Annotated in this window: 55 protein-coding genes (1 of these 55 only partly in view); 12 read left to right on the top strand and 43 right to left on the bottom strand. The window is 41.3% G+C overall.

Annotated features, from left to right (window positions below):
• The 29 genes from ACFIKY_RS02580 to ACFIKY_RS02440 form a co-directional block, all read right to left on the bottom strand.
• Nucleotides 1-569, bottom strand: a 569-nt coding sequence (locus tag ACFIKY_RS02580) for a baseplate assembly protein (protein WP_375661366.1), incomplete at its 3' end; no start/stop codon positions are given.
• Complete coding sequence (locus ACFIKY_RS02575; RefSeq protein WP_375661364.1) at nt 566-1,087, bottom strand: hypothetical protein; 522 nt, start codon at nt 1,085-1,087, stop codon at nt 566-568. The genes ACFIKY_RS02580 and ACFIKY_RS02575, both read right to left, overlap by 4 nt.
• Nucleotides 1,084-1,578 (bottom strand): phage virion morphogenesis protein, encoded by a 495-nt coding sequence (locus ACFIKY_RS02570; RefSeq protein ID WP_375661363.1) that lies wholly within the window; start codon nt 1,576-1,578, stop codon nt 1,084-1,086. Before ACFIKY_RS02570 ends, ACFIKY_RS02575 begins: the two co-directional genes overlap by 4 nt.
• Nucleotide 1,579: 1 nt before the next feature.
• Nucleotides 1,580-2,002 (bottom strand): gp436 family protein, encoded by a 423-nt coding sequence (locus ACFIKY_RS02565; RefSeq protein ID WP_375661361.1) that lies wholly within the window; start codon nt 2,000-2,002, stop codon nt 1,580-1,582.
• Nucleotides 2,003-2,017: 15 nt separating this feature from the next.
• Nucleotides 2,018-2,983 carry a capsid protein gene (locus ACFIKY_RS02560; RefSeq protein ID WP_375661360.1) on the bottom strand — a complete coding sequence of 322 codons (966 nt, stop codon included), beginning with the start codon at nt 2,981-2,983 and terminating at the stop codon, nt 2,018-2,020.
• Nucleotides 2,984-2,995: 12 nt separating this feature from the next.
• Nucleotides 2,996-3,337: a hypothetical protein gene (locus ACFIKY_RS02555; protein ID WP_375661358.1), complete on the bottom strand. Its 342-nt coding sequence runs from the start codon at nt 3,335-3,337 to the stop codon at nt 2,996-2,998.
• Complete coding sequence (locus tag ACFIKY_RS02550) at nt 3,334-4,377, bottom strand: phage protease (protein WP_375661356.1); 1,044 nt, start codon at nt 4,375-4,377, stop codon at nt 3,334-3,336. Before ACFIKY_RS02550 ends, ACFIKY_RS02555 begins: the two co-directional genes overlap by 4 nt.
• 434 nt (nt 4,378-4,811) lie before the next feature.
• Nucleotides 4,812-6,017: a phage minor head protein gene (locus ACFIKY_RS02545; protein ID WP_375661354.1), complete on the bottom strand. Its 1,206-nt coding sequence runs from the start codon at nt 6,015-6,017 to the stop codon at nt 4,812-4,814.
• Nucleotides 6,010-7,611, bottom strand: a complete 1,602-nt coding sequence (locus ACFIKY_RS02540) for a DUF935 domain-containing protein (RefSeq protein ID WP_375661352.1) — start codon at nt 7,609-7,611, stop codon at nt 6,010-6,012. Before ACFIKY_RS02540 ends, ACFIKY_RS02545 begins: the two co-directional genes overlap by 8 nt.
• Nucleotides 7,612-7,623: 12 nt before the next feature.
• Complete coding sequence (locus ACFIKY_RS02535) at nt 7,624-9,246, bottom strand: hypothetical protein (protein ID WP_375661350.1); 1,623 nt, start codon at nt 9,244-9,246, stop codon at nt 7,624-7,626.
• Nucleotides 9,239-9,820 (bottom strand): phage protein Gp27 family protein, encoded by a 582-nt coding sequence (locus ACFIKY_RS02530; protein ID WP_208431556.1) that lies wholly within the window; start codon nt 9,818-9,820, stop codon nt 9,239-9,241. Before ACFIKY_RS02530 ends, ACFIKY_RS02535 begins: the two co-directional genes overlap by 8 nt.
• A complete protein-coding gene (locus ACFIKY_RS02525; protein ID WP_375661349.1) occupies nt 9,783-10,139 on the bottom strand; it encodes a hypothetical protein in 357 nt (118 codons plus the stop codon). The genes ACFIKY_RS02530 and ACFIKY_RS02525 overlap by 38 nt, the downstream gene beginning before the upstream one ends.
• Complete coding sequence (locus ACFIKY_RS02520; RefSeq protein ID WP_375644711.1) at nt 10,136-10,450, bottom strand: DUF2730 family protein; 315 nt, start codon at nt 10,448-10,450, stop codon at nt 10,136-10,138. The genes ACFIKY_RS02525 and ACFIKY_RS02520 overlap by 4 nt, the downstream gene beginning before the upstream one ends.
• Nucleotides 10,447-10,608: a hypothetical protein gene (locus ACFIKY_RS02515; RefSeq protein WP_375644710.1), complete on the bottom strand. Its 162-nt coding sequence runs from the start codon at nt 10,606-10,608 to the stop codon at nt 10,447-10,449. The genes ACFIKY_RS02520 and ACFIKY_RS02515 overlap by 4 nt, the downstream gene beginning before the upstream one ends.
• Before the next feature lie 46 nt (nt 10,609-10,654).
• Nucleotides 10,655-10,993 carry a hypothetical protein gene (locus ACFIKY_RS02510; RefSeq protein WP_375661348.1) on the bottom strand — a complete coding sequence of 113 codons (339 nt, stop codon included), beginning with the start codon at nt 10,991-10,993 and terminating at the stop codon, nt 10,655-10,657.
• Nucleotides 10,986-11,273 carry a hypothetical protein gene (locus ACFIKY_RS02505; RefSeq protein ID WP_375644708.1) on the bottom strand — a complete coding sequence of 96 codons (288 nt, stop codon included), beginning with the start codon at nt 11,271-11,273 and terminating at the stop codon, nt 10,986-10,988. The genes ACFIKY_RS02510 and ACFIKY_RS02505 overlap by 8 nt, the downstream gene beginning before the upstream one ends.
• Nucleotides 11,270-11,851, bottom strand: a complete 582-nt coding sequence (locus ACFIKY_RS02500) for a glycoside hydrolase family 19 protein (protein ID WP_375661347.1) — start codon at nt 11,849-11,851, stop codon at nt 11,270-11,272. The genes ACFIKY_RS02505 and ACFIKY_RS02500 overlap by 4 nt, the downstream gene beginning before the upstream one ends.
• Before the next feature lie 87 nt (nt 11,852-11,938).
• Entirely contained in the window at nt 11,939-12,346 is a 408-nt protein-coding gene (locus tag ACFIKY_RS02495) for a helix-turn-helix domain-containing protein (RefSeq protein ID WP_375647509.1), read from the bottom strand.
• 6 nt (nt 12,347-12,352) lie between these two features.
• Nucleotides 12,353-12,970, bottom strand: a complete 618-nt coding sequence (locus ACFIKY_RS02490) for a regulatory protein GemA (RefSeq protein ID WP_375661346.1) — start codon at nt 12,968-12,970, stop codon at nt 12,353-12,355.
• A gap of 9 nt (nt 12,971-12,979) precedes the next feature.
• Nucleotides 12,980-13,603, bottom strand: coding sequence for a DUF3164 family protein (locus ACFIKY_RS02485; protein WP_375644723.1), 624 nt, complete (start codon nt 13,601-13,603; stop codon nt 12,980-12,982).
• Nucleotides 13,604-13,617: 14 nt separating this feature from the next.
• Nucleotides 13,618-13,869, bottom strand: coding sequence for a hypothetical protein (locus ACFIKY_RS02480; protein ID WP_375644704.1), 252 nt, complete (start codon nt 13,867-13,869; stop codon nt 13,618-13,620).
• Nucleotides 13,866-14,129, bottom strand: a complete 264-nt coding sequence (locus tag ACFIKY_RS02475) for a hypothetical protein (protein ID WP_273755273.1) — start codon at nt 14,127-14,129, stop codon at nt 13,866-13,868. The genes ACFIKY_RS02480 and ACFIKY_RS02475 overlap by 4 nt, the downstream gene beginning before the upstream one ends.
• Entirely contained in the window at nt 14,126-15,157 is a 1,032-nt protein-coding gene (locus tag ACFIKY_RS02470) for an AAA family ATPase (RefSeq protein WP_375613740.1), read from the bottom strand. Before ACFIKY_RS02470 ends, ACFIKY_RS02475 begins: the two co-directional genes overlap by 4 nt.
• Before the next feature lie 345 nt (nt 15,158-15,502).
• The gene (locus ACFIKY_RS02465; protein ID WP_375661345.1) at nt 15,503-17,482 is read right to left on the bottom strand and encodes a transposase domain-containing protein; all 1,980 of its coding nucleotides are present in this window, start codon (nt 17,480-17,482) and stop codon (nt 15,503-15,505) included.
• Nucleotides 17,479-17,937 carry a hypothetical protein gene (locus ACFIKY_RS02460; RefSeq protein WP_012232200.1) on the bottom strand — a complete coding sequence of 153 codons (459 nt, stop codon included), beginning with the start codon at nt 17,935-17,937 and terminating at the stop codon, nt 17,479-17,481. The genes ACFIKY_RS02465 and ACFIKY_RS02460 overlap by 4 nt, the downstream gene beginning before the upstream one ends.
• Nucleotides 17,934-18,986, bottom strand: a complete 1,053-nt coding sequence (locus ACFIKY_RS02455; RefSeq protein ID WP_375661344.1) for a ParB/RepB/Spo0J family partition protein — start codon at nt 18,984-18,986, stop codon at nt 17,934-17,936. Before ACFIKY_RS02455 ends, ACFIKY_RS02460 begins: the two co-directional genes overlap by 4 nt.
• The gene (locus tag ACFIKY_RS02450; RefSeq protein WP_375661343.1) at nt 18,986-19,384 is read right to left on the bottom strand and encodes a hypothetical protein; all 399 of its coding nucleotides are present in this window, start codon (nt 19,382-19,384) and stop codon (nt 18,986-18,988) included. The genes ACFIKY_RS02455 and ACFIKY_RS02450 overlap by 1 nt, the downstream gene beginning before the upstream one ends.
• Nucleotides 19,368-19,508: a hypothetical protein gene (locus tag ACFIKY_RS02445; RefSeq protein ID WP_375661342.1), complete on the bottom strand. Its 141-nt coding sequence runs from the start codon at nt 19,506-19,508 to the stop codon at nt 19,368-19,370. Before ACFIKY_RS02445 ends, ACFIKY_RS02450 begins: the two co-directional genes overlap by 17 nt.
• A gap of 73 nt (nt 19,509-19,581) precedes the next feature.
• Entirely contained in the window at nt 19,582-19,887 is a 306-nt protein-coding gene (locus ACFIKY_RS02440; protein WP_005864619.1) for a helix-turn-helix transcriptional regulator, read from the bottom strand.
• Between the two features lie 147 nt (nt 19,888-20,034).
• On the opposite strand from ACFIKY_RS02440, the gene ACFIKY_RS02435 reads away from it, so the two are divergent.
• The 3 genes from ACFIKY_RS02435 (at nt 20,035) to ACFIKY_RS02425 (ending at nt 22,833) form a co-directional block, all read left to right on the top strand.
• On the top strand, nt 20,035-20,562 hold the full coding sequence (locus tag ACFIKY_RS02435; RefSeq protein ID WP_375661341.1) for a helix-turn-helix domain-containing protein: 528 nt from the start codon (nt 20,035-20,037) through the stop codon (nt 20,560-20,562).
• Nucleotides 20,563-20,642: 80 nt separating this feature from the next.
• Nucleotides 20,643-21,161, top strand: a complete 519-nt coding sequence (locus tag ACFIKY_RS02430; protein ID WP_375661340.1) for a helix-turn-helix transcriptional regulator — start codon at nt 20,643-20,645, stop codon at nt 21,159-21,161.
• Nucleotides 21,162-22,017: 856 nt separating this feature from the next.
• A complete protein-coding gene (locus tag ACFIKY_RS02425; protein WP_375661339.1) occupies nt 22,018-22,833 on the top strand; it encodes a GNAT family N-acetyltransferase in 816 nt (271 codons plus the stop codon).
• A gap of 755 nt (nt 22,834-23,588) precedes the next feature.
• On the opposite strand, the gene ACFIKY_RS02420 is transcribed toward ACFIKY_RS02425, so the two are convergent.
• A complete protein-coding gene (locus ACFIKY_RS02420) occupies nt 23,589-23,816 on the bottom strand; it encodes a hypothetical protein (protein ID WP_375661338.1) in 228 nt (75 codons plus the stop codon).
• Between the two features lie 403 nt (nt 23,817-24,219).
• Nucleotides 24,220-25,074: a bifunctional hydroxymethylpyrimidine kinase/phosphomethylpyrimidine kinase gene (gene thiD, locus ACFIKY_RS02415; protein WP_375635329.1), complete on the bottom strand. Its 855-nt coding sequence runs from the start codon at nt 25,072-25,074 to the stop codon at nt 24,220-24,222.
• Between the two features lie 129 nt (nt 25,075-25,203).
• On the opposite strand from thiD, the gene ACFIKY_RS02410 reads away from it, so the two are divergent.
• The 3 genes from ACFIKY_RS02410 to ACFIKY_RS02400 all read left to right on the top strand — a co-directional run bounded on the left by ACFIKY_RS02410 (nt 25,204) and on the right by ACFIKY_RS02400 (nt 29,277).
• The gene (locus ACFIKY_RS02410) at nt 25,204-26,001 is read left to right on the top strand and encodes a 1-acyl-sn-glycerol-3-phosphate acyltransferase (protein ID WP_015857082.1); all 798 of its coding nucleotides are present in this window, start codon (nt 25,204-25,206) and stop codon (nt 25,999-26,001) included.
• 706 nt (nt 26,002-26,707) lie between these two features.
• Complete coding sequence (locus ACFIKY_RS02405; protein ID WP_375646917.1) at nt 26,708-27,799, top strand: D-alanyl-D-alanine carboxypeptidase family protein; 1,092 nt, start codon at nt 26,708-26,710, stop codon at nt 27,797-27,799.
• Between the two features lie 416 nt (nt 27,800-28,215).
• The gene (locus tag ACFIKY_RS02400) at nt 28,216-29,277 is read left to right on the top strand and encodes a CobW family GTP-binding protein (RefSeq protein WP_375661337.1); all 1,062 of its coding nucleotides are present in this window, start codon (nt 28,216-28,218) and stop codon (nt 29,275-29,277) included.
• A gap of 878 nt (nt 29,278-30,155) precedes the next feature.
• On the opposite strand, the gene ACFIKY_RS02395 is transcribed toward ACFIKY_RS02400, so the two are convergent.
• The 3 genes from ACFIKY_RS02395 to ACFIKY_RS02385 all read right to left on the bottom strand — a co-directional run bounded on the left by ACFIKY_RS02395 (nt 30,156) and on the right by ACFIKY_RS02385 (nt 32,919).
• Nucleotides 30,156-30,905 carry a L,D-transpeptidase family protein gene (locus tag ACFIKY_RS02395; RefSeq protein ID WP_375635332.1) on the bottom strand — a complete coding sequence of 250 codons (750 nt, stop codon included), beginning with the start codon at nt 30,903-30,905 and terminating at the stop codon, nt 30,156-30,158.
• Between the two features lie 40 nt (nt 30,906-30,945).
• Entirely contained in the window at nt 30,946-31,902 is a 957-nt protein-coding gene (locus tag ACFIKY_RS02390; RefSeq protein WP_375644415.1) for an acetyl-CoA carboxylase carboxyltransferase subunit alpha, read from the bottom strand.
• A 78-nt stretch (nt 31,903-31,980) separates the two neighbouring features.
• Nucleotides 31,981-32,919, bottom strand: a complete 939-nt coding sequence (locus ACFIKY_RS02385; RefSeq protein ID WP_375661372.1) for a site-specific tyrosine recombinase XerD — start codon at nt 32,917-32,919, stop codon at nt 31,981-31,983.
• Nucleotides 32,920-33,178: 259 nt separating this feature from the next.
• Here ACFIKY_RS02385 and ACFIKY_RS02380 point away from each other — a divergent pair, with 259 nt between their 5' ends.
• The 4 genes from ACFIKY_RS02380 to ACFIKY_RS02365 all read left to right on the top strand — a co-directional run bounded on the left by ACFIKY_RS02380 (nt 33,179) and on the right by ACFIKY_RS02365 (nt 36,146).
• Nucleotides 33,179-33,811, top strand: coding sequence for a shikimate kinase (locus tag ACFIKY_RS02380; protein ID WP_375661370.1), 633 nt, complete (start codon nt 33,179-33,181; stop codon nt 33,809-33,811).
• Entirely contained in the window at nt 33,786-34,919 is a 1,134-nt protein-coding gene (gene aroB / locus ACFIKY_RS02375) for a 3-dehydroquinate synthase (protein ID WP_375661336.1), read from the top strand. Before ACFIKY_RS02380 ends, aroB begins: the two co-directional genes overlap by 26 nt.
• A 424-nt stretch (nt 34,920-35,343) precedes the next feature.
• On the top strand, nt 35,344-35,739 hold the full coding sequence (locus ACFIKY_RS02370) for an MliC family protein (protein ID WP_375635334.1): 396 nt from the start codon (nt 35,344-35,346) through the stop codon (nt 35,737-35,739).
• 17 nt (nt 35,740-35,756) lie between these two features.
• Complete coding sequence (locus ACFIKY_RS02365) at nt 35,757-36,146, top strand: MliC family protein (RefSeq protein ID WP_015857091.1); 390 nt, start codon at nt 35,757-35,759, stop codon at nt 36,144-36,146.
• 16 nt (nt 36,147-36,162) lie between these two features.
• Here ACFIKY_RS02365 and mnhG read toward each other — a convergent pair whose 3' ends face one another.
• The 7 genes from mnhG to ACFIKY_RS02330 all read right to left on the bottom strand — a co-directional run bounded on the left by mnhG (nt 36,163) and on the right by ACFIKY_RS02330 (nt 42,943).
• Entirely contained in the window at nt 36,163-36,573 is a 411-nt protein-coding gene (mnhG, locus tag ACFIKY_RS02360) for a monovalent cation/H(+) antiporter subunit G (RefSeq protein ID WP_375635336.1), read from the bottom strand.
• Nucleotides 36,570-36,851, bottom strand: a complete 282-nt coding sequence (locus ACFIKY_RS02355) for a K+/H+ antiporter subunit F (RefSeq protein ID WP_375635337.1) — start codon at nt 36,849-36,851, stop codon at nt 36,570-36,572. Before ACFIKY_RS02355 ends, mnhG begins: the two co-directional genes overlap by 4 nt.
• Nucleotides 36,848-37,333 carry a Na+/H+ antiporter subunit E gene (locus ACFIKY_RS02350; RefSeq protein ID WP_375635338.1) on the bottom strand — a complete coding sequence of 162 codons (486 nt, stop codon included), beginning with the start codon at nt 37,331-37,333 and terminating at the stop codon, nt 36,848-36,850. The genes ACFIKY_RS02355 and ACFIKY_RS02350 overlap by 4 nt, the downstream gene beginning before the upstream one ends.
• A complete protein-coding gene (locus tag ACFIKY_RS02345) occupies nt 37,330-38,952 on the bottom strand; it encodes a monovalent cation/H+ antiporter subunit D (protein WP_375635339.1) in 1,623 nt (540 codons plus the stop codon). The genes ACFIKY_RS02350 and ACFIKY_RS02345 overlap by 4 nt, the downstream gene beginning before the upstream one ends.
• Nucleotides 38,952-39,293, bottom strand: coding sequence for a Na+/H+ antiporter subunit C (locus tag ACFIKY_RS02340; protein ID WP_015857096.1), 342 nt, complete (start codon nt 39,291-39,293; stop codon nt 38,952-38,954). Before ACFIKY_RS02340 ends, ACFIKY_RS02345 begins: the two co-directional genes overlap by 1 nt.
• Nucleotides 39,293-42,214, bottom strand: coding sequence for a monovalent cation/H+ antiporter subunit A (locus ACFIKY_RS02335; RefSeq protein ID WP_375635340.1), 2,922 nt, complete (start codon nt 42,212-42,214; stop codon nt 39,293-39,295). Before ACFIKY_RS02335 ends, ACFIKY_RS02340 begins: the two co-directional genes overlap by 1 nt.
• A 231-nt stretch (nt 42,215-42,445) precedes the next feature.
• Nucleotides 42,446-42,943: a BA14K family protein gene (locus ACFIKY_RS02330; protein ID WP_375644339.1), complete on the bottom strand. Its 498-nt coding sequence runs from the start codon at nt 42,941-42,943 to the stop codon at nt 42,446-42,448.
• A gap of 167 nt (nt 42,944-43,110) precedes the next feature.
• On the opposite strand from ACFIKY_RS02330, the gene ACFIKY_RS02325 reads away from it, so the two are divergent.
• A complete protein-coding gene (locus ACFIKY_RS02325; RefSeq protein ID WP_375661369.1) occupies nt 43,111-44,208 on the top strand; it encodes a carboxynorspermidine decarboxylase in 1,098 nt (365 codons plus the stop codon).
• Between the two features lie 53 nt (nt 44,209-44,261).
• Nucleotides 44,262-45,500, top strand: a complete 1,239-nt coding sequence (locus ACFIKY_RS02320) for a saccharopine dehydrogenase NADP-binding domain-containing protein (RefSeq protein ID WP_375661335.1) — start codon at nt 44,262-44,264, stop codon at nt 45,498-45,500.
• 1,158 nt (nt 45,501-46,658) lie between these two features.
• Here the strand turns inward: ACFIKY_RS02320 and lpdA are convergent.
• Nucleotides 46,659-48,065 (bottom strand): dihydrolipoyl dehydrogenase, encoded by a 1,407-nt coding sequence (gene lpdA, locus ACFIKY_RS02315; RefSeq protein ID WP_015857101.1) that lies wholly within the window; start codon nt 48,063-48,065, stop codon nt 46,659-46,661.
• Nucleotides 48,066-48,096: 31 nt separating this feature from the next.
• Nucleotides 48,097-48,529, bottom strand: partial view of a 2-oxoglutarate dehydrogenase complex dihydrolipoyllysine-residue succinyltransferase gene (gene odhB / locus ACFIKY_RS02310; RefSeq protein WP_375644341.1) — the final stretch only. The gene runs 779 nt beyond the window's last position; the window shows 433 of its 1,212 coding nt (coding positions 780-1,212); its start codon lies beyond the right edge, outside the window; the stop codon is at nt 48,097-48,099.

The raw sequence follows: 48,529 nt of genomic DNA, 5'->3' as shown, positions 1-48,529 counted from the left end.
GGACCCATTTTGACCCCACCGTGTTTGTGGCTTGCGCCAACAGATTTTTGATTGTGCTGCAAATCTTCTGCTTGAATGTGCACACTACCCGTTAATTCAACACGGGTTGATTGATGAGAAAGCACCAAACCTTTTTCACTCAAATGGATTTGGTTTTCCCCATGGGAGAGAATGAGTTCATCCTTCGTGATACGCAAAGCGCCACCCGCATAACACAGAGCAAATTCTTGGAAAGAGCGTGCGGGATTAGGTGCATCCTCACTATAGCTATCGCGCACCACCAGAGAGGCAGAACCAATTTCGCCATGGGGGTTTAACAACCGCACCGGATCACCAACATGGAGAGGCATATTGCTTGAGAGAGCGCCAGAAGCCTCTTGCGCTTGTAGCCAAGGCGATAAAACCGCTTGTCCATTGGAACCCTGTTCGGAAAGTTTCACCCGCACCCTATGGCCATCAATTTCTGCAACCCGCCCGATCATGTGTTGGTTGGCAAGACAGCGTTCAAGCGCATCAAGACGCTTCATTATTTGCCGCAAGGTGTCACTCAAAAGATGCGCATCATTCATGCCAACACCTCATTATCACATGAAATCAAACCACTTTTGAGTTGTCCTTCATCACAAAAAATATCCTGTCCCAACTGATGCAAATCTTGGTGCCATTCCACCACGCTTATCGATACACCACGCTGCTTAATCGCCGCAGAGATAATCGGTTCAATTTGCACCTCACGCGGGGCGCTCAAATGCGTTAGCCCCCACAATTGCCCGCTATGACAAAGCACCGCAATAGCTTCTGCCAAAAGCCAACTGGAAACATCACGCTCTTTGCCTGTGGTAATAATAAAAGCCCCTAAATGAAGCTCTGCACTCATGTGCCCACTTGCTACAGGATTCAAACGGCTTTCTAACACCGCAACCCGTATTGCTGGAGCCACCAGCATCTGTGTTTCAAGTTCTTCTAAGTTAAAACGCCCAAATTGACAGCCGCAATCACGCACATCCGGCAAAGCGCCTTTAAGGCTTCTTATCACCGCTTCACGAAACTGATTAATGCGCCCTGCTTGTGTGATCGTTTGACTCATGAAAAGACCCTTTCCAGCCAATCTTCTGCCGCTTTGACAATTTCCACTTTATTGTGCTCTGAAAGCCCCAAATAAGGGCGTGCGGGCATGGTCACTTGATGCACACAAACAAAGCGGTGTGCATTGCCGCTTTTAAGAAAAAAGCGCAGTGTCTTGCCATTTTTCGGGCGAATAACCCCACCCAATTGATGAATCCGCGCATAAACCAACCCAGAGCCCACAATCACCTGTTCTGGTGATGCTTTCATATCAATGGAGCGTGAAAGCGCCCCACTGGCATAAAGAATGGAAGTGCGAGCATGATTGTTTTTCCACTTCTCTCCTTGAGCAGACGTTTTTTCACTTTGAATCCGCCGCCTTGTGCTCTCTTGGATGAGACGCCCAACCCCTTGTGCCAAAGTTCCCATCGAGCTATCAGCTCCCTTTTGCAAAAAGGATAAAGCCGCTTCAAGCCCTGTCTCTTTAATTTCAATATGGGTTGAAACAGACATGTTACCTTCCCATCAAACGCGGCTTAGCATGGAAAAAAGCCCCATCACGCACGGGACCATCTTCGCTCATAATTTTAGGCTCATCTATACCTAAACCCGCTTTGCCTTCCGCAATGCGTTTCAAGAGTTCAACCGCCTGTTTGTAACGATCTTCAATAGTCGTGGTCAGTGCCGTATGGCGTATGGCTAAATTATAAACAGCAATATTGACACAGATCATACCCAAAGCCGCCGGCTGTCCAGCAATCGGGACTGAGTAGCGATGAGACAAATGCACATCAATCTCACCGCTTGCCTGTTCGAGAGCGCGGGCAATGGCTTGCTCTGAAAAAACTGGATCAGAACTCTCATCCATCCCGCATAAATCATCCAAGAAGTCATCACCCCAGAGCTCTTCAATCAATGTTTTGCTTGCATAAGCCATATTTAAAAGTTTCCCTTAGACAACTTCTTGCAACAAAACGCCGGCATCTTTTGCAGCGACCAATTCACACACGCGTTCCCCCACACGCACCCGTTTACCGCCTGATAAGCCGATATCTGGATCAATGATCACTCCAGACAAACGCTCACCCAATTGAGCGCTAAAGCCCCAACTGATGACCGATCCATCCGCCTGTTGTTTGGTGGGGTCAATATAAAGCAGTGCAATCTTATTGCCCCAAACGCGTGCCAATTGTGCCGAACGCCCTTTGCGTGCCAAATTCACTTGCGATTCACCAATGAGTAAACGATCGGGGTGTATTTCCATCAGATCAGCAAATTGCGCCTTGGTGACAAAACCATCAGCAGTACCACCCCCTTTAACGGCTTTAATGATTTTGGGATGACGTTTGAGTTTTGACCAAACAACTTTACCCATCACAATGGTGTTGGGCGTATAGACGAGACTTTTATCCATCGCCTCATCTAAAGTGGCATAAGGGTCAGATTTTTCATAATCACTGAATTTATTCTCACCTTTGAGAGTTATCACGCGCTCTGGTGCGTAATTTTCACTTCTTTGCACAAGGGCTGCAACACGCACTTCACGCCCCAATTCTAGCAAATTGGCAAGTCCCTCTACAGCTGTCTTTTCGGGGTTATAACGAGAGCGTCGCTCCGCCCGTGCGCGTGCCGCTGCTTCAATATCTGAATTGGGGATGAGATCATCCAATCCGTAATCTTTGACACTGGCTTCCCGTTCAAAGGCAGAAAATTCCACCACATTCGGGCGTCCTTTTCGCCCAACCTCAAGTTCAGGAACGGTAAAATTTTCCGCTAAAGGAAATTCACTATATTTAAACACCTCACTTAAAACAGAAACGCGTGGCAAAACTTTATCGCCAATAAGAGAACCTGCTGGATTGCGATAACCAATAGCAATAGCAGTAAGTGTTGGATCAATGGGAAAAGGTCTGTTCATTTTAAGCCTCGATTAATTAATTTTAAAAGAAATAATATCACCAGCAGAACCATCACTCATGGCAATACCAATGGTGCGGTCTGCTGCTTCTGCCCTTATGGCGTGCCCCTTTGGGTCAGAGGTCAAAAAATCACCAAAGGAAACATTGCCTCCACAAACCACTTCGCCCCAACCACATTGGCCAACATCAATCATCTCACCAGCCTTGGCTTCACAAGACCCAGCAGTCCCTAATAATTTATCACCCTTACCAGAAGCCGTTGCCACCATTCCCTCACCGCGGGCTGCAACAATGCAATAAGGTGAGATCACATCTCCAGCGCGAAAAGATTTAATCAAAATCATCGTACTCATGATTGGCGCTCCTTTTGTTCGCAAATATAATCAACCGCTTGGCTAATGGTGATGTCGAAGCCTTTTTTCTTCTGCTCTTCCTGATAATGACGTGCCGCAAGGGCAACCTCTTCTGGAGCAAGCTTTGGTTCTTGTGCTAAGGCACACACTTCTAAAGGGCTTGTTGAGGCAAGTGCCGGCAACTTCTCGACCAAACTTTTAAAATGCTCCATCCCCCCTTCAAGGGCACAGAGCGCACGATATTCCTCGCGAGCAGCCGGCAAAATTTTGCCCTCTTCAATGGTCTTATCTAAAAGACTCTCAATGGCACTGTTTTTTTGCTCTTCTTGCAAAAGCGCTAAATCTTCTCGCGCTTTTTTTAATTGGGCATTTAATTCCACGCGTTCCTTTTCGCGCGCTTTAAGCGTTGCTAAAACCTCATCCGCTTTAGCATCTTCTGCCAGCGATAGTGCACTGGCAATGGCTGTCAAATCCATCATTTTCTCCGTCAAAGTTATAGGGGAAGGCTGTTCACGGCTTAAAGCCGTCATGACAAGGGCTGGACGATTGACCAGTCCAGCACCAGCTAAATTCAAAATTTCACCTTTCTTGGAATGGCGAAACTCAGGCGAAAGATAGCGATATTCTCGGGCAATAATTTTTTTGGTAGCCATATCGGTCCATTTAACACGCCCCCAAATCGCACCATCCCGCTCTGCTAATTCCTCAATCCAGCCACTGGCAGGTGCTTCTAAACCATTTCTCGCACGGTGATGTTGCCCATGCTCATAATCAATCACAAGCGGTCCTTTATTGGCTGCAAAGGCTTTTAAAATAGTTTGCGGGTTATAATGCCATTGTCGTCCATCACGTGCCTTCACATGGGGCGCTTTGGGCAACAACTCTACCCACTCAGGCGCTTGGCTAATGGTGGCGTCTTCACATGAAATGTCTTGGCATAAAACGTCTGGGCAAAGATCTATTAACGCAGCATGAAATGTCCCATCATAAAATGTCTGGGCATCCCCATCTTTTTGATCTTCGTGAAATTCCTGTTCCATACATTGCCTATTGCTTTACAATTGTCATTGGCAATACAATGCATGAAACTTACTCCTACTATAAGTCTGACACTGTCAGTCAAAAGAGCATTTCTCAAAAAAACACTCTTTTCCCTATTATTCTCCTTGTGAGAGAAACCCCCGTGCTAAACCATCCCATAAAATCGTTTTCAAAGGCACTTCAAAGGCGATAGAGCGCCGTTGTGAAGTTAGAGGTACAATTTATCATCTTATACAAAAAAAGCCTCTCTTAAGCCGTTTTTTTAAAGATTGCTTTTTGGCTTAAAAACATTATATTATTGGATGTAAGGCGTGAGCCAGTTTTGCCAGGACGGTTTTATCGGATCTGCGAGGAGTTGACCGCCCTCCACGCCTTCTCATTTTCCTCGCCTCTTTTCCGTTAAGAACACAAGACTTTCTTCCTGTTGTTTTCTTTACAACAACCTCTCGCCCTTTTTTTCAGCCGCATCCAATAAGCGTTCAATTTCTCTAGAGCTTTTTTTATGCATGGAGGTCAACCACCATTCTTGTTTGCTTGCTACCCATTTGACCACAAAGCGCCACCATGCCCCACCACTTTCACCAAAAAACATAACACCCTGCGTATCTTTGCGTCTGATAATGCCATGGGGGCGAATGAGTGTTTGAATAGCGGCTCGAAAATCATCTAAGTGAAGAGCTCGCGCTTGATGCTCTAACAAAATATGTTTCACACTGTCTGAGGATAAGAGAATAAGAGAATTTTCCGCTGCAAAAACATCACCCACCTTATTTATCATCGGGGCAATGGGTATAAACCCGCGAGGCATCCGTCCTTCAAACATGGCTTCCAAAATTGGCGAACCCACAATATCTTCAATGGCAATGCGCTTTTGATTGTCCCCCATCACGGAAATTTTATCACTCAAAAAATGATTTAAATTTTGCGCCCGATGTTTCCCAGGGTTCAAATGCCAACCAGGATCAATCCCCTTTGGTATCTTCTCAACTTTCCCCGTCCGTTTATTGTGCCAAACCTGCTTTTCAACAAGAAGTGGCTCTGCCCCCTCTTCATATCCTAAATTGTCTGCTTCATAACGGCTTACCTGTCGCACACTGCATTTACACCGCCAACCATTGGGTGGATAAAGCCAATCCCAAACCGGATCATCAACGGGTGCAGTAAACCCCACCCAACTTTCATGTTCTAAACGCTTATGTTCTGAACTCGACAAAGCATAGGTGAGATAGGGCAAAAATTCTTTATTATTTTGTGTGCGCTCCCACTCACCTGCCGCATGCGCACTCATGGTATTGGCCCAATAGACCGTTTCTAAACGCCGTGGGCTGCCCAATTGTACCACGCTCTTTTCACCAGTTTTGGGGTCAATGCTGGTCTTTTTACCCCACCAACCCTTTTCCTGTAAAATCGGCATCAAATTTTTTTGAAAATCTTGAAAAGGAACTTGATGTTTTATGGCTTCTCCAACCGCTCGCTTAAAATCATCCAAAATGTCATAGCCTACCGATTTTGCCACCGTAAAGGAAAAAGCATGTTCTTCTGGTGCCACATCACGCCAATCAAAGCTTGGAACAAGTGCCTTGGCTTCAAAATAACGGGTGACCTCTTTAGGGGCGGTTTTAAAAAGTTCCTCATCCATGATACCCAAGCCCACGTGCAATCATTTGTACTTTTGCCAAGCGCGCTGCTAATGCGTGATGATCCATTTTACCGAGCAATTCATCCAAGCCTTTTAGGATATCCTCATAACTTTTTGCTTCTCTCACAAGCTTTTTAAAAGGCTCTAAAAGGGGTTCTAAGTCCTCTTCCCAGTCACTTAAAGCTTCTTCAGAAAGTCGGTCCAATTCGTCGTGATATTTCCCACCCTGCTCTTTTCCACCCTTGCCCTCTCTTGTCACAGAAACATCAAAAGCACCCCCACAATCAGCACAAACATGAGCCTTTTGTTTACCCTCACCATCCTCTTGTCCCCTCTCATCATCAAGCGCATTATCAGGAGCCTTCAAAACATCTTCTTCCTTTTTTGGTTGCGAAAAGCCAATCTTATTGCGCACTTCTTGCGCCCCAACACGCAAACCTAAAGGCACAAGTTTTTCCAGCGCATCACTAATCGCTTTAATATCTTCATTTTCCGAAATCGGCCAATAGACAAGGGGGTAGCGCTCTTGGCGCCCAAAATTAATCTCAACAAAAGGCACAATCAAATCACGATTGGCCGTCAATGCCAATTGCCGTGCATCAGCTCTGGCAATATCATGACGCACATTTTCATGAATGCGCGCTTGCGAAAAGGACGAACCATCATCCGTCGTCATCGTTTGTCCCAACACACCCTTTGAAATCTGCCGATCTAAATATTCAGCCTTTGCGGCAAAAACCGCATTGCCACTGCCCCCTGCCGCTTCAATAAATTCAATCTCCATCTCTTTGGGAATAATCGCTGCCGCATCACTAGATAAATCACGCACCGCTTGAATGAGAACCCGCCGTTCCTCATGAGAAGAACTCGCACCATATTTCCCCACACGCAACGGCATGCCGTAAACTTCTAAAAAAGCCATCCAATCTTTTAAGGTATAAGACTTGAAGAGAAATGCCCAAGCTGCAAGGCGTGCAAGCCCCGTGCGGATAGGTAAACCACTTTTTAACTTTGGGCGGTGAATGGAAAATTTATAAGCAGGCAACTCAATACCATAATGAGACCCCTCTTCTTTTAAACGCAAATTAAAACCATCCCGTCGATCTAATTGAAAAAACCGCTGGTCACGCCATTTCCAAGCAACCGGCCACCATTCCTTGGCACTCTTGTCCCATAAGGTTTCAACAATCGCATAGCCTTTGCCCAAAGCATCTAACAAATCCGTCACATAATCATCAACAAAAGTAGGTGCACTAATTACTTCTCGAACAGCATCCGCTATCTTTTTGTCCTGTGCACTGTTGCTTGCTGCAATCACTCCAGGCTCCACCCCTGTGAGAGCATTTTTACGCATGCCAAGCACAGCACGATAATGCAAATCACGCTCTTCCATATCATCGGCAAGTTGGAAAAACTGCTCTGGATAACCCCGTGCTGCCTGTTGTAAAATATCGGCAAGTTGCATAGGGGTAAGACCACTCACAATGGTTTGTGACCACACATCACGAACACCATTAACGGTAGGGCTTGCGACTTCTCTCTCCAACCCTTTGATATTAAGCGCCCTGCCCCACTGATCTAAAAGTTTTACCATCTCATCATCCCATCAATAAATCTTTGATCGCATTGTTGAAAAAAAAGGCGTTGAAAAGAGTGAGCTTTCATCAAAACGATAAGCCTCTCTCACAGGTGTATAATCATAAATTTCAGGCGTCTGGCGGCTAGCAAAATAAGCCAAAGCGCAAGCAATCGCGCTATCACCATGGCGCATAAAACCATCACTGCCTTTAAAACGATGATTGTCTGGAATTTTCACAATGCCATTGACATAAGCAAGCGCTTGATGATCCGCAACAATGTCACTATCACGCGGCAAAACAATGGACCCATCCCCAAAAGCTTCCAAATAAGCCGGCATTTCTTTGCCATACCAACTTTGCGACAATTGCACTTCCCTCACACAAGCCCCATAACGCTGTGCCGCCTTTTCCGCTAAATAAGCCCCATTGCCCCGTGCATCCAAAGCGCCCCCCAACAAACGCGGCAAGCCATTCACCACATAAAATAAAATCTCTCTTTGTTGATCAAACGGCGTATTGCGCAATTCCACCATAAACCGGACACGGCGCACCAGATCTTGCCCAATTTCCATCACCACAATGGATGTCGCATCCCCACTGCGCGCAAAATCAACGCCAAAAACATGTTGGCGCCGTCGGTCAAGCCCAATATGAAGAGGCTTTAAGCGCCCCTCACACCAATTAAAAGCAGTTTGACTTCGTTGATAATCCGATTGATTTTTAAAATCATCCACACAAGCAAAACGCAACACCGCAATATCAGGCGCGCAACAATTTTCAATCTGTAAGCGTGTTAAAGCCGCTCCTTCTTGATCGGCTGGTATGGCATCTAATTCTTGGCGCATAGCAGCCAAACGCACCCCATAAGAGGCACGAATTTGCTCTTCCCATTGTTGCTCAGACGCTAAACTCCACACCTCCCCCTTCATGGCACAAACTCGTTTAAACAAGCCATTTTTAACAGCGACACCAAAGGGGTAACAATGCACCGAAAAAGGCACTTTTCCTGCTCGCGCCTCACGGATCAATTCATTGAAAGGGTTTAAAACACCGTTATGGGTAGAGATCACACGGATCTTGCCTCCCCAAATCAACAAAGCATTGACCGCATCCAAAACAGAGCGCACATCTTGATGAAACGCCGCCTCGTCAATCACTACAATACCTTGTAGCCCCCGAATGTTTTCAGGGCGGCTAGAAAGCGCCTCAATCCGAAAACCTGAAGCAAAACGCACTCGATAAGCAGAGATATATTTTGTTGACCCATCCGCCCTTTGATCAGAGAATAAAAATTCCTCCACATCCCCACTATTACGAGTGATTGCCCTTGCAAAATTGCTCACATAACCAATAAATTCACGTCCCTTTTCTTTGGTGTCTCCAATATAAAAAACATTATCGCCACCAGCTTCACGCGTTGCTGCCGCAATAAGGGTATCATCCAAAGCTTCCGCAAAAGTAATGCCGGTCCGCCGCCCCTTTTCAACCAATTTTAATGGGGACTTATCTTCAATCCATGCGCATTGATGCGCCATCAAAACACCTTCCTCCAAAGGATCTTGCTCTTGAGGGAAAGTACTCGCCTGCCAAATATCAAAACCACTCTGATGATCAAAGACATGACTTTTTGAGAGGAGCTGTTCAGCCATTTTTAACCCCCAACACCTGCGCACGAATAGCCCGCGCGCGCTCTTTAGAGAGCCCCGCTGCTGCCGCTGCCATCTCAACCGCTTTACTTGCTTTAGAGGCAAAATCATTTTCCAACTTTTGCCGCCTCGTGGTCGACAAATGTTCAGCCGCCAAAACCCCTTTGAGCGCATTGGCCAATTCTTGTGCCGCTTTTGGTGAAAGGTTTTTCCCGCTGCTTAACGTGGAAAAAATCAGTTCTTTAATCGCTGCCGCCGTCAAAAGAGTGATATTATCAGAAGCTTTAGCATCAAAGCGCTGCGAGAGGCTTGCTGCAATTTCTCTTGTCTGTTCTAGGCGCCTTGACATCACTGCTAAACGCAAAGAATAACGATTAAAACTCGAAAAGGAGGGAATAGAAAAGCTTAAACCCGTTTCCTTTTGTAAAGCCTTCAAAGCCGCTTTAAACTCACCATAAATAGCCATTTGTGTCTTCTCACGCCCATTTAAAGCCTCAGCAGCCGCAGCAATAATCTGATCACAAGCTTGCGGCAATAAATCAATCGCCGTTAAACGTCCACGCCCGACCTTGCGCATCCTTCACCTCGTATTTTATTGATGAACGTTTAGGCCGCTTAATCCCCTCAATGGAAAAGCTCCGGTCTAAATGACGCGCTCCCCGTTCTGTTAATGCCGCAAGAAAAACTGAACCCACACATTTTAAAGTAACAGCACCTTGATCTTCCATAAAAGCCAGTTCATTATGCACAAAATCGCGATCGCGTCTGATGCCATAACTGTATAAAAGCCGCTCGATCATCGCACTCGATAAAGTTTCACTGCGCTCACAAGCAAGCCCTTTTAAAATAATTAACCGCGCTTCTTCACGGATGATTTTATCCATATCTGCTTTCATTTTTTGGCATTCTCCAGTAAAAACTCTTGCAAGCGCTCACCAATGGCTGCCACCGGTTGCAATTGCGCAGAAAGCGTGTTGAGACGACCATTCAAACGTTCCATATTCACTTCTAATCTTTGCATCGCATCGCGATCAGGCAAAAAGTCCATCTCCGTTTCTAACTTTTGCACACGCTCTTTAAGCACTGTCATATCTTTCAGCATTTCCCGCGCACCTGAAGAAAAATAGGCTCTCAAAACCCCACAAATCGCAATAACCGATAACAATAAAGACAACCAGCCATTCGCAACACTGATATCCAAGTTCACTTGAATCCCCCCTCTCTTTTGCCTAAAATCGCCCGCTCCACAGCTTTTCTGCGTTGTTCACAAATCAATAAAGCAGCACGATCACGCCCCCAATAGTGCACCACTTCGCGCGCATTCAAAGCACGCTCTGGCAATAATGCTGGGCGGGCACACGCCATGCGAACAACAGGCGGCAATTCAACCGATAAAAACTGATACGCAAAACTATTCCTTGGCTTGGTTGTTGAGCAAGCGCACACGCTCAAGCCCAATACCACAGCCAGTAGTTGGCAATGCTGCATTGACCTCCTCCATTTTCACAAGCTTTTGTTCCAAAGCCGAAATTACCCCTTGCGCTCGATGTTCAGCTTCCAACGCTGCTTGCCTTTGTCGCTCCATCTCAAGCTGTGCACGTACAGAAGCCTTGATAATCTCCAACTGCCAATACAAATCACGCGCCTTTTCCGCCTTTAAAACTTGCGCTTTCATAAAGCCAAAAGCCGCTAACATCACACTGACCAAAAACAACAAACCAAAAGACAGTTTTGAAAGTGGGCTAAACATTGCGCTTATCCCCCCACCCCGTTATCTCCACCCCATCATAGGAGCTGCTATGCCGCTTATGGGAATGTTTCCTATTGGAAAAATCCAACGAACCAAAACCACGATGCACACCCAAATTGCCAACAATAATCGCCACCATCGAAGGAATAGAAATACCTGCCATATCAACAATATGCGGTGCCCCCCACAAGCCACCAGAAACGAGCAAAAAAATAACCCCCCAAGCAAACCAAAAGGACCACCACAAATAGAGCCTAGAACCACGATAAGACGGTTTCATACCTTCACCTCGCCTCCAAGTTCCAAAAGCTTTTTAGCGCGGTTTAAATAGGTCAAACGTTGCACAAGTCCATTCTTGCCCCCATTAATTGCTCTAGTAATTCTGAGCAAATCATCTTGGTCAGCAAGCCTATTTAAGCCTCTCGTCTGCCAAAACCAAACAGCAGACCAAAGAGCAGCTGGAAACTGTTCCAGCACTTGCGGAAAAGCTTCACAATCAACCGCCTGATCATCCACTGAGTGCCAAAACTTCGTAAAACGACGATAATTATTGCGTCCCGTTAATTGGATCAAACCACGCCCCTTAAAGCGCACACCATCCCCAGGGTTGACATTGCCTAAATCTTTGCGTCCCTCATAAGCGCGCCCAGAGGCATATTCACAAACGGTAAAAAAACCATCACTCTCATGCGCACATTGGCTTAAAAAATGTGCAACACGCAAACGTGTCGTGATCGCACCATAAGACAAAGCTTCAGGCAACGCTCGTGCCATTTCAACGATAATAAAATCTTGGCGCGCATGATGCGTCAGTTTAGGCGCAAGGCGATGAAGAAAAGAGGCATCTATTGAAATCATAACAAACCACTCAATGAATAAAAATCCATTCGCAGTTTATGAAATCTCACGTCCCCAATATAAGCCTGACACTGTCAGTCAAAACTCTCAATACTCATAAAACTCTGGAAATAATAAACCTTGTGGTTCTTTTGAAGAAATTTTCTTCTTCAAGCGATAGGCTGTACGCACATGCATACCAGAAACAGCAGCTGCAGCATCCACCGACCAGCCTTTTTGCAACGCTTGCACCATTTTTTGCCGCCGTTCAGCATCTCTGCCAAGGGGAATAAGAAGGCGCACACCAGAACCATTAAAACAAAAATGGTTGATGAGTTGCTCGGCTTCTTCAAACCCAACAATTTCAATCAACCAATCAGCATTATCAAGACGCCCTGGAAGATAAACCTGTCGTCCACCAAAAGCCCGCATCATATTCCATGCTGCTTCACTGCCCGCAACATCAGCTATTTCACGCAATAAGGCAGGAAAATCGCTATAGATTTCCTCTTGCATGCATGCTTACCCCTCGCTTTTAACACTTTTACGGATTTTCCGCCCCCAAACATTCATCACTTGTCTAAAATCGCCCCCACTCATCTCACCCAAAGCTTTACCACTTAACACCATAACACTTTGATGAAAAGCTTCCACATCAAACACAGCATCGGGATTCAAACACTTCCATTGGGCACGCAAAATCAAATATCCTGGCATTTTCTGCCAAGAATCTTGAATCTTTTTCCCTTTCCAGTCAACCCCACCCTCACGCTGCAACCAACCTTTCAACGCCTCAATGGCTTTGCCCGCATCATCGTTATCGCGTAAAAAGCGAATATGATCAATGCCTGTCTGTCTTTTCACAAAGGCAAGCAACGCCTTATCTGAACGATCACGAATAATGCCAAGATTCCACCCAGCAATCCAGAGTGCCTGTAACTTCTTAGCATATTTACCCTCTAAACGCTTCACATTCGGCTCAAAACCAAACGCTTTCATTTCAGCGACAACTAAACGTTTCTCTAAAAAGTCCAAATCTTTCGCCGATTGCTTGCCTGTCAAGCGATAGAGCAGTGCGCGATAGGTCTCATCATCAAGACCTAACGCGCGTTTTCCCATATGAAGGACAGCTAAAGACATGTCACCCCCTCACGTCTTCGCCAGATCAATGGTCACAGCACGCCAAGGATGCTCCAATGTATCACGCTCATAAAAACGCACATACTCCTTAGATGTTGTCACTCGGAATGACTCACGAATAGCACGCATCGCCTCATTCCAGCGTGGATCATCAATATCCAAACGCAACAGCATAAAGATCTCCCCCCGATTCACCTTGCCTTCTTTATCCGTATTAAAAGCACGCGTAATAATCGCACGGATTTCAGGTCGCGCATCCGCAGACCACTCATTTAAGCACTCATCAAGAAGGCTTTTGGCAATTTGCAATTGCGGTCCAAAATCAACACTTTCCTGTACCTGCACCTTAATGCGTTGCAAACCATCAAAGCTTGTGTAAGTACAATTGCCCTTTTTGCCACGCCGCTCCACACCATATTCTTGCGCAAGCAAGCTATCAAAATCACTCAAATCCGTAATTGTATGGTTGTTAAAACGTGCAATCCTTGCCGATAACTCTTTCGCAAAACCCATAATTTTGCGCACCGTTTCATCCTCTAACAAATCCGCAGGGCGGATCAGGCTTACAGGTACCAAAGCCCCTTTTGCATCCTTCATATAACGCGTACCTTCAAGTTCAATTTGTGGATTCATCACCAATGTCCTCCTTATGTTTTTTGAAACCGACGAAATGGCACAACATCCCCTGAAGAAGGCGCACATCCCGCTTTCAATTGCCAACGACACCGCATAAGCTCATGTCCCAAAACGTGGTTATAGCCTGCCAAGCGGCGCAAATAATCATTCAATTCTCGAACATCTTTCGCACTTAAAAAAATCCCATCCATTTCATGTTTTAACAAGGCAGAGCGCAAAGCAACCAAGCAATCTCTCACCATATAAGGGTTCCGTTCCATCATTTTCCGCCTCCAAAATCCATATAAATCACACGATTGCTCTCATCCGCATCAGAGCTGTCACACTCAGCCAAAACTTCTGCAACTTCAGCTTCCAAAACCGCATCCGCTTCCCCCAAACGATGAACACTCAACTCCAGTTCAAGCAATAACGCCAAATCAACACACAATTTAAGCTTTTCTCCAATATCAAAACCGCATTGATAATCGTCATAAAGACCAACAAGCGTATCGGATAATTCTTTGTCGCATAAAGGGATCATGCCAATTCCTCCACGTCACGGTTTTTCCATGCCGCTTTGACATGTTTCAGGGTCACCTCACACCCATCTCCAAGCGCTGCCATGCGTGCCAACATCATGGTTTTGTCAATTTGCCGCAAAGCTCCAGCCTTTAAGCCAATCCCTGTCAAAAACTTTATCGCACCAACATCCTCAATCCCCCAATCATGAATGCGCGCAGCAATATCCTCACTATAGGGCTTGCGCCGTTTCAGATGCATCGCCAAACGGCTTTTAATTTGTGCATAAGAGGGACCATTTTGACGATGAACCAACCGCCCCGAGATTTCATCATTCCCAACCAAAGCCAACCCTGTGCCATTAATATCAACAAAATGGCGCAACTGATTAATCGCCTCATCCGTTAAATTTTGCGCCTCATCAACGATCAACAACGTGCCACTCCCCACGCGCTCTAATTTCTTACCAATCGCACGCGTTAAGCGGGTGGGATTATATTCCACCACTTCCAATTCTGCTGCCATATCATTCAAAATACCGTGAACACTGCGCGTATGCGGGCTGGCTGTCACCAAATAAACATGCGGGCGGGTAGAGCGATAATGGCGGCAAGTTTCGGTCTTACCACTGCCCGCATCAAGCGTAATCATCACCATATCCCCCGTGCTTTGTGCCAGTGTTAAAGTATCAATGATCTCACTGGCTATACGATTCCTCTGAAAGGCTGGTTTTTCAGGGATCTTCTCCAAAAACCCCGCCGTTTCCTTTAAAACCTCAACCCATTGTTGAACCTTTGCATTTTGCTTACCCAATTGCCCCGCATAACTGCCTGCATACCATTGCGAAAACGTCCCATCCGGCATCCCTATGCGCCGTGCCACCTCTGCTTTCGACCAATCATTCATTTGCCCCAAAGCTCTCACCGCATCCACAAGCTCATTCCATAAAGCAATGTCATCACTGTTGCGGTTTTGTGCTGTGCCATTGGGCTGAATTTTAGGTCGCGCCCAAGGATTTTTATCGACCGTTGCATTTATCGCGTTTTTCATGTATATTCCCCTCTCGTATTGATTTTAGACTATTGATAAGGGGAAGGGCTCCCACCCGCCCCTTATCTTTTGTCTTCGATAAACATTTAAAAGCCGTACGCGATACTAAAACGGCTAACCTTGCAAATCCCCTCTCTTTCTCACACATCAGAGAACTTGCTAACTCCACGCATCTCTCCCGATCAGGCAAAGACACCTAGAAACTTCATGTATTGATTAAACTTTTAAAGGATTAAGATTCCTCCCCCCCTTTCTTTGTTAACGCTTCAAGCTGATACGCGATACAAAACCAGCTTCCTTTTGAGAATTCTTATAACCCCCCCTCTCTTTTCCTATTTTCTTATTCTATTGCTTGGGAAACTTGATCACCTCACGCCCCTCATCAGAGGCGGAAAGCTTTCTCAAAGCTTTATGCAAGTGTTGACTAAATTCTTCCTCCCCCAAAGCCTCATCATCGTCTGCTTTCAAAGCTAAATTCCCCACATTGTTTGGCATCAAGCGGCTCACCTTTGGCTTTATCGGAAGCTTCGATTTGAACGCTTCATCCTTTTTCTCAAGGCGCCCATAAACATCTGCCAAATGATCAGGCGCAAGCTTTGCCGCTAGCTGTTTTTCTGCTTTAACAGCCTTCACATATTCTTTACGCAAACGCCCATTCAAGCGCGCCGCCTGCTGGTCATAAAAACCTACATCACAAAGGCATGGTGCCAAACAAAGCAACCGATTGTTCAAATCATAAACCCGTAAATCTTGATGCAAATTATCCGGATCAAAGCGTACAATCACCTTTTGCCCCGCATGCTCATTCAACGCCCGCGCCCAATAACGATTGCCATAAAAATGGATCTCGCCCGTACCCTTTTGCGCACGCAATGCCTCAGAGGTTAAAAGCCATAAAGCCCGTTGTGCCGCCGTTGCTTGCCGAACTATCGTTCCCTCTGCTTGCAAACTCTCTGCAAAGGTCTCATCAAAACTGCGCCCCGCACAATTAACCGCCTTACGCCCCGCTTGCGCATTGTGTGCACAAATTTGCGCACCAACATGGGCTTTAAACGCTTCAAATCCTATCGCGCGCTTGCCATAATCTTCAGGCTTGGCATCCGGTTTATTGCCCGTATAAGCCCCCGCACAAAAGGGATGTTTAGAAATCGCTTCTGCCAGATCACGCCATGCCCGCTCAATCGGTTTAGACTGTCCGCTATAAGGGGTGGTCCATTGCAATTGCACCCCCAAACTCGTCAAAAGCCCCTGCGGATCATCCGGCTTAATCTTAAAGCGAAAGCGATTTTGCACACCTCCAGAAATCCACTTGCTGGTAAAGGCACGCCCATTATCCAAGGTCATCCGCTCTGGTATCCCATAAGCTTCCACCATATCCCCAATCACCAAACGAACGATTTCCCAAGTCTCAGCATCCGACAAGCGCCACGATAAAATCTTGCCCGAATAAAGATCTTGAATGGCAATCAGATAAAGCCGCACAGGCTTCTCTGTCCAAGGAACATTCACAAAAACATCCAGCTTATGTCCATCCATATTCACCGCTTGCAGTGCATGCAGGCTTGAGCGATCACGCCGTTGTGCCGGATAAAGCTTTTTTGCCTTTTCTTCTCCCTCACGCGCTAAAACCACAACCGCTTTGGAAATTTGCCTGTTAAAACGACGCCGCAAAGCCCGCTCAGAAGGAATGGGCTGCCAACCCCGCTCCTGCGCAACCGAAACCATGCGCCGATAACACGCTGAAAAAGCAGGTTTAGAGGGGCGCAAATAATCCGAACAAAAAATCTCCCACGCCCCCTCATGACACGGCGCAAATTGCGAAACATTCTCCTCACCATAACAAGGTGCAAGCGCTGCCAACCAATCAGGGCGCTCATACCCTTCAACCATCTGCCGCCAATTAAAAAGCGACATCCGGCTCACACCAAATTGCACAGCACTTAAACTTGCCGCATCATGCACACCCATACCGGCATGGAGCAAATCTTCCCAAAAGCAAAGCGCCTTCAAACGCTCTTCACAGCGCCTTTTATGCGCCTTTGAAAGCCCCTCATAACGCACCCAAACACTTGTCTTTTGCTCCCCTTGCGTTTGTTTCACATCAACAGCCCCACCAAACCGCACCAACAATGCCGCCCGTGCCTCTTCCGGCAATAAAGAGATGTGATATTCCCAAACCGGCTTGGTTTTGCCTCCCACTTTCCTCGAAAGTTCAGAGTTTTTTCTCCAATATGCCCGTCCGTGGTTTTCAAGACTTTTATATGTTTTCGGCAACCCTGGCAAAGCTGCCTCAGCCAATTCGGCAATACGAAACCATTCCTTCATGGCTGCCCCCTTTTAATGCGAACCGGCGTTGCGCGCATGGCTTTCAATTGCGCTGCAATCTCCCGCTGTTCCTGCTGAAGCCGCGCAATTTCTGCTAAACGTGCCTCATCCCCCTGCAACAGCAACAATCCATCTTCACTCACCACCTCATCCCAGAGCCAAAATGCCTCTGTCGCCCGCACAAATGCCTTAAACCGTGGCAGGGAAATATCAACCTGCTTACTTTCCGCAACATAAGCATCCAAACTCGCCTTACTTAAACAACCAATCCCTAAATAATGCGCCATACGCTCCGCAATCACACTGCGCTCATGCCGGCATTCTCTCAAAGCCCGCGCCATCGCACGCTTAATGCGTGAGCGAAACCGCCCTAAATCAATCTGCGCAACGGGTTCGCGGCAGGGAAAAACCGGCTTTTGGAAAAAATCAAGCTGCCCGCAACCATGCCTCTTCATGACAGCACCTCCCCCGATTGCTTGTTCAAATAATCATAAAACCGCGCCTTTGTCTGCGCATCTGCTCTCTGCCAAACACCCAATAACTGAGCAAAAACCCGCTCTTGTTCATTAATTTGCGGAGGCGTATTAACCCCATTGACCAAATCAACAGCCCGCCGTAAATCCCCCTCAACCTGTTGCAAAGCAATTGCCACCCGCCGTTGCGCAACCGGCTCCATCTTGGCAAGCTTCAACAATTGCGCTTGATTATCCGCCAATGCCGTCCCTCGCAAAACCGCCCGCAACTCCGGCTGTAAATGCTGGGCAATGTTGTTAAGACGTCTTACTGATTTTGAAGACAAGCCAATACGGTCCGCCACATGTTCGGCAAAAGATAAAACTGTCCCTTTACCACTTTCTTCATCTGTATAAGAAATAGGGACAACTTGTCCCAATTTCTCACCTCCGATCAAAGGATCAACTTGATCCTTTGATTTTTCATCCCCTTCACACCCAGTTTCATTATGCTCTGAAGAACTATCTTTTGGCAAAGGGACAACTTGTCCCTTTGCCACTTTGTCTCCTTCACACCCAGTTTCGTTATGCTCTGAAGAACCATCATTTGGCAAAGGGTAAACTTTACCCTTTGCCATTTTGTCCTTTGTATATTGATTACCATGGTCACCGCCACGTTGAATCTCCCCGTACTTCTTTTCCCACAATTCGCGGTAAGTCTGGACAAAAAGCGCACGATCAATAACAGACAATTCATTACGAAAGAGGTTTTCTGCCACTTCTAAAAGCGCAGCATTATCCTTATCAGCCTGCACCACAACCGCATCAATATCACTATAGCCCAAAAGCTCAGCAGCACGAAGCCGATGCGCTCCAGCAATAAGCGTATAATTGCCCTCTTTAGCATTGGGCGTATGGCGCACCGTAATCGGATTCATCAATCCCTCCCGCGCCATTGATTGTGCAAGCGCCTTGGCATGCTCATCATCCACAGGGCGTATACGCTCCGGCACCACAATCACATCAAGAGCAAGCTTTTGAAACTGTGCCATCACGCCCCCGCCTTTCTGATCTCTTTAAAGAACAAATCCATCGCACGCCCCGCCCATCTTCGATAAGCTTTCGCAAAAACGGGTTCTTCCAAACGCCGGTTAATGGTACGCAAAGAACGAGCAACAGCAGTGCGTTCACGCTCTTGCATGGCAACAAGACGCCGCCGCGGCACCTCAAACTGATAATGCAAAATATGAATAACAATCTGTCGTGCTAACGCCGCATCAAATAAGCAGTGCGGAGGGTCAATAATATACCGGATTGGCAAATGTTTAAATCCACTACTCACCGCCTTAAAAGAACAGGCAAGCATAGCTTCCAAACGTTCAGCTTCTGAATAAGGATTAACGATATCGCTTCTGGCTTCTGGGGTCCATAAATTACAAGCAGCAACCATAACCACCCCCTATAAAAACAATATGACAACCCCCTAATCGCCAGAACCAACCCATCCAAACGGCTGTTCTATGATGCAACTCTCTGCAATTTATCTTGCCCATTTCGTATTGATCTTTAGACATTGATAAACCTTTTTATCTTATGGTATTTAAATTCATGGCAAATGCGCAAAAACGCAAAGCCGTGTAACGAAATTCAAGCAGCATTCCCACGCAAAGCAGAATGCGCACGCGAATCTGTGTTGGCATGTTTTGCTGCTTTAAAAATGCGACGGCGACTTTTGGGGTAGCGGTCGCTAAAAACTTGCTCAACGGGCAAACCGATAAAATCGGCAATAGCGCGTTCGGCTTTCTCGTTAGACCGTGTCCAAATGTGTTGAACACTGGATGACGATAGTTGATAAGCTTTCGCGAGCTCCGCCAAGGTCATATTACGGCGGCGTAGCTCGGCTAAAATACTATGGCGATCCCAAACTTGGATGCATGTTTGTGTGGTTGTCATAACTTTCGCTCCTGCTTCAAACGGATGCTCAAACCATCCGTTTTTTGTGGGGTTAAATGTATAATAAACGCCCTTCGTATCGGGCTCTAATATGAGGTATATCTACAAATGGGATATTAGTCAACCCCATTTGTAAACATTTATAATATGAGACGACAAAAAAATGAGCCCAAAACTGCATTAGCAAAACGACTCACAGAAGTTAGAAAGCTTGTGGGCTTATCTCGTGATATATTTTCACTTAAAATTGGTATCAGTATTCAAGGGCTTGGAAATTACGAACGCGGTGATAGAACTCCAGATGCAACGGTTTTATCAGCATATAAAGAAAAATTTGGAGTAAACCTGAATTGGCTTTTGACCGGTGAAGATGCAATGTTTATAGACATGATGATGGCTCGGTCTTTCAATATCTCTCCGCCTACCATTCCTGCTGGACTCATGAAAAAGCTTGGTCGTATAGCTTATACAACCTATCGCGATGCTAAAATAAAACTCCCCCCTGAAGATATAGCGGAACTCGCGGCGGAACTTTATAAAAAACTGCAAGAGCTTGTTCAAGACATCAACGACATGGAAGAGGTCGAAGCGACTTTCCCTCTTCTTAAAATTCATTTAAAGCGTCAAATAGAGGCTGAAAAAGAACACTCCAAAGCTGCACAAAATTCGGCTTAATGCTACTCTAAAATGAATGGGGGAATCTCTTTTTAAAATCCTGTAATTTAAGCTAACCTAAATATGAATAAGGAGCATTTTTGGCACGCCCCGAACTAGAACCTAAAACACCATTGGCAAAACGCCTACGTGAAATAAGACGAATCCTCGGAAACGAAGAACGCGGTGCTTTTGCCAAATCTCTTAATTTGGCAAAAAATACGCTTGCAAATTATGAGCTTGGTATAAATGAGCCACCAGCATCTATCGTAATTGCCTATCACAAAATTTATGGCGTAGACTTTCATTGGCTTCTCACTGGAGAAGGCGAAATGTTTACAGACATGGAAAAGGCGAAAGCAGCTGGTTTTAAAGCACCAACCATACCTGCTGGTCTCATGAAAAAGCTTGGTCGCATAGCTTATACAACCTATCGCGATGCTAAAATAAAACTCCCTCCTGAAGATATAGCGGAACTCGCGGCGGAACTTTATGGAAAACTGCAAGAGCTTGTTCAAGACATCAACGACACGGAAGAAGTCGAGCTTATTTTACCTCTTCTAAAATTGCATTTAAAGCGTCAAATAGAGGCTGAAAATGCACATCCAGAAACTACATAAGATACAGCTTAATGCCTCTTTAATATGAAAAATGAAAGTGGAAATCTTTTTACATTAAAAAATTTATATAAATTATTGATAAAAAATGCTTTTTACTCAATTTTTAGAGATTTCCACGTATATATGGAAATCTTTTTTGCTTTTTTGGTCATTTTGGGCTGATTTTGGAGTAAGCTTCACAATTTACCGAATTTTTTTCACAGGGTCTTCAAAGGCGGTTTTCTGGGCTTTCACAGACTTTTCAAAATTTTTCACAGGGTTTTCAAAGACCTTTCAAAGCCTTCTCTCATTTTTACCATGAAAACGCATTTTTTTCTGATTTTCGCTCTTTTTTACAATTTTAGGTGTCAAAATCTATTTTGACAAAACGCGCATTTAATGGTAAAAATTATACATAAAAACAACAAATTACCACGTGTTCCTACCTAATCCCACCTTTTCCCACTTAGTATAAAACCTAGTGTCAAACTACACTCAAAGAGTTTTAAGATTCGTAATTTCTTGTGAAGCATCTATTGGATTGGGGCTTAGATCATAAGATAACAATTTTTAACTTAGACGGATTTTTTCTGGAAGGTTACCGTTGTCTATTAGGTCGTTAAATCCGTGTAAAATAAGCTTGAAAAGCGAGATGGACAATTCCCATTGGTTCATGACGTTATTTGGCAACAATAACTTTATTTCTTGCAATCCCGAGAATAGTTTTTTCAGTATTCGCGGCAGATCTTTTACGACCTTGGCAGGTTATAGAGGCGTATTTAAAAGAATTTGGGATTACTTTTGAGCTAACGGATTTTCTTACAGCCCCAATATTAAAAGATTAATTAGAAATGATGAGCCATGACAAGAAAAACAAATGTTAAACAAATCAAAAATTGACTTATCATTAGAGAATAATTTTTGCTCAAAGGTACGTTTTTTACCAAAATCATGCCCTAAAATGAAGGTTGTTGATTTTCCAAATGGAGTATCTTCTGTTAATTCAACATTTGCTTCAGACACATTCAATATTGTCTCTGCTAAAAGTTTACAAGAAACTATACCTACAAACCAAGCAAAATCCATAATCCATTCCTTTAATGCACAAAAACTACCTTTAGCTTGGTGGGTTGAACCTCATTCGTCTCATTATAAAGTTGATGAAGTTCTCTTATCTATTGGTTTAGAGCATGTTGAAACAGAGGTAGGAATGGCAGCTTTAGCACAAAATATAGACTCACATGTTACTTCTACGCCAGATAATTTCAAAATCAAGGAAGTTGAATCACTTCAAGATTTTAGAGATTACGGAAATGTTATGGCATCAGTCTTCGAGCCTTTTGATGAAGAAGCGGTTATATTTTATGAAACAATAGGCCGTTGTTATAAAAAAGATCCTGATGTAGAGATGTTCGTTGGTTACATAAATAATAATCCTGTAGCAATATGTTTTTGTATTAAAGCAGATGGAATTGGTGGAGTGTATGATATTGTCACCAATCCAGATTTTCAGAAAAAAGGTGTTGGGCCATTCATGACAAAAATTGCTATTGAGCATTTAAAAAGAAAGAAATGTCATGTTATTGGTATGCAAGCATCTCACGAGGGAATTGGCATTTATAAAAAATTGGGTTTTATAAACTTTGGTGAATTTAAAGTTTATTCCAATAAACACATGATCATTGAGCGATGAATTCTTTTCATCGATAAGCGAACTTATTATTTTCAGCAAAACTCAAATACAGAAAACCAATCTATACAACCAAGAAAGTTTAGCCAATCTTCTTTAATACTGATAGTGAAAAGTTAAAAAAGTTATTACAAATATAATTGTTTCAAATGACTCACTCAAATTTTCTTACTTTTATAATTTTCAGGATCATTGTCTTAAAAAAGATATCTATCACAGATCTAAGTTGAACAAGTGAAAATTTTATTTGATATGATCGATAATTTACTGTCTGTTACTGATAATTATAAAAAACTCGAAAAAGCAAATATTTAAAACTACAGTTATATCATAGTTTGTTAGATGGTTAGTCTGTTAGTCAATTAATAGAAAAAATCTTCGCTTTATACAATAACCAAAGGAGCTTCAAAACCCTTTCAAAGGTCCTTTATGTATATTGTTTCTTTTTTAGATTACAGTTGATGATGAGAAATCTCTTTAAAATAAACATGTTAATTAATAATATAAGTGCACTCTACTTGAAGCATACTATTTTATATGAGGAACAAAACTTCAATCAACGTAAAATAAGGTGTTGAACAGTCATAGTGCACAATAAAATCAAATCATTTTAAATACTTAATGGTGAAATCCATTAAATGACAGAATAAAAATTCAAGTTTGAAAAGATTAAACCACACGCTACAAGTCTATTGAAACTCCGATTGTGCGATCGACTACCTTCTCGCTAAAACTTAATCACTATAAATATAAAAACCTTAAAGCCGCTCTAAATCCATAAAATTTTCTAGATCTTGCTGTATTAAATGTTGAAACTCCTCATGGCTGCTCATCTGAAACGCCAATAATTCCATAAAGCAGTTCCATAAAAAAAGGATAATGACGTTGTAATATCCGAAAAAATTCACCACATCACCTGAAAGATCATTGATAATTCCATCAGGACGTATCAATTGCCATTTAGAAAACCCTACCCATGCCGACAAAAAACTCTGTAAATGTTAGATATATTCAATAATTTTTATAACGATTTTGGCTCATCCTGTTTTGCCACCAATGTAAGAAACAGCAAATATAGTGGGATCAGCCAGCTTTAATATCGCCTTGTAAAAGGTCTTTCCCTCTACTCTTTTTGCTATCAAATCCTGATTTTACAATTCCTTGCTCTCTTTTTATACTCAAAATTGCCTCTGAAACAGGATAGATTAATCGTAAAAAATATATAAAAGAAATAGATTATAACATTTTTTTCTCATTCTTCTTAATACAAAATAACTGTTAATCTACAATGCGCTAACACTTATCAGTCATAAGTCCAAAACAGCATATACAGCATATAATGACGAAACAAATTCATAGAGTGAAGATTTTTCACAATCAATTATTGTATTAATCTTTCCATAATGCATAAAAATGATGAAGCGGCCCTCGCCCTTTCCCTACTTTTAAAGCATTTGAGGCAGTTAAAGCGCCATGCAAATAATCTTTTGCTTGTTTAACAGCGCAATCCAAAGGTTGGGTAGGTAACAGAGCTGCAATGGCGGCAGAAATGGTACACCCTGTCCCATGATCATGAGTAGTTGAAAGACGAGAAGCTTCAAGTATAACAAGGTTTTCACAATCACAATAAAGATCTGGACTAGAATAATCGTAATTTTCTGTACTATTCTTGGTAAGCGTATTCAAATGTCCCCCTTTTAACAAAACTGCATGACACCCTAGCGCCAAGAGTCGTGGAGCATATTGATACATAGTCTCTAAAGACCATTGCACTTCACCTCCCAATAACAGTGCAGCTTCAGGCAAATTTGGCGTGATCAAAGTTGACATCGGCACAAGAACATCACGCATAATTTCAATTGCATCAGACTTTAAAAGAACATCACCACTTTTTGCAACCATAACCGGATCAAAAACAATAAAACGTGCTTTATGATAAGCAAGACGTTCTGCAATAACCTGTGCAATCTGAGCATTTGCAACCATACCAATTTTAACGGCATCAACATGGATATCCTCAAAAACAGAATCAATTTGATCTGCAACAAAAGAAGCATCTAATGCCTGAAAAGAACGCACACCCTGAGTATTTTGTGCAACAACAGCTGTAACCACACTCATACCATAAGTTTTCATAGCTGAAAAAACCTTCAAATCCGCCTGCATTCCAGCGCCACCAGAAGGATCTGTTCCCGCAATAGATAAAATCCGTGGAATAAAAAGTTTATCTTTTTGTAATTCCATCAACCTCTTTCCTTCTGTTTTTAAATATCGGAAAATGAGTTACCGAAAAAATAGATGCTTGAAAAAACATAAAGAAGATGTTTTCTCATGTGAATTATATTATATACGAAGTCTTCTTATAGATATAAAATGGAAAATGTAGTGCTTATCCTTCGTTCTATTCTTTTTACGTTCGCTTTTTATACAACAACTTTCATACAAATGATCCTTTACGCTCCCGTTTATTTTTTAATGCCCCGCAAAAAGGCATGGATTGTCCCTAAAACATGGGCGCGCGTTACACTCTTTTTGCAAAAATACATCGCAGGTACAAGTTATGAGATTGAAGGTTTAGAAAATCTTCCCAAAGGAGCTTATATCATTGCTCCAAAGCATCAATCGGCTTGGGAAACTTTCAGTCTTGTTCCCTATTTAGATGATCCTACTCTCATTTTAAAACGTGAATTGATGTGGATTCCATTGTTTGGCTGGTATATGGCAAAAACACAAATTATCCCCATTAACCGTACAACGCCCATCAAAGCCTTAAAAATGGTTATACAAAAAGCAAAAGAGAAAGTAAAACAAGGGCGCCAAATCTTGATTTTTCCCGAAGGAACACGCCGACAACCCGGTCAAGAACCAGATTATAAGTCAGGAATTGTCGCGCTCTATAATGAATTAGGGCTTCAAGTTGTGCCTATTGCACACAATGCGGGTTTATATTGGCCACGCAATAATTTTCGCCGCTATCCCGGAACAATTCGTGTCCGTATTCTTCCCCCGATAGAAGCTGGTTTAAGCAAACGTGATTTTCTAGATCAACTTGTCCAAAAAACTGAAAAAGCATGTGATGAACTGCTTCTCTTAGCAGCTCAAGATCCTACCCCTCCTCCTATGCCACCATACGCTGTTCAGAAACTTCAAAAACTAAATCATTCATCATGAAACAATGTATTGATTGATCAGAATAACGCATCACTTTGTATATTGAGCGGCGTATATGGAACAAAAATATAAGAAAGATACTTCAAACTTTCTAATTCAAAATTATAAAACACATGTACATTATAAGAAATGACCAATGTATGAATTTTTTTTGAGAAAGAATTCTTCCTCTCTTTAAAATCGTTTAAATAACATACATAATATTGATTTATAAGGATATTTTATCGTTATTCAACTTGAATGAGACCTCGAAATACCGTAAGATTCTCTCATTTCAAATCTATTCCATATTGAATCAATTAGAATCATTTGCTTGCACATTACAAGCAGGGATATCTGTGTGAATAAAACGATACAAGAAAAGATTAAATGCTTTTTACGACCCCTCTCAAGTGCCAAGGGCTGTCCTAACAGGAGGACAAGAAAAATGTATGATTATGCCGATTCGTTCCTTCCTAAGAAACATCAATCCCCCAAGAACCTGAAATCTTGTACAATCTTCATTATTTAAAAAGTATTTCTTAAGATACTGTAAGTCATCAAACCAAATTCAAGGGGAAAATAAAAATGAGTATTGGTTTTTATCTCCGAGACACAACGGATACAGCAATTAACCATCTTTCCTTCCTAACCTAGACTTAAAAGCTTTGTGTGCTACATTAAAACAATTCTAAATAACGAATAAGAAGGAACTCGATTTAAATTAATGCAACGTCTCTTCTATAATTTATTTTTTTCTGTGATTTTGAGTTTATTCAGCGCTGTTGCTCTAGCGCAGCCTTTTATTTCTGTTGATGTTACAACGGGGCATATCTTAAAACATAATCAAGCTTTTGAGCGTTGGTACCCTGCTTCCTTGACAAAATTAATGACCGCTTATGTTATTTTTCGTGCCATGAGCCGAGGGGAAATTTCACCAGACAAACATATCACCATCAGCGAATACGCCGCAAAAGCTCCCTCATATCGTTCAGGCTATAAAGCTGGTTCTGTACTCACACTTGATACAGCCTTAAGTATCACCATGGTTAAATCTACCAATGATTTAGCCATTGCCATGAGTGAAGCTGTTGCAGGTTCACAGAAAAATTTTGTACGTAAAATGAATAGAGAAGCTAAACGTTTAGGCATGTTTGGAACGCATTTCGCAAACGCAAGTGGTTTACCAGACCCTCAAAACTACTCCACGGCACGCGACATTGCTCTTTTAGCCGTTCAAATACGTCGAGAATTTCCACAATATGCTCATTATTTTTCTATTCCAGCCATTGATTTTGGTAACAATCGAAAAGTCCAGCATAACTCAAACAACCTCATTGGCCGTTTTTATGGAATAGACGGTATGAAAACAGGCTTTATTTGTGCCTCGGGTTTTAATCTTGTTGCCTCAGCCACACGCAATAAACGTACAATTATTACTGTCATTCTAGGTGCTAACAACATAACTGAAAGAGAAGAAAAAGCTGCACAACTTCTTGAAACAGGATTTTTGCACCAAGGAAGACCCCAATTAACACTAGCAACATTAAAACCTTATGGGAGAAATATAACACAAGCCAACAATATGAGACAACAAACATGCACACCTGAAGCCATAAAAATGCATGCAAATTCATATGATGATCAAGGAAATATTATTCTCACCTCACCTTTTATCACTGCTCCACCTCCTTTTTCTCATCCTTTACCAGTACACCTCATTCGTACGCCAAAAACACCTAAAATAACAGTAAAGCCACTAAGAAAGCCCTATAGTTCGTATAAAAGACGCGCAAACCATTCTATAAAAAAGCCATAAATCATAATCTACGATTAATTATAATACTTTGATTTATAATGATAATTAATTATTTTGTATCTTATGTTAGAACCACAAATGTTGTAAGATTCTCTCATTTCAAATCTGTATTTGTTGAATCAATAAAAACCAGTCTCTTGCACGTCACGAGGTAGATGAACATGTAGATAAAATAATTAAAACAAGGAATAAAAATTCCTCCTATAAGTTCTTTCAAGAACCAAGAATTATCATAACATTGACGCTAAAAAAGTGTATGATATACCCTGCATACACCTACCTTTATAAGCGTAAAGATAGTGGTACAATGGATTTCATAGGGTATTAACCATTATATCCCTCACGGACACCATTATAAATTGGTTAAACGTACTGAAATATGTTTTTTTAAAACAAAACCACGGTTGATGATTAACATGAAAATAAAGCGCATCCCTCTCACGCTTATTACTGGTTTTTTAGGCTCTGGCAAAACAACTTTGCTCAACCGTATGCTACAAGACCCTCTTTTAACAGAATGTGCTGTTATCATCAATGAATTCGGCGAAATCAGTATTGACCACCTTCTAGTTGAAAAAACGACAGAGGGAATTATTGAGCTTGCCAATGGCTGCTTATGCTGCAATTTACGCAGTGATCTCATCGACACATTAATTGATTTAATAAATCGCGTTCAGACAGGACAGATCAAACAACTCCATCATATTATCATTGAAACCACAGGGATGGCTGATCCCGCCCCTATTTTACAAATACTTTTAAGCCACCCGTTATTTATTCAAACATTGTCCATAAATGCTGTTCTTGCAACATTTGATACATTAAGCACACTTTCCATATGTGAGCGCTATCCTGAAATATATAAACAATTAATATTTGCTGATAAAATTATTCTCACCAAAACAGACCTTATGACCCAACAAACGCTTTCAGATACGCTCCTTAACACACTTAAAACGATTAATCCTACAGCACAAATCATTGACGCCCATTCTGAAGATTTCTGTTCAAAGCTATTAATAAATAACACATTATGGGATGAAAAAGTAGAAAATACAAAACTTAAACAAAATCTTACGACTACCCCACATGATCATACCCCCCATAAAACCATTCGTACCTTTTCACTCAACTGTGAGGGTCCTGTTGATTACGCCACAATTGAAGCTTTTTTAGATCTCCTACAAGAGCGTTATGGTACAAAACTATTACGTATTAAAGCAATTATCGCACTGCATGATGACCCTTATCGCCCACTTGTATTACATGGCGTACAAACATTTTTTCATCCTCCCATAAGATTGCCAGCATGGCCAAAAGGAATAAAACAAACACGTTTTGTCATCATTGCCGATGGTGTTGAAAAGGAAGCAATACAAAAGCTCCTCAATGCTTTTTTTAATAAACCAGCAATAGATACTGCAGACAAAACAGCTCTCTTAGAAAATCCTCTGATCATTCCAGGAATAAAATTTTAATTTTTTCTCACCCTCAATGATATAACATTAAATTCATTGGCACCACCATCTTTATGCTTTTAAAGGAGCAAACTGATAGCCTCATACTCTTGCCAGTTAAAAATGTTTTAGAAAACTTGGCACTTTAGAGTACTCATGAAAACTATCTGTGCTCTTTTCTTTAAGAGTTTTATTCACATGCTAATCCAATTTTATGGTGTGCAAAAAATGGTTTCGATTGATTCATTATAAACAGATTTTAAGATAAAAGGATCTTATGATATTGAGTCCCTCAATTCAAACTAAAAATAATAAACTGTCATTGTAAATCAAATTGTTATGATAAAAATTTTAATATCCATAAATCTGTAATCAGATTGTTTTCTCTCTAAATGCACTTCATCTGCGAACCACTTCATGCGATTCATTTCACAGACCGATTGGACAAATTCTTGGTTCTAAAATATTCTGCTCAACTCTATATTTACTCCAGCTAAGTGAAATCAAAATCCCTGTTAAGAAAAAAACAAAATCAGACAGAGGCAATATCGCATTTTAAAATGTGTGAATGTATCTTATATAATAGCACGACAAGATAATATTTTACAGCATGAAAGAATAAAACTCTTTGAAAGAAATAAAAAGAGAAGTACATTTTATATTAACTTACTCTTCACTAAAAATGAAGATTGACCGATGTGCAAACAATCCAACTTCTTTGAGAAAATTCCTCTTGGCTTCCCACTTCATCTGATTTACTTACATAAGACTCTATGAAAAAACTCTAGGCTTTAAAAGACTGACTACTCACTTAAACACCTTATGCGTAAAGTTTTTGCATATCCTGTATCGCCATTTATAAGTGATAGTGTCTACGGTCCATCAGGATACAATAACACTCACTGCAATAGAGAAACTGAAGTTTTATCAATATCGCGATTAAAAACGTAACGTTTTCCATAAACTTCAACAGTTGGAGGCTGACGATTTTTTTCAAAAAAATCATAACCTTTCTTAAGCATAACCCAGAATTGATAATGAGGATCATTGCTATGACGTAACATATTATCCTCGGTCATGCGGAAAGGAAAAGCCTGCAACTGAAACTCTCTTTGTCCTCCTTTAAAAGCATCCCGTGCAAACGCATAAATTTGAGCCATGTTCTTATCACTCATAGAATAACAACCTGCGGAAAAGCAAGAACCGTGCACCATAAGATTGCTTCCTGTACGACCATTTTCCTGATCATAAAGGTTAGGAAATCCTATATTAAAAGAAAGATAATATTTTGAATAAGGATTCATTTGGTTTGCGCTAATAGTATAAAAACCCTCTGGTGTCTGAAGATCCCCTTCTTTATATTTAGGTCCAAGCTTACCAGACCATTTGCAAATGCCATAGCGAGCAACCAAGATAAAAAGCCCTGAACGAGATTGCTTCCAAACTTCAGCAAGATTTTCTTCCTTGAAAAATCGCATTACAATTGGTGCATAAGGATCAATATCGTACAAAGCCATTCTGTTCTGGATTTCTTGTGGCAACGGCTGCTCAACTTTGGCACGAATAGAAGCTGGCAATCTTCCCCCACATGCCGCCAATATTCCCATTACAAACAACACACACACAGCGAGGAATCTGCTAAATGTCATCGAATAAAACTCCAATCCAACACCCCTCACAAAAAATAACCTATGTTAGAGATCGACCAATTTGAAGGTATTTTTCCCTTCGCTCTTGTTTAAGAGCTTCACCATCTTTTCCAGCCATAACTTTTAAAGCCTCTGAAATAACATCACCCGTTGCATCAATGACAATCTCTTTGCCACGATGCGCTCCCCCTAAAGGTTCCGAAATAATGCCATCAATAATCTTCAAGCGATACAAATCTTGAGCGGTAATACGCATATTCATTGCAGCATCTTTTGCACGAGCTGGATCACGCCATAAAATAGAAGCTGCTCCTTCTGGTGAAATAACAGAGTAAATTGCGTGCTCCAACATATAAACTTTGTTGGCAGCCGCGATTGCTATCGCCCCTCCAGAACCGCCTTCTCCAATAACAACGGAAACCACAGGAACTTTCAAACGCAAAGTTGCAGCTGTTGATTGAGCAATTGCTTCCGCTTGCCCACGTTCTTCAGCGCTTACCCCAGGATACGCACCTGCTGTATCAATAAAAGTGAGAAGTGGCAAACCAAAGCGGTCAGCCATTTCCATAATACGTACAGCTTTACGATAGCCTTCTGGACGTGCAGAACCAAAATTATAACGCAAACGTGTTTGCGTATCGTGACCTTTCTCTTGACCGATATAAGCAACTGCTTCTCCCCTAAAGCGTGCAAACCCAGCTTGAATAGCCTCATCTTCAGCAAACTTGCGATCTCCTGCCAAAGGCGTAACATCACTCAATAAGCGTTTAGAATAGTCCATAAAATGGGGACGATCAGGATGACGAGCGACTTGTGTTTTTTGCCACGGCGATAATTTTTTATAAATATCGCGCAACGCTGTTTGGGAACGCGTTTCAAGACGAGCAATCTCGTCACTCATATCAAGACTGCCTTTTTCCTGAGAAATTTTTTTTAATTCAAGAATTTTCCCATCAAGATCAGCAACTGGTTTTTCAAAATCAAGATAATTATACATTTGTACCAACTCATTCAGTGTCACTTATACACTTATAATTTGCTTTATAAAGTCTTTTTCAAAAACATCACCTTTTCTTTAACGAGCCTTTTGCTCATCGGCAAGTGGATGATGCTCATTAACTAAACGATAAAGTCCCTCTTCCAACACATGGGTATAAATCTGAGTGGTAGCAATATCAGAGTGACCTAACAAATGTTGAACGGCACGCAAATCAGCACCATTTTGCAAAAGATGGCTAGCAAAAGCATGGCGCAACACATGGGGAGAAAAGTGTTTACTTTCAATTCCTGCCCTTGTGGCGAGATTTTTCAACTCCCGTGCAACAACTTGACGCGCAATATACCCTGTTTCTGAATGCGCTGGAAAAAGATAAGAACTTGCGGCATCCTTTCCCTGATCACGCAAATTTAACCACTGCAAAAGAACTTGATATGCTTTTTTTGATAACAGCACCATTCGTTCTTTTTTGCCTTTACCACGAACCAAAATGCTGTATGCTTTCCCCCGAACAGCCTGCACAGGCAGACTCACCAATTCACTAATGCGTAATCCTGTTGCATAAAGCATTTCACTCAATAGCTGAAGACGCAATGCACGCAGATAATCCTTAGATCCATAATGAGCTTGATTAACTTCTAACTGTGCTAAATCAAGCAATTTTATCACTGCATCTTCACTCATGATTTTTGGCAAAGGACGCCCTTGGCGAGGTGCATCAATATCATGAGAGGGATCATCTGCTCTCAACCCTTCAGCATAAAGGAATTGATAAAACTGACGCAAAGTTGATAAACGGCGCGCTTGCGACGATGCCGCAAAACCAAAAGTATGCATAAGCGACAAAAGAGTAATTAAATCTTCTTTTTGTGCTGAAAAAAGCGAAACAGAGTGTGAAGACAATTCGTCTTGTGCCCACTGCAAATCATGCTGATAAGCCGCAAGCGTATGAGGTGAAGCCCCTCTCTCCGCGCTCATCATCTCAAGAAAATGATCTATCACAGCACCACTTTTCATTTCATTGATTCGCTTCCGTAGAAAGATTCCATGAATCCAAGGGGACATCAATGTACATATCCACAGTTACTGGTTCAACCCAAACCACAAGAGCACCCATTATAATGAAAAGAACAGAAAGCAAAATGAAAAGAATCATCAAAAATCTGGTCAATGTTGGCATAAGATAATAACCTACCAAAAATATTCTATCTCGTATTATGCCTCACAAAGATTAACAGGAATTGACTTTAAGATGGATAAATGCCGAAATAAAGTTATGAAAAGCAATCGACCAAAACGCGTCCCCATAACACAAATAAAGAATCAGCTCTTATCGTCCCTTGATAAAAGAGTACTTGTCCTTGTTGGTCTTATGGGGGCAGGAAAATCAGTGATCGGAAAACGCGTCGCCACCATGCTCCGTTTACCCTTTTATGATTCTGACCAAGAAATTGAAAAAGCTGCGCAAATGACAATCACTGAACTCTTTGAAATTTATGGTGAATCAGAATTTCGTGCTCTTGAACAGCGTGTTATTCTAAACCTCATAAAAAAAAGTCCCCTTGTTTTAGCAACAGGTGGTGGTGCCTACATAAATGAAAATATCCGAAAAGCCATTCACCAAAAGGGTATATCCATATGGCTAAAAGTCGATCTTGATATCCTCATGAAACGTGTCTCAAAACACCCAGCACGCCCCCTGCTTCAAACAGCTAATCCTAAAGAAACCATGCAAAAACTCATGGAACAGCGTTATCCTATCTATGCAAAGGCAAACTTAACAATTAACAGTCATAAAGAAAGCCGTCATACCGTAGCACAAAATGTTATACGATCTGTACAGCACTACCTATACACAGAAATTAACAATAGGGACAACCAGCATGCAAACAAAGACCGTCACTGTTAAACTGGACAAACACTGTTACGATATCATCATTGGTCCGAATCTGATTGCACAAGCTGCTTCACAGATTAAACATGCTCTTAACAAAAAAGATCCTCATCCAACGCGCTTGGCACTTGTTACAGATACAAATGTTGCTTCTCTTCATTTGGAAATATTACAAGCAGAGTTAATAAAAAATAAAATTCATACTGTCCCTATTATTGTAGAAGCAGGAGAACAATCAAAATCATTTTCAACCCTGCAAATTGTCATCGGTCAAATTCTTGCTGCGCGTTTAGAAAGAGGCGATTGTGTTATTGCTTTTGGTGGTGGTGTCATTGGCGATCTAGCAGGATTTGCGGCAAGTATAATCCGCCGTGGTATGAACTTCATTCAAATGCCCACAACGCTTCTTGCACAAATTGATTCCTCCGTTGGTGGAAAAACTGGAATCAATAGCCAATATGGTAAAAATCTTATTGGTACTTTTTATCAACCGCAATGCGTTATTGCTGACACATGTCTTCTTGATACCCTACCACCGCGCGAATTTCGTGCTGGTTACGCAGAAATGGTTAAATATGGACTCATTAACCAGCCTGATTTTTTTGAGTGGCTTGAAAAAAATGGGAAAGAAATTTTTTCCAATGGCCCAATACGAACAGAAGCTATTGTCCGCTCATGCCAATTTAAAGCTGCCATTGTAGCACGTGACGAACACGAAACAGGAGAGCGCGCACTCTTAAATCTCGGCCATACATTTGGACACATGCTTGAAACAGCAACCGCCTATGACTCAGACCGCTTAATCCATGGTGAAGCTGTAGCAATTGGAATGGTTCTAGCGCATCAATTCTCTGCTCAACTAAATTTAATAAGCCCCACGCTTATACAACGCATTGAAGTCCACTTCAAATCTATAGGGTTGCCGACACAATTAAAGGATATCCCAGGGAAGTTACCAGATGCTGAAATGCTGATGACTCTCATTGCCCAAGATAAAAAAGTTTCGCAAAACAATTTGACCTTCATCTTAACACGCGGACTTGGTCAATCATTTATTGCAAAAAATGTCTCTCCGGAAGCAGTTTTGACTTTTCTGGAACAAAAATTAGCAGAAATTCGTTAATTCATATTGAATATAATTGATTCGTTTTTATACTTCTATTAAAGGAATAAGTATGATGATGTCTGCGTAGCTCAGTAGGATAGAGCACAGGATTCCTAAAGAAATTGGGCGCTTTAAGGAGAAATCCTCAAAGTGGATCTGCTCAAATTCGGGGAAAGCTTCATGGGAGACTATATGCCAATGCCAATCCCGAGCCAAGTCTCTCCTCAAATGAGAGAAAGGTGTAGAGACTGAACGGGCAGCACCTAAAGAGCTAAAAGCTTCAAGGTGAAGAGACAGTCCAGACCACAAACAGCCATGAAAAGCTGGCGGTGAAAATCGAAGTGGTATGAATCCTGGGGTCGCAGGTTCGAATCCTGCCGTAGACACCATTGTATCAATCAAATTATTCTTTGTGAACAATATAGGAATATAGGGAAGCATCATGAAAAAAACTTTACATTTTTTAGGATTTTTCACCGCTTTAAGTTTATCAATCTTCAGCTCAAACAATAGCTTAGCTGGTTCTTTTATCATTGAGGTACCAGACAATCCAGAGCCAAAAACTGAGACCATTACCTACCAGTGCGATACTGGAACAGGTAAAGAACGCGTTGAAGCGGTCTATCTCAATGCTGATAATATTTCGTTGGTTGATTTCAAATGGAAAGGAGAGCGCGTCGTTGCTGCAAATGTAGTCGCAGACACAGGGGAAAAATACGAAGGAAGCTGGTATATTTGGTGGAAAAAGAACAACGAAGTCACACTTTACGATCATCTTCGTGATCCAGAAAGAAAAACCCCCATCCACTGTAAAGATGAATCAACATTGTTGTTCTAAATAACGAAGGAATCATTATGAAAAAAACTCTTTTTAATTTACGGTTTTTAGCCGTTTTAAGTCTATCGCTTTTTAGCTCAACGAGTGCCTTTGCCGGCTCTTTAGTCATTGAGGTACCAGACGATTCAGAACCAAAAAAAGAAACCGCTGTCTATCAATGCAGCAATGAAACAAAAAAAGAACGTGTTGAAGCAACCTACTACACTACCAATGATATTGCATTAGTTGATCTCAAATGGAATGGAAAGCGCATCATCGCTTCCAATGTCGTTTCTGCTTCTGGAGCAAAATATGTAGGGGGTGAATATGTTTGGTGGACAAAAGGAAACGAGGCCTCATTCTACAATACTCTTACTGAAGACCACGCAACGTCCCTCACGTGTGTAGAAGAAAAAAGCACAGAATAAAGAAGCTTCTTGTATTTCAAGAACCGCGCTGGCTCTCATCGCTTGATGTTCCTTCTGACGTGAGTAACTTTTCCTCCGTCTGGTCTAATAAAAGAGCCAGCGGTTTTTCTGACTGTTCTTCTGAATGATGTCGATAAGCTGCTGTATGTGAGAGCAACATAGAAGCTACCGGTGCTGTTAAAAATAAAAAAAACATCAGCAACACTTCATGAAAAACAAAATAATGGTCCACAAATATTGAATAGAGAAATGAAGAAATAAGAATGCTACCAACGCCCCAACTCGTACATACTGAAAGCATATGCAAACGCTCATAAAAACTGGAAAAACGCACCAAACCTATCGTTGCGATCAGTGTCAATCCAGACCCTAATATTAAGAAAACCGTGATAGCAATAGCAACCACAAGCGATACGTCATCTTTCATTCAATAACCTCCCCCCGCATAAGAAACTTCGCTAAAGCGATGCTTGAGACAGACCCCAACAACCCAATAATGAGGGCAGCAACAAAATAAATGGTTGTTCCTGAACGGATATCGAATGTAAGAAACAAAAGAACAGTGGTTATATAAAGAGCATCCAAACCAACAATTCTATCCTGTGCCCGTGGACCACGAATCAACCGAAACAATGCGAAGACCACCGCCAAACTTAAAAAAAACTGTGAAAAGAAAAGCCCCCAATAAAGGATCACCATACTCATAAGAAAATCTCCAAAAGTAACTTCTCATACCGTTGTTTTATCAATCGTTGATAATCATATCCATTTTTTAAATTTAGGACATGGAGCAAAAGCTCACCCTTTTTACTATTATAGGCAACCCAAGCCGTTCCAGGAGTTGCCGAAAGGATGCACGCTAAAATAGCCAAAGCAGTGCGATTATGAAGCAGAAGAGGCACTACAATAAAGCCAGATCGCTGTTTTCGAGACCTTTTTGTTAAAACAAACCAAGCCACCGAGATATTTGAGGATATAGAATCTATCAAGACTCGAAAAATAAGACGAAAAACCGCACTCCAGTTTTTAATAGCAACCTTCTCCGGCTCAAGAAGCCGTATCATCCAACCACAAAACAAAGCGGTTATAATACCTAAAAACAATTGCCCTAAACTAAAACCATTTAAAATAAGCCACATAAGGACAATGACACCACTGAAAAAAGGAGAAGGACAAAAACGATTCATTTATTCATCTCCCTCTTTTCAAGAGAAAAATCCGTTAAAACGCTCCCAATATAATTCTGAGGTTCATACAAAGTCTTAGCAGTTTCAGACATATAATGACTAACAGGACCGGCTACAATTGTTATAAGAAAACACAAGGCAAGAAGAACAGCAATAGGCGCAAATTCTATCACCTGCACACGGGGAACGCGACCTTCAAGAGAAACCCAAAAAGTTCGAATCCCCGTTCGTGTCAGTGCAATCAAAGCTGCAAAACCTGAGAGGGTGACAAAAACCACAAAAAGCCAATCATGATAAACCGGAAGAGAGGCAAAAAAATCCTCTCTACTATGGTTTAAAACTGCCATAAACATCATAAGTTTAGCAACAAAACCAGAAAAAGGTGGCAATCCAATAATCAAAATGGCACAGATACCAAAACAAGCCCCAAGAATTGCCAAGGTTACAGGGAGATATGTGCCAACTTCATCTTCTTCCTCCTCTTCATCATCACCATAAACCTCCATTGTGACAGCCAGAACATTAGCAGCCACATCTTGACAGCGTTCAACCAACTCTACCAAAAGAAAAAAAGCTCCCAGTGCTAAAGTTGAAGAAACAATATAAAAAAGTGCACCTGCTGTCAGTGCTGCATTGCCAATCCCTATTGCTGCCAACAATGTACCAGAAGAGACAAGAACACTATAAGCTGCCAAACGCACCAAAACTTGGCTCGCCAATACCCCAATAAAACCAAAAATCAAAGTGGCAAGCCCACCATAAAACAAAACCGTATGACCAAAATGGTTAAAATATTCACTTTCAGGACCAAACCACAGCAGCGTTAAACGTAAAATAATATAAATACCCACCTTGCTCAAAAGTGCAAAAGAAGCTCCAACGGGCGCTACTGCCGCGCTGTAAGTTGGCACCAACCAAAAATTAAGCGGCCACATACCAGCCTTAAGCAAAAAAGCAATACCGAGAAGTGCAACACCTATTTCGAACAAAACAATATCTGTAGAAGATATATATTTTATTTTAACAGCCAAATCGGCCATATTAAGAGTACCAGCGACTCCATAAATGAGGGCTGTACCAACTAAAAAAAGTAATGAAGCAACAAGATTAACCACAACATAATGCAACCCTGCACGCACGCGTGTCTGACCAGAACCATGCAAAGCAAGCCCATAGGAAGCCGTTAACATAACTTCAAAAAATACAAATAAATTAAATAAATCACCGGTCAAAAAAGCGCCGTTCATTCCAACCATGAAAAATTGCATCAGTGACTGAAAATGAGAACCCGCTTTGTACCAATGAGCCCGCGCAAAAACCAGTACGCTAGTCACCAATAAGCTTGAAAGTAAAAGCATCATGGCGCTTAAACGATCAAGGACCAAAACAATTCCGAAGGGAGAGAGCCAATTGCCAAGCCGATAAACATCGCAAGCCGGCGCTATTTCAAGAGTACGTATAATCAGTAAAACAGCAATAACGACCGACAATCCCGCCGAAAAAAGACTAATCAATGATTTAAATTTCGAACGCCGTTCATCATAAAAAAGAAGAAGTGCTCCAGTGATTAACGGCAAAAGAATAGGCAAAATAAGGAGATGGTGCACCCCTACTTCCATCACTGCACCTCACGTCCATCAACGTGATCTGAACCCGTTAAACCGCGTGAAACCAAGAGAATAACTAAAAATAAAGCTGTCGTTGCAAAACCAATCACAATCGCAGTTAAAACTAAGGCTTGAGGAAGAGGATCGACATAATTAGCTGGATTAATAACAGTAGTAGGATCAACAATTGGAGCGGCATTACTACGCGGTCTACTCATTGAAAACATAAAAAGATTGACACCATAGGAAATCAAAGACAAACCAAGAATGACTTGAAAAGTGCGTGGACGTAAAATAAGCCAAATTCCTGATCCAACAAGAATACCAATACCTAAAGAAAGAACAATTTCCATTAATTTTCCTTCTCTTTCAAAACAGGTTTCTTACCGATTCGGTAACTCCGAATTGACTGGTGTGCAAGTGCAATTAAAATGAGAACAGTTGCTCCTAACACAAGAGAAAGCACACCAAAATCAAACAAAAAAGCAGATGCCATGGGAACTTTTCCAATTAACGGAAAATGAATATATCGAAAAAAGGATGTTAAAAAAGGATATCCAAAAAACCAAGAGCCCATCCCCGTTACGACTGACAACAATAAACCAAAGCCCATCCAACGCAAAGGTAAAACTCTCAAATGCGTTTCCACCCACCGAATATCGCGTGCAAGATATTGTAAAATAAATCCTATCGCCAAAGTAACACCACCGACAAATCCACCTCCTGGCAGATCATGCCCTCGCATAAATAAATAAATAGCAAAAGCGATAATAATCGGAAAGAGCCAACCCATAATAACAGCAGGAACAGCTAAATAATTCAACACTGTATCTCCCACATTTCGATTAGGCTGTGCCATATCAAAGGCTTTCTGGACACGTTGCTGAAAAGGTGCATCAATACTTTCAGGGGCAGGACGAAACCGCCGTAAAAGGGCAAAAACAGTGAGTGATACAACACCCAAAACGACAATTTCTCCCATAGTATCAAAACCACGGAAATCAACCAACAACACATTCACAACATTGCGACCACCAGCATCAGAGTAAGCCTTGGTGAGAAAAAAATCAGAAATCGTCGTACCTTGAGGACGTGTCATCACTGCAAAAGAGAGCCATGCTACACCAGCACCTCCCACAAGGGCTATGATGAAATCACGGATACGACGCAAGCGCACGAAAAAACGAACAGGCGTTGGAGTAGGATTATGCAAACGTTTAGGCAACCACCGTAAACCAAGCAATAATAAGACGACTGTAACAACCTCAACAACTAATTGTGTTATTGCTAAATCAGGAGCAGAAAGCCATAAAAAGGTTGCACAAGTCATCAAACCAGCTCCCCCCGACAACATGAGTGATGCAAGACGATGAAACTTTGCTTGCCAAGCAACTAAAAGTGCACATAATCCGCCAACTAACCAAAGAGCGAGAAAGGGAATATCAACTGGGAAAAGCGGTAACGCCCCCGCTGAAATAAAACCATCGCACCAAAGTAAAAGACCAACAAATGCAAAACACACCCAAAAAATCCAGTGCAACTGTATCTGCAAACGACGTGTTGACAAAATAGATTCCACCGCACGTGCCCATTTCCAAGAAATAATCACGAGAATGCGTTCAAAAATACGCGGTCCATTTAAGTGACGAAAAAAAGGCGCTCCATCATCACAGGATAAAAAATAACGGTGCCCGACAGCGTAGAGTAATCCGCCTCCTAATAACGCAACAAAACTCATCACTAATGGAGTATTAAACCCATGCCAAACAGCTAAACTATAAGGGATTGTCATTGATCCTAAAACAGACACAACCGCGTTATCTAAAATAGGTCCTATTGTTAAATTAGGAAAAATACCAACTGCTAAACAAATAAACACCAAAAGCTCCATTGGTAAACGCATGAAATGCGGTGGTTCATGGGGAGTTTTGGGTAAATTGACAGGTTTTGGTCCCAAAAAAACGCCATGAATAAAGCGTATAGAATAGGTTACACTAAACAGACTAGCCAGCGTTGCTACATAAGGTGCAATCCAATCGAGCCATGATTCCATATGCGTTTCAACAGCTTCAGCAAAAAACATCTCTTTCGATAAAAAACCATTCAACAAAGGAACTCCAGCCATCGCTGCGCTTGCAACTAAAGCGAGAGTTGCTGTAATAGGCATAGAGCGATAAAGCCCTGACAATTTACGCATATCACGTGTTCCCGTCTCGTGATCAATAATACCAGCAGCCATAAATAAAGAAGCTTTAAAAGTAGCATGATTAGCCATATGGAAGATCGCTGCAACACAAGCAAGTGGACTACCAAGGCTTAAAAGCGTGGTAATCAATCCAAGATGACTAATAGTTGAATAAGCAAGCAGCCCTTTCAAGTCTTGCTGAAACATGGAAAAATAGGCACCAAGCAGCAATGTAGAGAGTCCTGAAAAGCCAACCAGCCAAAACCAAGATTCTGTCCCAGAAAGCACAGGCCATAAACGAACAAGCAAAAACAATCCCGCTTTTACCATGGTTGCTGAATGCAAATAAGCCGATACAGGGGTTGGAGCAGCCATCGCATTGGGCAGCCAAAAATGAAAGGGAAACTGCGCACTTTTTGTTAATCCCCCCAATAAAATACAAATAAGGACAGGACTATAAAGAGAACTTGACCGGATCATATCTCCAGACTGCAGCACTTTATCCAAATCAAAACTGCCAACAATATACCCGATCAATAAAACCCCAATAAAAAGTGCAAAACCGCCAAAACCTGTGATCGTTAGAGCCATACGCGCACCCTCACGCGCACTTGCATTATGATACCAATAGCCGATCAACAAAAAAGAAAAAATGCTGGTGAGTTCCCAAAAAATAACCAAAAAGACGAGATTACCTGATAAGACTATTCCCGTCATTGATCCCATAAAGGCCAAAAAAAAGGAAAAAAATCGCGGTACAGAATCTGCTGGATCCATGTAATAACGTGAATAAATGACAACAAGCAACCCAATTCCTGTAATGAGCAAGCAAAAAAGCCACGACAAACCATCTATACGGAGAATCAAATCGCTCCCCCATTCTGGAAGCCAAGAAATATCTAAACGCACTACGTGGTTTCCGCGAACTTCCGGATAAAGCATTATTGTAAAAATAAGACAGAAAAGTGCAACAATCCCAGCAAACCATGCTTCATTATTTTTTGCTGTCGAGCGAAAAAAGCCAATGATAGCACTTCCACCAAAGGGAAGCAAAACGAGCAATATCAACATTGCTTCCCGTGTTGTCATTCTTTCAACTCCATCCTGTCCTTAATATTTTGTCATCGACAAAACAAAAACTTATATCCTCACCCCCCATTCCACACTTAATGATAATAAGATTTAATAAAACTTAAAAGTATTTAAATTTTTCAAAAAAAACGCTTTCATGAAAATGCTGCGCACCACGCAAGTTTTCTCTTTATTGTAAGAACAATAACGCCCACGACAAGAAGCAATTAAAAATTTATTTAATAATTTCTATCCTTTAAAAAAGCGTGATAAACACTGTTTACGCCCCCCATGAAAAGGCTGAAAACTATTATCATTTTTATTATAAGAGCGATAACGCGCACGGCAAGATTCAATATGTTGTTTAAGCATCCATGGCTCTTTTTTTTCTAATTTTTCCGAAGAAGACGTTAAAAACACTTTTTTAGCATCTGGTACAGCTTTTAATGATGCGCTTTTTGTGCTTAAGTGCGGTGACGTAACAAATGCCACTTCAGGATACCACCAATTATCACTATATTTACGATAACCACGCCGATAATGACGATAACCTTTAAAACCATTAAGTTCTCTACGCCCCGTAAAAATCAAAGGCACCGAACTATCTTGGACAGAAGTCTGAGTAACCAGTTTGGCTTTAGCATCACTCCTATTTTGCCCCCAATTAACAAGAGTAGTTGTTATAATGAAAAAACTGCTAACCAATACAAAAGCTAAAGCATAATATAATTTTTTTTTCATACTCATAACGCAAAACTCAAAATAATAAACAACAGTAATTACAGAAAGCCTTTCTCTTTCTAGACAGAAACAGATTCTTTTCTTAAGACTCTTTTTTCTTGAGACATTCTGTTACTCTTTGTACTAAACGTTGATCTTGGTAATAAGATCCTTCAAAGAAGAATGAATAAATGATGATAAAAACCCCCTACTACCTTATAGACAAATCGAAACTCATCAAAAACATGCAAACAATTTCTCGTTTACGGGAAATGTCTGGAGCTAAAATTTTACTTGCTTTGAAATGTTTTGCCACATGGAGTGTTTTTGATTTAATGTCTGAGTTCATGGATGGAACCACATCATCATCCCTTTATGAGCTGCGTTTAGGAAGAGAAAAATTTGGCAAAGAAACACATGCTTATTCGGTTGCTTGGGCCGATCATGAAATTGATGAAGCCTGTAGCTATGCAGACAAAATTATCTTTAACTCAATCCAACAACTTCAACGTTTTTCTAAAGCTAGCAAAACCATCCAACGGGGTTTGAGGTTAAATCCAAGAATCAGCGCATCCAATTTTGATCTTGCCAATCCCTCCCGCCCTTTTAGCCGCTTAGGCGAAACCAATCAAAGCGCTATAAAAGAAGTTCTACCCCTCATAAATGGCCTAATGATCCACAACAATTGCGAAAATGCTGATTTTAATCTTTTTAACCAAATGCTGAATCACATGGAAGAAAAATTTGCAGAACTTTTCGCTGCGGTTGACTGGATAAGCCTTGGTGGCGGAATCCATTTTACAGCTGAAAATTATCCTTTAGAATCTTTCGCAAAACGTTTAAAACAATTTTCTAAAACCCATGGTGTTACTCTTTTTCTAGAACCAGGAGAAGCTGCTATCACCAAAAGCACCACATTAGAAGTCAGTGTTCTTGACACATTGTATAATGAAAAGAATCTTGCCATCGTTGACAGCTCAATTGAAGCACATATGCTTGATCTTCTCATTTATCGTGAAAATGCCAAATTAGAACCCAATCAAGGACCACACGAAATTATGATTTGTGGAAAATCTTGTCTTGCCGGCGATATTTTTGGAACATTTCAATTTCAACAGCCTCTTAAAATAGGCGATCGGCTGTCTTTTCAGGATGCAGCAGGTTATACAATGGTCAAGAAAAACTGGTTTAATGGCGTTACAATGCCTGCTATTGTTCTCAAAGAGTGCGATGGTACATTAACACTTCAACGCCAATTCAGCTATAACGACTATCAGAAAAGCCTTTCATAAAGATCAACCATAAAAACGTCATACAACAGTATTAAAAAGGAGATGAACCTACAATGAAAAAAAATGTTCTCATTATTGGTGCTGGAGGTGTTGCACAAGTTGTTGCACACAAATGTGCTCAAAACAACGATATTCTTGGTGAAATTCATATTGCTTCACGAACACTCAAAAAATGTGAAGCCATCATTGCTTCTATTAAAGAAAAAAACACAATGAAAGAACAGGGTGTTCTCAAAAGCCATTCGCTCAATGCCATGAATGTAGAAGAAACTATAAAGCTCATCCAAAAGACCAAATGCGAAATTGTCATTAATGTTGGTTCTGCCTTTCTTAATATGTCTGTTCTTTCAGCTTGTATTGAAACCAAATGCGCTTATATCGATACAGCGATCCATGAAGACCCCTTGAAAATTTGTGAAACACCTCCTTGGTATGGCAATTATGAATGGCCTCGGCGTCAAGAATGTGAAAAAGCTGGTATAACCGCTATTTTAGGAGCAGGTTTTGACCCAGGTGTAGTGAATGCCTATGCAGCATTAGCGCGCGATAATTATTTTGATAAAATCACAGATATTGATATTATTGATATTAATGCCGGAAATCATGGGCGTTGGTTTGCTACAAATTTTGATCCAGAAATTAACTTCCGTGAATTTACAGGACAAGTATGGTCATGGCAAAATAAAAAATGGACTTCCAATAAAATGTTTGAAATCAGCCATGAATGGGATCTCCCCGTTGTTGGAAAACAAAAAGCCTATATGACAGGGCATGATGAAATTCATTCATTATCGAAAAATCTCGATGTGGAGAACGTCCGTTTCTGGATGGGATTTGGTGAACGTTATATCACTGTTTTTACGGTTCTAAAAAACCTCGGACTCTTATCCGAACAACCGATTAAAACGGCAGAAGGTCAAGAAGTCGTGCCCTTGAAAGTCGTGAAAGCCGTCTTACCCGACCCTTCCTCTCTCGCCCCAAACTACACAGGAAAAACCTGTATCGGAGATCTTATTAAAGGCGAAAAAGATGGACACCTGCGAGAAATTTTTATCTATAATATAGCCGATCATAAACAAGCTTTTCATGAAACTGGAGCACAAGGCATTTCCTATACTGCTGGCGTACCAGCTGCTGCTACAGCCATTCTCATTGCTACAGGCGAATGGGATGTTAAGACTATGGTCAATGTAGAGGAATTACCACCCCGCCCTTTCCTTAAATATCTTGATCGTATGGGGCTTCCCACTTTTATAAGAGAACAACAAGAGGATAAAAAATTAGAATTTTAAATTTATACCTATAGAAAGCATATGCTTAATTTTTTAAGTTATCAGAAAACTGCCCAATGAAAACAAACTTAATATTCTCATGTAATTATGGTTTTCAAAAAAAATTTAGCTATTCGTTATATTTTGGCAACATTACGATTTCTTAACAACCTTAAAGAAGAGATATATCATCTTTTTAAGACATAGCAAGCAATGATCAAGAAAAACAGAGAAGCAAAAACTAATTTAATCACACTGTATAACTTGTCATTATCATCAAAAAGATAGCGTCATAAACAAAAGATATAAAAATACCGCTCTTTTAAAAGAGCGGTATTTTGTAGAATATTCAACCCCTCCCCTCTTCATCTTAAATGACAAATATCCTTAACCCACACCAATCATTAAACATTTCAATTTCTTTGAGCGAATTCCTCTTGGCTTCTCTCTTCATATGATTCATTATCATATATAACACATTGATTTATAATAACAAATATCACTTTCAACTTGATTCATAACGCTGAATATTATAAGATTCTCTTATCACAAACTCTCTCACATTGAATCAATTAATATCTTTTTCCTGCACATCACAAACAAAGCGAGCGTGTGAGTAAAAATGATAAAAGAAAAGAATAAAAATCTCTCTTATAAAAACTCTCAAATAATAAAGAGCTTTAGCAATATTGAGAACTGAAAAAGTGCATTATAATGTCAGCGTGTACTTTTACTAAACATAAAGATGATGATGCACAAATAGGTCTTATAACAATTTGAATGAATTTTATATATTTCAAGAGGAACTTTACAGCTATACTATTCATGAGCACCATCGCGAAGTAAGTTTGCACATTTTGAGAGATGTGTTCTTAAAACAAAGCACGCAAATAGGCTCATAACCCTATCCTAAATATTTTATAACAGTATAAAAACCACCCCATATGTAAAACTTTACATAAACCAAACACCACCGCTCTAAACGATAGTGCACAACAAGATAATCAATAAAAACTACACAACTGAATTTTAAAACAATAATTATCGAAAAGCATACAACAAACGGAATATTTCAATACAATTGGTTGTATTCCTTTTTAAAGTTTTAAAATGTTGTTGTATGCTTCACAAATATTTTCTGCCTCCTATGACCTTTAAAATGTACTTTTTAAAAGCTTTTTAAATATGAAGTGGTTTAGCAAATGTTGCCAAAGCTGCCTCACGCACGGCTTCTGATAAGGTAGGATGTGCATGGCAACAACGCCCCAGATCTTCTGATGAACCACCAAATTCCATTAAAACTGCAATTTCATGGATCATTTCACCAGCACCAAATCCAAGAATATGCCCCCCTAATACCCGATCTGTTTTTTTATCAGAAAGGATTTTAACGAACCCATCACTCTTTTGCATTGCACGAGCACGACCATTAGCCATAAAAGGAAATTTGCCAACATTATATTCAATACCAGCAGTTTTTAGCTCTTCTTCTGTCCTTCCTACACTAGCAATTTCCGGCTGTGTATAAACAACACTAGGAATAACATCAAAATTAACATGCCCTTTTTGACCTGCCAAAATTTCTGCCACAGCAACGCCTTCTTCCTCTGCTTTATGCGCTAACATTGGCCCTTTTACGACATCACCAATCGCATAAATTCCTGGAACATTCGTCTGCCAATGGGCATCAATTGCAATAAATCCGCGTTCATCTAACTGAACACCAGCCTCCCCTAAGCCAAGCCCCTCCGTATACGGAGAACGTCCAGTAGCAATAAGCACAACATCAGCCTCTAAAGTTTCAGCTGCACCACCTTTGACGGCTTCAAAAGTCACCTGAGCAGTTGAGCCAGATTGTGTAACAGCTGTCACCTTTGTTCCCGTCTTATATTCTATCCCCTGTTTTTCCATTAATTTCTGAAATTGCCGTGAAACTTCACCATCCATTGAGCCCAAAATTTTATTAAGATACTCAATAATGGTAACTTTAGCACCTAAACGGCTCCAAACTGATCCAAGTTCTGAACCAATAACACCAGCACCCACTACAATCATATGCTCTGGTACTTTTTCAAGTGAAAGGGCTCCCGTAGAAGAAACAATAGTCTTTTCATCAATTTCAACATTCACACCTGGAATGCCTGAACTCTCTGAGCCCGTAGCAATAATAATATTTTTTGTTTCAATTGTTTGTTTATTACCATCTCTGGCAACAACTTCCACATGACCCGCACTCAAAATTTTAGCTGTCCCCAAAAAAGTATCAACTTTATTTTTTTTCATCAAAAAAGAAACGCCACTTGTATTGGCTGTCACCACAGCTTTCTTATGAACCATCATTTGTTCAAGATTAAGCTTAGATTTGCCAATAGAAATACCAAGTGTTTCAAAACCATGCTGGGTTTCAGAAAACACTTCTGAAGCATGCAACAACGCTTTAGAAGGAATACAACCAACGTTGAGACATGTTCCTCCTAATGTTGTACGCTTTTCAATAATCGCTACTTTAAGTCCTAGTTGTGCAGCCTTTATTGCTGCTACATAACCACCTGGACCCGCTCCGATCACAGCCACATCATAAGACATCCGTTTCTCCTTTCATCCTGAAAACTGTATTTTACAAATCAAGAACAAGGCGTTCCGGATCTTCTAAGCTTTCCTTAACACGCACAAGGAAAGTTACAGCTTCTTGCCCATCCACAATACGGTGATCATAAGAAAGCGCTAAATACATCATGGGGCGGATCACAACTTGGCCCTCAACAACCATTGCTCGCTCTTTAATCGCATGCATTCCCAAAATACCAGATTGTGGTGCATTCAAAATCGGTGTTGACATCAACGATCCATACACACCACCATTGGTAATGGTAAAAGTTCCCCCTTGCATATCAGAAACGGCTAATTTTCCATCACGCGCAAGACGCCCCAAACGACCAATCTCTTTTTCAATCTCTGCCAATGACATTTGATCTGCATCTCGCACTACTGGAACAACAAGCCCTTTATCCGTTCCAACAGCAATTCCAACATTGACATAGTTTTTGTAA

Source organism: Bartonella sp. CR127HXZ (assembly GCF_042194555.1).
In the GTDB taxonomy this organism is placed as follows: domain Bacteria; phylum Pseudomonadota; class Alphaproteobacteria; order Rhizobiales; family Rhizobiaceae; genus Bartonella; species Bartonella grahamii.
The sequence above is the reverse complement of the archived record's forward strand: the minus strand, read 5'-3'. Positions and strand labels throughout refer to the sequence as shown.

Bases quoted from the DNA above. Each gene is read 5' to 3' on its own strand.
- ACFIKY_RS02575 (WP_375661364.1), bottom strand. From the start codon at position 1,087: ATGAGTCAAACGATCACACAAGCAGGGCGCATTAATCAGTTTCGTGAA.
- ACFIKY_RS02570 (WP_375661363.1), bottom strand. From the start codon at position 1,578: ATGTCTGTTTCAACCCATATTGAAATTAAAGAGACAGGGCTTGAAGCG.
- ACFIKY_RS02565 (WP_375661361.1), bottom strand. From the start codon at position 2,002: ATGGCTTATGCAAGCAAAACATTGATTGAAGAGCTCTGGGGTGATGAC.
- ACFIKY_RS02560 (WP_375661360.1), bottom strand. From the start codon at position 2,983: ATGAACAGACCTTTTCCCATTGATCCAACACTTACTGCTATTGCTATT.
- ACFIKY_RS02555 (WP_375661358.1), bottom strand. From the start codon at position 3,337: ATGAGTACGATGATTTTGATTAAATCTTTTCGCGCTGGAGATGTGATC.
- ACFIKY_RS02550 (WP_375661356.1), bottom strand. From the start codon at position 4,377: ATGGAACAGGAATTTCACGAAGATCAAAAAGATGGGGATGCCCAGACA.
- ACFIKY_RS02545 (WP_375661354.1), bottom strand. From the start codon at position 6,017: ATGGATGAGGAACTTTTTAAAACCGCCCCTAAAGAGGTCACCCGTTAT.
- ACFIKY_RS02540 (WP_375661352.1), bottom strand. From the start codon at position 7,611: ATGGTAAAACTTTTAGATCAGTGGGGCAGGGCGCTTAATATCAAAGGG.
- ACFIKY_RS02535 (WP_375661350.1), bottom strand. From the start codon at position 9,246: ATGGCTGAACAGCTCCTCTCAAAAAGTCATGTCTTTGATCATCAGAGT.
- ACFIKY_RS02530 (WP_208431556.1), bottom strand. From the start codon at position 9,820: ATGCGCAAGGTCGGGCGTGGACGTTTAACGGCGATTGATTTATTGCCG.
- ACFIKY_RS02525 (WP_375661349.1), bottom strand. From the start codon at position 10,139: ATGAAAGCAGATATGGATAAAATCATCCGTGAAGAAGCGCGGTTAATT.
- ACFIKY_RS02515 (WP_375644710.1), bottom strand. From the start codon at position 10,608: ATGGCGTGTGCCCGCCCAGCATTATTGCCAGAGCGTGCTTTGAATGCG.
- ACFIKY_RS02510 (WP_375661348.1), bottom strand. From the start codon at position 10,993: ATGTTTAGCCCACTTTCAAAACTGTCTTTTGGTTTGTTGTTTTTGGTC.
- ACFIKY_RS02505 (WP_375644708.1), bottom strand. From the start codon at position 11,273: ATGAAACCGTCTTATCGTGGTTCTAGGCTCTATTTGTGGTGGTCCTTT.
- ACFIKY_RS02500 (WP_375661347.1), bottom strand. From the start codon at position 11,851: ATGATTTCAATAGATGCCTCTTTTCTTCATCGCCTTGCGCCTAAACTG.
- ACFIKY_RS02495 (WP_375647509.1), bottom strand. From the start codon at position 12,346: ATGCAAGAGGAAATCTATAGCGATTTTCCTGCCTTATTGCGTGAAATA.
- ACFIKY_RS02490 (WP_375661346.1), bottom strand. From the start codon at position 12,970: ATGTCTTTAGCTGTCCTTCATATGGGAAAACGCGCGTTAGGTCTTGAT.
- ACFIKY_RS02485 (WP_375644723.1), bottom strand. From the start codon at position 13,603: ATGAATCCACAAATTGAACTTGAAGGTACGCGTTATATGAAGGATGCA.
- ACFIKY_RS02480 (WP_375644704.1), bottom strand. From the start codon at position 13,869: ATGATGGAACGGAACCCTTATATGGTGAGAGATTGCTTGGTTGCTTTG.
- ACFIKY_RS02475 (WP_273755273.1), bottom strand. From the start codon at position 14,129: ATGATCCCTTTATGCGACAAAGAATTATCCGATACGCTTGTTGGTCTT.
- ACFIKY_RS02470 (WP_375613740.1), bottom strand. From the start codon at position 15,157: ATGAAAAACGCGATAAATGCAACGGTCGATAAAAATCCTTGGGCGCGA.
- ACFIKY_RS02465 (WP_375661345.1), bottom strand. From the start codon at position 17,482: ATGAAGGAATGGTTTCGTATTGCCGAATTGGCTGAGGCAGCTTTGCCA.
- ACFIKY_RS02460 (WP_012232200.1), bottom strand. From the start codon at position 17,937: ATGAAGAGGCATGGTTGCGGGCAGCTTGATTTTTTCCAAAAGCCGGTT.
- ACFIKY_RS02455 (WP_375661344.1), bottom strand. From the start codon at position 18,986: ATGGCACAGTTTCAAAAGCTTGCTCTTGATGTGATTGTGGTGCCGGAG.
- ACFIKY_RS02450 (WP_375661343.1), bottom strand. From the start codon at position 19,384: ATGGTTGCTGCTTGTAATTTATGGACCCCAGAAGCCAGAAGCGATATC.
- ACFIKY_RS02445 (WP_375661342.1), bottom strand. From the start codon at position 19,508: ATGTCTAAAGATCAATACGAAATGGGCAAGATAAATTGCAGAGAGTTG.
- ACFIKY_RS02440 (WP_005864619.1), bottom strand. From the start codon at position 19,887: ATGACAACCACACAAACATGCATCCAAGTTTGGGATCGCCATAGTATT.
- ACFIKY_RS02435 (WP_375661341.1), top strand. From the start codon at position 20,035: ATGAGACGACAAAAAAATGAGCCCAAAACTGCATTAGCAAAACGACTC.
- ACFIKY_RS02425 (WP_375661339.1), top strand. From the start codon at position 22,018: ATGTTAAACAAATCAAAAATTGACTTATCATTAGAGAATAATTTTTGC.
- thiD (WP_375635329.1), bottom strand. From the start codon at position 25,074: ATGGAATTACAAAAAGATAAACTTTTTATTCCACGGATTTTATCTATT.
- ACFIKY_RS02410 (WP_015857082.1), top strand. From the start codon at position 25,204: ATGGAAAATGTAGTGCTTATCCTTCGTTCTATTCTTTTTACGTTCGCT.
- ACFIKY_RS02405 (WP_375646917.1), top strand. From the start codon at position 26,708: ATGCAACGTCTCTTCTATAATTTATTTTTTTCTGTGATTTTGAGTTTA.
- ACFIKY_RS02400 (WP_375661337.1), top strand. From the start codon at position 28,216: ATGAAAATAAAGCGCATCCCTCTCACGCTTATTACTGGTTTTTTAGGC.
- ACFIKY_RS02395 (WP_375635332.1), bottom strand. From the start codon at position 30,905: ATGACATTTAGCAGATTCCTCGCTGTGTGTGTGTTGTTTGTAATGGGA.
- ACFIKY_RS02390 (WP_375644415.1), bottom strand. From the start codon at position 31,902: ATGTATAATTATCTTGATTTTGAAAAACCAGTTGCTGATCTTGATGGG.
- ACFIKY_RS02385 (WP_375661372.1), bottom strand. From the start codon at position 32,919: ATGAAAAGTGGTGCTGTGATAGATCATTTTCTTGAGATGATGAGCGCG.
- ACFIKY_RS02380 (WP_375661370.1), top strand. From the start codon at position 33,179: ATGAAAAGCAATCGACCAAAACGCGTCCCCATAACACAAATAAAGAAT.
- aroB (WP_375661336.1), top strand. From the start codon at position 33,786: ATGCAAACAAAGACCGTCACTGTTAAACTGGACAAACACTGTTACGAT.
- ACFIKY_RS02370 (WP_375635334.1), top strand. From the start codon at position 35,344: ATGAAAAAAACTTTACATTTTTTAGGATTTTTCACCGCTTTAAGTTTA.
- ACFIKY_RS02365 (WP_015857091.1), top strand. From the start codon at position 35,757: ATGAAAAAAACTCTTTTTAATTTACGGTTTTTAGCCGTTTTAAGTCTA.
- mnhG (WP_375635336.1), bottom strand. From the start codon at position 36,573: ATGAAAGATGACGTATCGCTTGTGGTTGCTATTGCTATCACGGTTTTC.
- ACFIKY_RS02355 (WP_375635337.1), bottom strand. From the start codon at position 36,851: ATGAGTATGGTGATCCTTTATTGGGGGCTTTTCTTTTCACAGTTTTTT.
- ACFIKY_RS02350 (WP_375635338.1), bottom strand. From the start codon at position 37,333: ATGAATCGTTTTTGTCCTTCTCCTTTTTTCAGTGGTGTCATTGTCCTT.
- ACFIKY_RS02345 (WP_375635339.1), bottom strand. From the start codon at position 38,952: ATGGAAGTAGGGGTGCACCATCTCCTTATTTTGCCTATTCTTTTGCCG.
- ACFIKY_RS02340 (WP_015857096.1), bottom strand. From the start codon at position 39,293: ATGGAAATTGTTCTTTCTTTAGGTATTGGTATTCTTGTTGGATCAGGA.
- ACFIKY_RS02335 (WP_375635340.1), bottom strand. From the start codon at position 42,214: ATGACAACACGGGAAGCAATGTTGATATTGCTCGTTTTGCTTCCCTTT.
- ACFIKY_RS02330 (WP_375644339.1), bottom strand. From the start codon at position 42,943: ATGAGTATGAAAAAAAAATTATATTATGCTTTAGCTTTTGTATTGGTT.
- ACFIKY_RS02325 (WP_375661369.1), top strand. From the start codon at position 43,111: ATGATAAAAACCCCCTACTACCTTATAGACAAATCGAAACTCATCAAA.
- ACFIKY_RS02320 (WP_375661335.1), top strand. From the start codon at position 44,262: ATGAAAAAAAATGTTCTCATTATTGGTGCTGGAGGTGTTGCACAAGTT.
- lpdA (WP_015857101.1), bottom strand. From the start codon at position 48,065: ATGTCTTATGATGTGGCTGTGATCGGAGCGGGTCCAGGTGGTTATGTA.